Genomic DNA, 57,671 nt, shown 5'->3' with positions numbered 1-57,671 from the left:
GACCGTTTTTTGGGGTGGACATGTTCGATTCAAAGAGGTAGAGGTTCTTACTGGATCTAAGGTCTCTGTTAAGAGTGAGGAGGTCTTGTCTTATCATGTAGACGGTGAGTCTGGTTCATGCCAATCTTGTTACATTCAAAAAGCAAATATACCTAGACCCGTATTTAAAGGAAAGAAATAACGGAATAAGACTTGAATTCAATAGTTGAAATGCGTTAATCTATTGTTGTCGTGTCTTTAAAAACAACATGAAAATAGTACTATAATAGTTAGGCACGTTATGACTCTGTGCAATATTCATAACAATTATACATGCTTACGATTATAAAGAAAACAAACCTGAACAGATTTGAGGAATTGAAGGTGAATTGGTTGGAACAAATACTCGGTAATGATTGGACAATTACCCCAGCAGGCGGCTCCACAGGAGAAGCTTACTATGCACACCGTGAAGGAAAGCGCCTATTTCTTAAACGAAATTCCTCACCTTTTTTAGCTGTGTTGTCAGCAGAAGGGATCGTCCCTAAGCTTGTGTGGACGAAACGAATGGAAAATGGTGATGTTATTACCGCTCAACAGTGGTTAGAAGGAAGAGAGCTTAAGCCTGAAGAGATCAAGCATCCTCGAGTAGCCCAACTGTTAAGTAAAATTCATCATTCTTCCGAATTATTAGATCTGCTTATGCGATTAGGGAAACAACCTTTAGATCCTATCGATTATTTAAATGATTTAAGGAAACAAGAGCAGTGTTCAAGTTTCATAAATACTCAAATAGAAATTCATCAAGCATTGCGCTATCTTGATCAGCAGCTTCCGCATGTTCAAAATCAGAAAAAGGTGGTGTGTCATAGTGACATGAACCATAATAACTGGCTTTTAACAGATGCAGATCAACTGTTTTTAATTGATTGGGACAATGCAATGGTAGCTGATCCTGCTATGGATCTTGGAATGATTTTACATTGGTATATCCCTGAAGAGGAATGGGATGTTTGGCTAGACACTTACGGTATAGAGTTAGATAAACCCTTATTGGTTCGCATGCACTGGTACATTGTAGCCCAAACCGTTTCATTTATTCAGTGGCATAAAAGCAGGCATGAAGAATCAGAAGCCGCTCGTTGGCTTGAGGACCTTAAGCGGCTTATGGTGAAGCTCGGGATTATTAATATTTAACATTTCCAATGGACGTTACCCATTCTTCTAATTGAGACTGGTTCGATGTAATGTGGCTAGATAAGTCACTTGAATCTTCTCCGGCTTTCCCGTAATCATAAATGGCCGGTAAGGAACGTAGGACATTTTCGTCCTGCAATTCTTTTTTAGTAAGAATGGAACGGACTAACCTTTGAATTTGTTGACACTCAGATACGCTACCGCAGCACTCTTCTGAATGTTCACTGAGTAAATCATAAAGTACGTTTACTTGATCTTTTACTGTTAATGGCATATAGTCTATCCCCTTTCTAACCGTAGTTTTTACGGATTCAGAGGGAATATGTACACCATTATCAACATTTAAGAACTTTAGCGTCATCATATAGGGTAAAAAAAGAACTTTGGGGTATTCTATCCCAAAGTTCTTTTTTATTGGCTATATAATTTAATCCGCAGTAGTTACGCGTTCGGTGCATATTTCAGCTGATTGGCTTTTACTTCTCTATTTGTTTTCTCATGAAGCTTCTCAAATGGATAAACAAAAACAGCGTAACCTACAAAGGATATGCCTAGCATAAACAGAACAAACGCTTCTGTACATTTAGATAAGATCGTTAACATGTGATCACTCCGTTTCCCGTATTTGAACACTTTCTATATCATAAAATAGAAAGCGCTTCCAACCCAACAGCATTTTTACCTTTTTTGGAATGAAATTTCATCTTATTTGGGGATATATGATCTTAACACGGACCCAGAGTTAAAAAAGCATTCTTTTCCTCATGGAAATACGGTTTTGCTTCGTATCGACAAAAACTTTCACTTTTTATTTGTTCGTGATAAGGTATACATTGATTATCGTAAGGAGGAAGGCAAGATGCGACTTCGGAACAAACCGTGGGCCGATGACTTCATGCATGAGAATAACCATGTTGTTGTAGAAGAGCCCTTTTCAAAAAAAGAAAACTGGAATCATGAGTTTACAGAGGATCAGCCTCTTCATTTAGAAATTGGATCAGGTAAGGGTGCATTTATATCTGGAATGGGTAAGCAGCATCCTGAGATTAATTTTATAGGGATAGAGAGAGTTAAGAGTGTAATTGTAGGCGCACTTCGAAAAGTGTTGGATGCACAAGTTTCCAATGTCCGTCTCCTCAATGTAGACGCAAGTGATCTCAGAGATTTGTTTGGAGATAATGAAGTAGATCAACTTTATTTAAACTTCTCTGATCCATGGCCTAAATCACGTCATGAGAAGCGTCGCTTAACGTTCCATACCTTTTTGGAACAATACGAAGCAGTTTTGAAACCAAATGGTCAAATCGTTATGAAAACCGATAACCAACACCTTTTTGAATACTCACTTATGAGTTTTTCCCAATATGGTTGTAAAATTGAAGAGGTTAATCTGGACCTTCATACGTTAGAAGACCCCTATAATGTCATGACAGAATATGAAGAGAAGTTCTCGAATAAGGGACAACCTATCTATCGTTGTCGCGTACGTTTTCCGTCAAATCCAACTGATTGATAACGCTTACACCAAACTTTTCCTCTGTGTTAAACTATTGAAGTATGGAGGGATGTTATGGAAACGTTACGTGTTGGACGCGCAAAATTGACCTGGTTAAATGGTGGCGTAACACATTTAGATGGTGGAGCGATGTTTGGAGTTGTTCCAAAGCCCCTATGGAGCCGGAAATATCCACACAATGATAAAAATCAAATAGAACTTAGGACAGATCCCATTCTGTTAGAACTGGACGGTAAGAAGTACCTAATTGATGCTGGAATTGGGAAAGGTAAGATGACGGAAAAACAACTAAGAAATTTTGGTGTAGATGAAGAGTCTTCCGTTGAGGATTCCCTTAAAGAAATAGGCTATCGTACCAGTGATATAGATGGAATTTTGATGACCCATCTTCATTTTGACCATGCGTGTGGATTAACCAAATGGGAAGAAGGCCAGTGGGTTCCTGCTTTCGAGAATGCTTTCATTTATACTTCTTCTGTAGAATGGAATGAAATGAGATCTCCTAATATTCGTTCAAAGAATACATATTGGGAAGAGAACTGGAAACCAATTGAGTCACGAGTTCATCCATTTAATGAATCTTTAGAGATTGCAGAAGGGTTATACATGATCCATACTGGTGGACATAGTGCGGGTCATAGCATCATAAAGTTCGCAGATGAGGACGAACTTTTTATACATATGGCTGATATTATGCCCACACACGCTCATCAAAACGTACTATGGGTATTAGCATATGATGATTATCCTGTTACATCTGTTCATCAGAAGGAAGATTGGATGAAGTATGGATATGAGCGTCAGGCTTGGTATACGTTTTATCATGATGCATACTATAGAGCTTTACAGTTTAACTGTGATGGAGAGATAGTGGATAAATTAAAAAGGGATCGTTAAACATGAAAAAGGTATCTCCTGTTTACGGAGATACCTTTTGTGTACGATTTAGGCTACAACGCTAACGTCTAGAATAGTGCCCGTCACGGCATCCATATAGAATTCGTATTGCTTTGTTTGGCCATCAAGAGAGCGTGAGACTCCTCCTCGATAAACTGTATAAGGGAGATCGTCACTTGAGAATTCCTCAGTCTTCATGTGGATCCAAGAGCCGCTAATAGGACCCTGACGTTTGAAGGATTCCTTCGCAAGCTTAAGAGCCTTCTCAGGGGATAGTTGCTGTTTATCGCTTATCTGTTTCCAAGCAACAACACCGACTACTGTACCGATACCTAAAGCTAACAATGAACGTTTCAATTTCATTCCTAACACCTCTCTACTAAACGATTTATACTTAATAGTATAGACGAAAATGAGCAAAATAGAAAATAATAGGGTTAGATAGGTGGAAACAATTCAGAACATTCGTTAAAATGATGAAGAGATCAAGTGATAAAAAATTGGAGATGAATACATATGAATCAAGGAACGCTGGATTTATTCAAGACTTTAACGGAGCTGCAAGGAGCTCCAGGAAATGAACATGCTGTCCGTTCTTTTATGAGAGGAGAGCTTGAGAAATACTCAGACGAGATTATACAAGACCGCTTAGGTGGCGTTTTTGGAGTGAAGAATGGTGATGGACCTAAAGTTATGGTTGCAGGGCACATGGACGAGGTTGGCTTTATGGTGTCTCAGATCACTCCAAACGGAATGATTCGCTTTCAAACACTAGGCGGCTGGTGGAGCCAGGTACTATTAGCTCAACGAGTGCAAATTATGACAGACAACGGTCCTGTTACAGGGGTAATCGGTTCTATTCCACCACACAACCTTACTCCTGAACAACGCAAGAAACCTATGGAAATTAAGAATATGATGATTGACATCGGAGCAGACGATGCTGATGATGCTAAACAAATTGGCATTAAGCCAGGACAACAAATTGTGCCAATTTGCCCGTTTACTCCAATGGCGAACGAGAAGAAAATCTTAGCTAAAGCATGGGATAATCGATATGGTTGCGGCCTTGCTGTGGAGCTTATGAAGGAACTTCAAAATGAAAAGCTTCCGAATCAGTTGTACTCTGGCGCTACGGTGCAGGAAGAAGTAGGGTTGCGTGGTGCGCAAGTAGCTGCTAATATGATTCAACCAGATATTTTCTATGCACTTGATGCCTCTCCAGCAAATGATATGTCTGGAGATAAGAAAGAATTCGGTCAGCTAGGTAAAGGAGCATTGCTTCGTATATTTGATAGAACGATGGTGACGCATCGAGGCATCCGTGATTTCATTCTTGATACCGCTGAATCTAATGATATTCCATATCAATACTTTATTTCGCAGGGTGGCACAGATGCAGGTCGCGTTCATACTTCAAATGAAGGTGTTCCATCTGCTGTTGTTGGCATCTGTTCACGTTATATTCATACTTCCGCTTCCATGATTCACGTGGATGATTATGCTGCTGCCAAGGAACTGATTACGAAGCTAGTTCGAACAACTGATCAAAATACTCTTGAACAAATCAAACAAAACGGGTAACATGTTCAAAGGTTGTTCTCTTATAATAGATAGAACAACCTTTGATGCGTTAATATGTAGGTTTTTGATCCAAGAAAGGATGTAACGATGAAAATAATCGTTGGCTCTACCAACCCTGCAAAACTTGAAGCTGTGCAACAAATCTTTGATCATGATCAAGTGGACGGGATTGAAGTTTCCTCTAAGGTTTCCTCTCAGCCTTTTTGTGATGAAGAAACACTTGAAGGAGCGATTAATCGTGCTAGAGAATGCGCCAAGACAGAGAAAGGTGTTGTAGGAATCGGCCTTGAAGGTGGCGTTATGGAATTAGAGAATGATTTGTACCTATGTAACTGGGGAGCGTTAGTGGACTCTGAAGAGAACACGTTTGTCGCAGGTGGTGCAAGAATCCCTCTACCCGATTCAATTGCAAATGAGTTAAATAAAGGAAAAGAACTTGGCGAGGTAATTGATGATTATGCCAAGGGTGAGAATGTTCGTCACAATGAAGGGGCGATCGGTGTGTTCACGAACGAACTTGTGAATCGATCCGGTATGTTTGCTCACATTGTTCAACTATTAAAAGGTCAATACGAGTTTTATTATAGTAAAAAGGGCGATGAATAATCGCCCTTTTTTGTATGTTATGGAATATACGAAACTGAGATAATGTTTCCATTAGCGTTATTTAGAGTAAGGTGGTTCGGGAAATCACTCGCTTTCCGCGGCGAGCTGGGGAGCCTCCTCAATCGCTACGCGCTTTCCGGGGTCTCCCCTAGTTTAAAAGTGCAGGCGTGGTGCCTAGGACCGTACGGACAAGACAGCTTTTTGGAAAAGGCGTTTAGCCTTTGTAAAAAAGATGACTTGTCTCGCTAGGTCCTCCACGCCGTAACTAGATAGGCTCCTACTGCCGCAGGAGTCTCGCAATTTCCCGAACCACCTTTGCCATATATTGAGGGGACGTAAGCATGCTACATAAGGAGGGCGTATTGTTGATGCCTCGCCATGCTCGAGCTGAGGGGACGTTATACAACTTCTGATAAGGGGTGTCTGGGGAACGGGGAGACTCCTGCAGGAGAAAGAGGTCGACGAGACCCCGGAGGGCGGTTTCCCCGAGGAAGCTCTAAAAGGAAAGAGGAAGTTCGACTAAAACCGTCACGTCCTGTGACAACGTCGAACGACCCCACGTCGTGTGGGGCCGCCTGCGGAAAGCGAGTCGTTCCCCAGACACCCCAACCACTTAACAAACGTAACGGCCCCATACACACAAATGTCTCAGCTTCATGCCCTACTTGTAAAGGTTCGGATCTATTCGAAAATGTATTCTATTACTTCTAAGGCTTGGTCGATGGTTTCGACGGTTACGTTGGCTTTGTTTGATAATTCTTTAAGTGGATGGTGTAGGGATTCAGGGCGAATGAGTATAGTAGGGATATCCTGGTTGATTGCTGTAGCTGCATCCATTGCCGTATTCCACTGTTTATATTTTTCTCCAAAAAGTGCAATAACAAGATCGGATTTATTTAAGAGTACTTTGGTTCGTAAGTTGTTAACGCTTGAGGCAACGTCATCACGGTAAACGTTTCCTGGTTGTTCGCCTAGAATATCTTCTCCTATAGAATCCGAACGGTCATGGTTCGTTTGGGGACTTACAAATTGTACGGGTAAACCTTTTTCCTCAGATTTCTTTTCTATGTCCTTTCTCCAATCATCATGAATTTGACCTGCTAAATACACGGTTAGTTTCATCAAAATTTCCCCTCTCATTACTTTTGTATATCACTATAAAGTGTAGCACAAACGCTTTCATATGACAGTTTGCAAGTCTGAAATCTTTACTTGTCAAATTTGTATTCCATAGTATGATATGTATAGGAACAGTTGCTGAAGGAAGTAACGAGATTATTCAAGGAGAGAGTGTGTGTGAAAGCTTTCAACCCTAAATGGCTATTAATGTTCTTGATTGGAATAGCTGTTGTTATTCTGCTAGGTTTGTTTGTTGGAGGTTTCTTTAAATCAGAAGAAGCTGTCATTCAAGAAGCGAAACAAGCTGCTGAATCTTCATTAACTGTAGATGACTTGTCATTAAATACGGAGCTTGAGAACGTATCTATGTATTTACCAGAATCCATGGAGGTCATTTCTGATTCTCCTAACAACATCCTCTTAGAATCTGATGAGAGACAGTTTATTCTTTTTTACAATCCTTTTGAAAAGAAAACGAGTAAGACGTTCTATCAATCGGCAAAAGAAGACCAAAATATTCTTGTTGTCGAAGGATTTGAGAGTGATGACGTATTTGGTTACATGAAAGTTGCGTCCATTGATGAAGATACTTATGAATTACAAGTTGGAGCAGGCGGCGTTAAGATGACGACCGAAACTGATTTAAATGCAATGGAAGAGAACGCTGGAAAAATGATGAAGGTCGTTCACTCGATTGTTCTATCAACATCAAACTAACGAACGTTTAGGAAGGCTGGCCGAGCATGTTGGTCAGCTTTTTTTACGCGGTCTATATTAAACGGTCTATTCTGCTATTCAGTCCGGGCCATACGTTGTGCCCTTCCACTTTTGTTTTGAAGCTGAGAAAATGTTTCTGTTTGCTTTAATGGAGTGTAAGGCGGGCCTGGAAACCACTCGCTTTCCTGAGGAGGCTTCCCAGCTCCCCACAGGAAAGCGAGTTGTCCCCGAGCAAGCCCACGCACTCATAAACGTAACGGCCCATTCTAGCTAATGGGTAGAATCAACAATAAACATGAACAGAGCCTTGTTTTTAGTTGTTTTGGATTTGGTAATTCGGTAAGATGTAATCGATTGATACTAATGAGAGGCTGATGTGGAGTGGATAAACTCAAAGCATTTTTGCACAAGAAAGGGGTTAGTCTTTCTTGGAAAGAGTATGTAATTACCGCCCTTAGTTATATGGCACTTGGTTTGTTCTCCTCTTTAATTATTGGACTTATTATTAAAACAATTGGTGAACAAGTTGCGCTTCCGGGTTCTGCTATGCTTGTGGAAATGGGAACGTTTGCTATGGATACAAAAGTTTGGGGTGGAGCGATTGGCGTTGCGATTGCCTATGGACTTAAAGCACCTCCCCTTGTTATGTTCACGGCTCTCTTTAGCGGTGCTTTTGGGGCTAGCCTTGGTGGGCCAGCTGGAGCCTATGTGGCCACCCTTTTGTCTGTTGAAGCTGGAAAACTGATCAATAAAACAACGCGTTTAGATATCATATTAACCCCTCTTGTCACGATTTTCGTAGGGTATGGCGTTGCTTCTGTAATCGGACCTCCCGTAAATACCTTTATGGTTAGCTTTGGTGAGATCATTCAGTGGTCAACCGACCAACGTCCTTTTATTATGGGAATGATCGTCGCTGTATTAATGGGGTGGGCGTTGACAGCACCTATTTCAAGCCTTGCGATTGCTCTCATGTTAGACATTAGTGGAATTGCAGCAGGTGCTGCGACAGTTGGATGTGCTGCACAGATGATTGGCTTTGCCACGATGAGCTATAGAGAGAACGGAATGGGTGGTTGGCTAGCTCAAGGCATTGGAACGTCTATGCTTCAAGTTGGGAATGTTTTAAAGAAACCGATTCTTATCCTCCCTCCTACAATTGCGGGAGCCATTCTAGCACCTATTGCTACAGTGTGGTTACAATTAGAAAATAATGCTCCGGGAGCTGGTATGGGTACTAGTGGCTTCGTAGGACAAATTATGACTTTTCAAGTGTATGGATTTTCTTTTGATATATTGATTCAAATTTTGTTGTTGCATATTGTTGGTCCAGCCCTTATCACTTTGTTATTATCAGAGTGGTTTAGAAAAAAAGGTTGGATCCAATATGGTGATCTGACTATTGAGTACGAATAAGGAGTCGATCTAAATGAAGCAATTAGAGTCAATGGAACAATATAAAGAGATTATCCAAGGAGATCAACAAACAATTCTTCTGTTTTCTGCAACATGGTGCCCGGATTGTCGTGTTATTGAACCTTTTCTTCCGGAGTTAGAAGAAACATATACAAATGTTCAGTTCTATTATGTAGACCGGGATGAATTTATTGATCTATGTGCAGATCTTTCTGTTTTTGGTATTCCTAGCTTCGTCGCTTTCAAAAATGGAGAAGAAACAGGTAGATTCGTAAGTAAAGATCGCAAGACCCGTGAGGAAATCGAAACATTTATCCAAGAGTTATCTAAATAATGAGAGACAGGGCTGTTCTGGAAGACATTCAGGACAGCTCTTTCTTTCGAACAGAGCAGACTACCTGGGTAAGGATAGAAACTTTTTTCCCTATCGAATTCATGCTAAAATAACAAACGTATATGTTTCCTTCATCATATAAAGGAGGAAGAATAATGAAGATGACGAGTATTAAAATGAAGAAGTTGTTAGAGTCTAGATTACAGAATCCAGAATGGAAGACTCAATTCAACCGTGATAAAGATACATTCCGTGTCGAATGGGCAGATACGAAACAAGGAATAGAAATATCTTTACCAGGCATTATTTCTAAGTATGAGCAAAAGAAAGATCAAGCTCTTGATGAACTAGAAGAACACATTCATGAAGCGTTACGCATTATGAATGAGAAACAGCAGTTATCTGGTAAAGAAAAGAGTATTTACCCTGTTGTCCGAGCTGCTTCTTTCCCGACGGAATCCAATGAAGGAGAAAAGCTTGTTACGGATGAACATACAGCAGAGACGCGTATTTATTATGCTTTAGATCTAGGGAAGTCGTACCGTTTAATCGACCATGCTATGTTACAAGAAGAGGGATTAGATCAAGAAAGAATTAGAGAAATCGCGCGCTTTAACCTTCGTTCTCTTGAGACGGGAATGAAACAAGATGAAGTCGCAGGGAACACATTTTATTTCTTATCCTCTAATGATGGCTATGATGCATCACGCATCTTAAATGAATCTTTATTAGAGCAAATGAAAGCTCAAAGTGTGGGAGAACTAGCTGTGGCTGTTCCTCATGGTGATGTGTGTATTTTCGCAGATATTCAGAATGCTTCGGGTTATGACATCTTAGCCCAGATGAATATGAAGTTCTTTGCAGAAGGTCGTGTACCGATTACATCGTTACCATTCCTTTATGAAGATAAAAACCTTGAACCTATCTTCGTTTTAGCTCAAAACAAACCGAAATCAGATTAATGGAATAGAAAGGGAGTCAAGTGAATGCAAGTATTTTATAACCGAGATGGAATTGGTGATGTATTAATTATCCCAGTATCACAAGGAGATCGTAATGAGGTTAAGCAAGAACGCTTTGGCGATGTTGTGAAGATCTCTGATCAGTCAAATGGAAATGTATTAGGGTACAATATCTTTAACGCCTCTTCCTACGTAAATATCAACGAAAAAGGAGCCATCCAACTAACGGAAGAATGGCTTACAGCGATTCATGACATATTCCAAAAGAACGAACTGGCTGAAGAGTTAAAAGTAGACCTTTCACCGAAGTTCGTAGTTGGATATGTGAAAGAAAAAGAACAACATGAAAATGCTGATAAATTAAGCGTTTGCCAAGTAGACTTAGGGGATGAGACGGTTCAGATCGTGTGCGGAGCTCCAAACGTAGACGCTGGTCAAAAAGTTGTTGTAGCTAAAGTTGGGGCTGTGATGCCAGGTGGCATGGAAATTAAAGATGCTGAGCTTCGTGGTGTTCCATCAAGCGGTATGATTTGCTCTGCAAAAGAACTTGGCCTTCCGGATGCACCGAAAGAAAAAGGGATTCTTGTTCTTGAAGACACGTATGAAGTAGGACAACCTTTCGACTTATCGTGAGTGTTTCTGAAATGAATAGAAGACAAACAAAACGACCAGAGACGATCTCTGGTCGTTTTGTTCATCTGTAATACATGGTAAGTGAAAGTGCTTATGATCTTAGTCTGAAAAAAATGGTTCCATTTGAAAAGGCAGCCATCTCTCCCCCTTGAAAGAGGCTTAGGATACGAATAGTGTAGGGATTTGTGCGCCTAAAGTAAGATTTTTAGAATCAAGCATTATGGCGCACTCAAATAGACGAAAAACTGTTAAAATAGGATTAATTCTAAAATCGAAAGAAAGAGTGAGGTTTCATGTGGAATAGAATGAAAAATTGGTTGCATCAAATGCGACAAGAAGAGCAATCTCCAGAAGATCAACAGCCCCCATTTCCGCAAGAGGATGAAACGAAACATCAGAAGCAGCAAGGTCAACAAACTCAGCAGCAATTTCAAACGAAGATGGTGTATCAATATCCAAAACAAGGCAATTTTCGCTTTCCTATGATTCCTGATAGTCAACAGAAACGAGAACCGCGTCAACGTAATACGGATTCTAAAAATGAACAGTCCAATCGCACTCAAAGTCAACGATCGAATTATGATTCATATAAATATTCAAACGCTAAACAAAATAAAGAATGGGGCAAAAAGGATACATACCAACCATCCTCATTCGAACAAGGATCTCCATTTACACCAAGCAATGTTCCTTCGCCCATTTACGGGTATGGTAAAAGAGAAGGTCATTTCAGTGAGACCGTATTAGATGATCTGCCTTCTGTTATGAAGAAAGCAGACGAAGACGACCGACTCTATGAATCTACATTGGCGAAAGTGTTGCCAGAGACACATCCTTCTAAGTCTATGATCCCTCCTAAGCAAGAAGAAGAGGAAGAACGAGTATCTGTATCAGAAGAACAGGTAGATGAGGAAGTGGAAGAGCCAGAAGAGGATAACGTTATTGGCTTATTCAATCACGAGGACCCGATTGAGAGTTCGCATGAAGTAGAGTATTTTTCAGATCAAGAAGACGAGGAAGAAGATGATGAAGACGTACCACCGACTATTATCATGTATGGGTCGCGTGATACAGAACCAGACTCTCCAGATGAAGAGACCTTATCAAGTGAAAAAGTTGCGGACGATCCATCAGTAGAAAATGAAGAAGGGACCGTGAAAGATGAGACCGCAAGCAATTCAGAAAAAGGTTATCTTCCTCCCTCCATGTTAGAAATGGATGAATCCTATGAGGAAGAGGGAGTTTCTGTAGTGGATGAAGAGTTCTCTTACCAGGACGAGCATGCGACTGAGGAAGCGGTTAATGGTTTTGAAATGGGTAAGACAACTAGCAGCGCTGAGGAAAAAGATGAGAACGAAGGAAAACCCGATGGCGATGCTTATTCGGAAGAGCCTGAAACGACAGTGGAAGAGCAATTAGAAAATAGCTCAGATCTTAATGAGGTTTATACAGTCGATGAAACTTTTGATACGGATGAAGCTGAGGGTTCCTTAAATGAAACAGTTACGTTTAAGGACGAGTTCGAAGAGGATCCAGAAGATGTAGAAAACCTTGAACTTGAAACGAATGAGGTACATCCAGTTAATGGAACCTCTGATAGTGATGAATCAGAGAAGATGGTAGCTGACCAATCTCTTGAGGAAGAACCGTTACAACAAATACAAGAACTATCCTATGAAGGAAAAGGTACTGGCGAAACAAAAGAAGAAACTACGAATAGTGAGAATGAAAGTGGAGCTGAAGAACAGATTGCAGCCACACAGGTGAAAGACGAAGGAAACTTAGAAACCAAGCCAACAGAACCAGAACGCCCTAAACGTAGAAGTCGTCCATTCAATGTCATTATGACGCCACGAGATAAGAGGCATCGTGATCAACAAAAGGCGGTCACATCGACTCAACCTAAACAAGTAGAAAAACCTCCCAAGAAGGAAGAGGTAGTGGAAGAAAAGGAAGAGACAAAAGAGAAAGCTCCTACTCAGTCTACAATTCCTCCTTACCACTTATTGAATGATCCACCGAAGCGTATGGAAAGTGAGGATGAATGGATTGAAGAGCAAATGCAGTTGCTTGAAACAACGCTTCATAATTTCCATGTGAAGGCTAAAGTGGTTAATGCCATGAAGGGTCCTGCAGTGACGCGATTTGAAGTACAGCCCGAGCCCGGTGTGAAGGTGAGTAAGATAACAAACCTTTCTGATGACATTAAAATGAGCTTAGCTGCAAAGGATATAAGAATGGAAGCTCCGATCCCTGGGAAAAATGCGATTGGAATTGAAGTTCCGAACCAAAAATCAGAAGCAGTTGGGCTTCAAGAAATCCTTGAAAGTGATGCTTTTCAAGGGGAGTCCTCACCTCTTTCGGTAGGGTTAGGACTTGATATTGAGGGCTCCCCAATTGTGACAGACTTAAAGAAAATGCCTCATGGTTTAATAGCAGGAGCAACGGGTTCTGGTAAGAGTGTATGTATCAATACAATATTGCTCAGTCTGTTATATAAAGCAAGTCATGAAGATGTAAAGTTTCTGTTAATCGATCCAAAGATGGTAGAATTAGCTCCATATAATGAATTGCCACACTTAGTAGCACCTGTTATTACAGATGTGAAAGCAGCAACATCTGCCTTGAAATGGGCAGTAAAAGAGATGGAGCAGCGGTATGAGCGTTTTGTGGAGGAAGGGGTTCGCGATATCGATCGCTATAATGATAAGATAAAGGCCAAAGGTAGACTTAATGACAAAATGCCTTATCTTGTTATTGTGATTGATGAGCTTGCTGACTTAATGATGATGTCTCCACAAGACGTAGAAGATGCTATTTGCCGAATCGCACAAAAAGCAAGAGCTTGTGGAATTCATTTATTATTAGCAACCCAAAGACCATCAGTAGATGTCATTACAGGACTTATTAAAGCGAATATTCCAACCCGTGTTGCATTTAGTGTATCCTCTCAGGTCGACTCAAGAACAATAGTTGATTCAGCAGGTGCTGAAAAACTGTTAGGTCGTGGAGATATGCTATTCTTAGAAAATGGAGCAGGAAAAACAAAACGTATTCAAGGTGCCTTTGTATCTGACGAGGAAATTGAGCGGATCACCAATCATGTGAAGAAGATTGCCTCTCCGAACTATTTATTCGAGCAAGAAGAGCTGATGCAACAGCCTAATTTCGAAGAAACAGAAGATGATTTGTTTGAGGAAGCGGTTCAGTTTGTTATTGATCAAAATGGCGCAAGTGCTTCTCTCCTGCAAAGACGTTTCAAAGTAGGTTATAATCGTGCTGCACGTCTAATTGATACGATGGAGGAGAAAGGCATAATCTCTGAATCTAAAGGCAGTAAACCTCGTGACGTTTATATGGATCATGCTGGGTTTGAAGAGTTACGACGCGATCATGAATAAATTCCCAATCTCATATAAAACTTGTCGAAATCCAAGGAATTTTATACTATAAGAAGATGGATGCTTTACGAGGAGAATGACCATAAGAGGGGTTACAAAGTTATGAAAGAAATTGAAAAAAAGATGAACGGCGAAATCAAACGTCTTACGAATCAAACGTTTAAGTTTGACGAACGTATTCGAGAGGGTTGGTTCTCCGCTGTTTACTTTTTAAAAACACGCGATATTGTTGAAAGCACACTTCCAGACAACTATATTACTATGCAGTTTTTCCAGAAAGATGATGCAGTACTATGTGGTACCGATGAAGCCATCGCGCTGATTCATACATTTGCTGACCATCCTAAAGAGTTAGAGATTCATTCCTTGAGGGATGGCGACCGTGTGAAGCCGTTTGAAACAGTCTTAACCATTACAGGTCCATATCAGTATTTTGGGTACTTAGAGGGGATCATTGACGGAATTCTTTCTCGTCGCACGTCGGTGTCGACGAACGTATATAACGTTGTAAAAGCGGCGCGTGCTTCAGGAAAACAAAAGCCTGTTATCTTCATGGGGGATCGTGATGATCACTACACCCAACAGGCGGGAGATGGCTACGCTGCTTATATCGGAGGCTCAACTGCTCAGGCGACTCACGCGATGAATGAATGGTGGGGAAAAGAAGGTATGGGAACTATGCCTCACGCCTTAATTCAAATGTTCCAAGGTGACATCGTAGCAGCAGCTAAAGCGTATCATAAGCAATTCCCTAATGATGAGCTTACAGCACTCGTAGACTACAACAACGACGTCATTACAGACTCGCTTAAAGTCGCAAGGGAGTTCGGAGACGAACTAAAGGGTGTACGAGTAGATACATCTCGAGCTCTTGTCGATAAGTATTTCCTGAGAAATCAACACCTTATGGGTACATTTGACCCAAGAGGCGTGAATCCTGAGTTAATCTTTGCCCTTCGTAAGGCACTAGATGCAGAAGGATTCCAGCATGTGAAGATTGTAGTAAGCGGTGGTTTCACTGAAGAGCGCATTCGTGATTTTGAGAAGCTTAAAGTTCCTGTAGATATTTATGGAGTAGGTAGTAGCTTATTGAAAATGAATACATCCTTCACGGGTGATAATGTTATGATCAATGGCAAGCCTGAAGCGAAAGAAGGAAGACGTTACCGTCCGAACCCACGCTTAGAAAAAGTTGAATATTACAATCCTGAAGACTGACACTTTGTTGTCAGTCTTTTTCTTTGAATTTCTCTATTCCATATAAGCCTCCTCGTATAGAACACTTGAAGTTGAGGTATTTCAGCAGGAAGGGGGCCGCCTACGTTTATGAGTGCTTAGGCTTGCTCGCGGACAACTCGCTTTCCTGCGGGGAGCTGGGAAGTCTCCTCGTTCACTTTCGCTCTCTGCGGGGTCATTCCCTAATTAAATTGCAGGCTAGGTCCTCTGAGACGGAACTAGATAGGCTCCTATTCCCGCGGGGGTCTCGCAGTCCTCGAGCAAGCTCTGTCTTTAAAGAGGTGAACGGCCCCGCAGTTCTTCAGGAGATCTGATGTCACACTATATGGTATGTTTTCGTTCATCCTTATATGGCAAAGGTGGGCCTGGAAACTGCGAGACTCCCGTGGGCAGAAGAGCCTAGGTGAGACCCCGGAAGCCGGCGTGCCGGCTGAGGAGGCTCACCAGCTCCCCACAGGAAAGCGAGTGGTTTCCAGGCCCACCTTACACTCAATTTAAGTAAACGGAAACATTCTCTCAGCTTCGAGTCTTCAAGTTTATTTCTCAGTTTAGGTTTGTGAGGGCTTAAAGGTGGGAATATAAGAAAGCGGTTCATGTGTACTAAGAGAAAAACTTGGAAACGTTGTGGGGTTTACTAACGGTTTTTGTCGAATTGATTCACGTCTACACGCTGTTTTGTTATAATAGGTGAAGACGTAAAAGTTAAAGTAAATTAGGCGCAAGTTGAGCTTGAATACATATACTAAGAAACAGAAATGACTGTAAATTTGTGGAGGTTCTATCTATATGACAACTTACCATTTTGTTGGTATTAAAGGTACCGGGATGAGTGCACTAGCACAAATCCTTCATGATGCGGGTGAGAAAGTACAAGGCTCTGATATTGAGAAGCGTTTTTTCACACAAGAAGTGCTTGAAGCGAAGAACATTCCGATTCTGCCTTTTTCAAAAGAAAATATCAAAGACAACTTAACGGTCATTGCCGGAAATGCATTTGGAGATGATCATGAAGAAATCAAGGCAGCGGAAGAATTGGGTTTGCCTTTATTCCGTTATCATGAATTTCTTGGAGAATGGTTACAGAATTACACAAGTATTGCTGTAACAGGTGCGCATGGTAAGACCTCGACTACAGGTTTGCTTGCCCACGTATTAAGCAACATTAAGCCTACGTCGTTCTTAATCGGTGACGGAACAGGAGTAGGTCATGAAGATGGGGAGTACTTTGTATTTGAAGCTTGTGAATACCGCAGGCACTTCTTGGCTTACGAGCCGGATTATGCGATTATGACAAATATTGATTTTGATCATCCGGATTATTTTACAAGCCTTGAAGACGTCGTTGATGCCTTTCAGCAAATGGCTTACCAAGTGAAAAAGGGGATCATCGCATGTGGCGATGATGATCAGTTACAAGAAATCCAGGCTAAAGTACCTGTCGTGTACTATGGCTTAGGTGATAGTAATGACTTTCAGGCTTCTAATATTTCTGAAGATGAAAATGGTACAACATTTGACGTTTTTGTTCGTAACACGTATTACAACACGTACACGATCCCTGGATATGGGAATCATCACGTATTAAATGCGCTATCAGTTATTGCACTATGCCAATATGAAGGGATTCCTTCAGATGATATTAAGCATATTTCAAACTTTAAAGGTGTTAAGCGTCGCTTCACAGAGAAGAAGCACAATGATCAAGTAGTTATTGATGATTACGCTCACCATCCACGTGAGATCTTAGCAACGATTGAATCAGCGAAGAAAAAATATCCGAAAAAGGACGTTGTGGCGATCTTCCAACCTCACACGTTTACAAGAACACGCATGTTCCTGCAAGAGTTCGCAGATAGCTTAAAAGAAGCTGATTTCGTGTACCTTTGCGACATCTTTGGATCTGCTCGTGAAGAGTCGGGTAATTTATCGATTAACGACCTTCAGGAGAAGATTGAAGCTTCGCGTCTATTGGAATTAAATGAAACAGCTGTTTTAAAAGAGCATGGAGATAGCGTGCTGATCTTCATGGGCGCTGGGGATATTCAGAAGTTCCAAGAGGCATATGAGAAGGAATAATATAGAATACAATTTGCTCCCTTATTTAAGAGGGTGGGAAAAGAATAAATATTAGTAAAACGCGTAGGAGAGCCTCCTACGCGTTTTTATGGTGATCATAACAAATGCAGAGCTACTTCTCCGAATTCACGTAGTTTCGAATGAAAATCAAATAACTACGACTTCAAATTCTCAGGGTTTAAAGCCTCTAAATCAGAAACCACAAACCTTCCATCCTTACGAATCAGCACGTCATCAAAATAAATTTCTCCACCACCGTACTCAGCACGCTGAATCATAACCATATCCCAGTGAATGGCTGAGTCGTTACCATTTGGTGCTTCGTCGTAGCACTGACCTGGAGTGAAGTGGAAGCTGCCGTCTATTTTCTCATCAAAGAGGATGTCTTTCATTGGGTGAAGAATATAAGGGTTCACACCAATTGCAAACTCTCCAATATAGCGAGCGCCTTCGTCTGTATTGAAGATTTCATTGATTCGTTCCGTATCGTTTGCTGTTGCATCAACGATCTTTCCGTCTTTAAATGTAAGGAAGACATCTTCGAAGGTGAAACCATTGTACGGAGATGGCGTGTTATAGTGAAGGGTTCCGTTAACAGAGTCTTTCACTGGTGCTGTGTAGACTTCTCCATCTGGTAGATTTAAGTGACCGGCACATTTAACATTCGGAATGCCTTTAATAGAGAATTCCAAGTCTGTGTTTGGCCCTGTAATTCGAACGCGGTCTGTTTCTTCCATACGTTTTACTAATGAGTCCATAGCTTGGTCCATCTTTTTGTAATCAAGAGTACAGACATTAAAGTAAAAGTCTTCAAATTGCTCAGTGCTCATGTTTGCTAATTGAGCCATAGAAGCATTTGGGTAGCGAAGCACGCACCACTTCGTCTTTGGAACACGAATTTCTCTATGTACTTTCTGTCCGACGGTCTGGTTGTATAGTTTCATGTTCTCAGCAGGTACATCGGACAGCTCAGAGATGTTCTCGCCTGAGCGAATCGCTACATATGCATCCATTTGGCTCATGAAGGAAGCCTCTTGTTCCGCTTGTAAGTGGAGCTGTTCTTCAGATGCATTCTTTAATAGAGAACGCTGGACTTTTGGGTCTTTCACATTTACAAAGGGGTGACCTTCTGCTTTATATGCTTCTTCAATAAGAGCGGAAACCAGCTCTTGTTGAAGGCCTGTATTTTCTATAAGTACTTTTTCACCTTTTTGTAGATCGATAGAGTAATGAATAATTTGTTGTGCTAGCTGTTGCAGTCTTGGATCGCGCATAACAATTCCTCCTTTTCTATTCATATGATACAGAAATTTCTAGCTAAAAAAAAGAAATGAGTTGCAGGAGTTTCTGCAAAAAAAGAGAATACTATAAAATAATCCCAATCTGTAATTCGAGACGTTTATACGAACTAGTAAAAGGGAAGACGATTAACTATACTACATTTTAAAGGGGTGAATCAGGGGATTATGATCATCATACTATATATCGCAGCACTGATCTTCGCTATTGCATTTGCTGTTTTAGTTATTTACATATCCAAAACTTTAAAGTCAGCTCGTAAAACGCTAGAAAATGTTGCATCCACAATGGGCGGCTTAGAGAAGCAAATGGAAGGCATTACAACTGAAACAACATCATTATTACAGAAGACCAATCACCTAGCAGAGGATATTGGAGAAAAGACTCAAAAATTAAATACATTAGTAGACGGTGTTAAAGGGATTGGGGATTCGGTTCATGAGTTTAATCAATCACTACACACCATGTCGAACAATCTAAAGCATACAGCTGACCAGAATAAAGACAATGCTGCTCAGGCCATGAAGTGGGGTCAGGTCGGTATTGATCTCTATAAAAAGTGGAAAAAAGAAAAACCACAAGACGAAAAAGCAGTACAATAATTTTATTTTATTAGGAGGAATAGAGTATGGCACAAGATCAGAACCAGAACAAAAATCAAAACGAAAACATTAACAGTAAAGATTTCATGATAGGCACACTAATTGGTGGCATTGTGGGAGCTTCTGCAGCCCTTTTATTTGCTCCTAAGTCTGGAAGAGAAGTAAGAGATGATCTAAATCAAAAGTCAGGATACGTTCGTGAACGTGCCGGAGAATGGAAAGATGTCGCGTACCAAAAGGGAACAGAATGGAAAGACCGCGCTGTAGAAACATCTTCTCAGTGGTCTCAAAATGTTTCTGAGAAGTCTCAGGACCTTAGTTCTCGAGTGAAAACGAAAGTCGGCGAATTCCGTAATACAAATGACGAAGCTGAACAAGCTGCTGAGGAAGTAGCTGAAGCAATTGAAGAGGCCGCGGAAGAGCTTGAAAGACAACAAGAAACAACGACGACTACTACCACTTACTAAACGAGGTGGTTAAACGAATAATTTTGGGGGAAAGTTGCTAGTATGCTACATTGATACTAGCAACTTTTTTGTTGTCATAAAGACCCTTTTTGAGGTGGGTCTTAAATAGAGGAGGATGATTGACGTTGGCTGTAACACTTTTACAGAACTACAATGAGTTAAAAGAAAAATTAGCCCAACACGAACGAGTGATGTTGTTTAAGCATAGTTTGACTTGTCCTATTAGCTCGGGGGCTAAAGAAGCATACGAAAACTATTCTTCAGAAACGGAAACTCCTATGTTTATGCTAAATATACAAGAATCAAGAGAGTTCTCCAATAAAGTTGCAGAAGAATTTGGTGTGAAGCATGAGTCTCCACAAGTTTTGTTATTTAACGGAGACAAAGTAACGTGGAATACTTCTCATTGGCACATTAAAGAAGGGGCGTTGGCAAAAGCTGATCAATAAATGAAGAGACTGATTATATAAGTTCTCTTATCACGAACACAAGGATGAAACCATTATGGTTTCATCCTTGTTTTTTTCAATTCTTTACTTCCTTAAGCCACTGTAATTCGAGTCGATCACCAGAATGGATGGGTTCAAAGAAGGTGGCTTCTTGTTCATTTCGATATATTTTAAAGTTTCTTCCTTGTGTTAGATCGATATCCACATGGCGAAATACATCTTGAAAGATAAAGTTCAAGGAATTAGTTTCTTTTAACTCTAAGTTTTGCCCTGGATAGATAAGGTCACTAGTCTTAAGAGGCTCCTCGTTTTTTGTGAGTATGTTTATAGGCTTGTGAAGGGTCAGTTTTCTGTTGTTAAAGAACACTTCTATAGAATGGTTTGTTGGTGCGTTCAGGTGCTTTAGAAGGACTTGTGCTTCTATAGGATAATGTTTGCTCGTCGTCAGCTGGTCTCCGTCTTGTAGAGTAGATTCTGGGTGAACCTTTTTCTTGTTTTTTAACATCGTTATTCTATGAGAAGCAATTCTATGTTCTTTGGTGTTAACTGTGATATCAAATGGTTCTGTTTCTTCAAGAATCCATTCTTGGCTAATTGATTGAAGGAAAGACCTTACTGTATGATTCGTCTCTAATACTACCTGGTCACGATCTTGAACAATGTAGGTTAGCATCTGTTTCTTCCCGTTTACGTGAAGGGCAGGTTGGATTTGATGATTTTGCCCGTTCATGGTGATTGTAGAATGAGGGAGTTCTCCCAAGAGATCTTTTAATGTGACATCTGGAGAGGTGCCATCTTCGCCTTTAGTAACACTCAGTATATCCCCGTTTTGAATAGTGTCGCTTAGAGAACAAGGTTGTTGATTTTTCAATATAACCGGTGCTGTACCATGTTCTCCTTTTAAGGTAAGTTGATTTCCGTTTAAATAGATCAATTTGGCCATCCCCGGACGACCGTACAGTTTTTTGATCTCAATACCGGCGGCGAGAAGGCAATCCCCTATTGTTAACGTTTTTATATCAAAGAGACGGATCGTCCGATCGTTGACGGTGATACTAATGTATTGAACTGGGTTTTGATTGGATGCGATCGCTATACCGATTGGCGTAACATAAGCTGGTCCTGTCGGTAGATTATCCGTTTTCTTTAAGGACTGAATGGCATCAATTCCCCTAACCGCTACACGGTTTTCGGGAAGTTCTAGCATGCTCGCGAGCCTTTTTGATAATTCTGGCGTTAAGCTTCCCCCACCAACTAACATTATGGCTTTTGGAGCTTTATGATTTAAGAGAAGAATTTCATCCCGTATGGCTATACTTAGCTTTTCGATTGCAGGGTCAATGGCTTCTGCTAAATCGTTATAGGTAACAGTCGTTTCAAATCCAAGTATATCGGTAATCGTTGTTTCTTGCTGGGTGCTAATATCTTTTTTGGCTTTTTCAGCTAAAGGGAAGTCAAGTAAGTAATGGTCACTGATGGCTTCTGTAATTTCATCCCCCGCTACAGGGACCATCCCGTAGGCTGTAACGGTTCCAGAGTCAGTAATGGCAATATCACTCGTTCCGGCACCAATGTCCACAAGAGCCACGTTTAAACGTCTCATTGAAGGGGGGATGAGAACGTTAATAGCCGCGATTGGCTCTAGTGTGAGGGCTTTCATTTCCAAACCAGCTCTATGTAAAGCCGCAATTAATGATTCGACAACAACTTTAGGTAAAAATGTCGCAATAACTTCTACCGTTACTTGTTCACCTTGCTGATCAATTAGAGAACCCAATTCTTGTCCATCTAGATGATAGCGTAAGACGGAATACCCTACACAATAGTAATGAGTACTTTGCATTTCGGCTTCTTCTACCGCTAATTCATATTGGGCCTGTTGCACAGCACTTAATTCTAAATGAGTTACATCTTCATCATCGATAATGGGCTGTCCACTTACAGACTGGTATATACTTGTCCGTTTCGTTTTTAAAGCTCTGCCTGCTGCAGCTACACATACTTTATGTAAGGGGCCATGCTGTTCCTCTAAAATATGTTTAACGGATGCGATCGTTTCTGAGACGGATCGTACATCATGGATTTGACCATCAACCATTGTTCGTTCATCGTGTTCTTTTGAAACAAGATCAATCACTTCGTAAGCATTAGTTGTTTTTTCTAATAGTAATCCAACGACAGATCTTGTTCCAATATCAAGCGCGAAGATGCGTTCTTTCAATTTTCTCGACCCCTTTAATAAAATTCTTCACTAAAAATGTTGAAAATCCCCGTGACAATTAAAATAATATTAGCTATAATGATGTCTAATTATTATGAATTTATCATAATTTCATCTTTCTAAACAAATTGGAGGCGTATGAGTTGAGTAATGAAGAATTAGACCAGTTAAGACAAGAGTTAGACACATTAAATTTAGACATTCTAGATTTAATTAATAAAAGAGCTGAGATCGCGCATCAAATTGGACAGGTGAAGAAAAAGCAAGGAATGAATCGTTTTGATCCCGTGCGTGAACGCGCGATGTTAGATGCGATTACGGACCACAATGAAGGTCCTTTCGAACATTCCACAGTCGAGAAGTTGTTCAAAGAAATCTTTAAAGCAAGCCTTGAGCTTCAAGAAGATGATCACCGTAAAGCGCTTCTTGTTTCACGTAAGAAGAAACCGGAAGATACGGTTGTTACAGTTCGAGGTGAAGAAATTGGGATTGGTGATCCGTCCTTCATCACGGGGCCTTGTGCAGTTGAGAGCTACGAGCAAGTTGCTAAAGTAGCAGAAGCGGTTAAAGCACAAGGGTTGAAGCTACTTCGCGGGGGAGCTTTCAAACCTCGTTCATCACCGTATGATTTCCAAGGACTTGGGCTTGAAGGTTTGAAAATATTGAAACAAGTTGCCGATGAATATGACTTAGGTGTTGTAAGTGAAATTGTTAATCCGGCCGATATTGAAACGGCGGTTGAGTACATTGATGTCATTCAAATCGGAGCACGTAATATGCAGAACTTTGAACTGCTAAAAGCAGCAGGTTCCGTTGATAAGCCGGTACTACTAAAACGTGGCTTATCTGCAACGATCTCAGAGTTTGTGAATGCTGCTGAATACATCATATCACGAGGCAATGAAAACATCATTCTATGTGAACGTGGTATTCGTACGTACGAGAAAGCGACGCGTAACACGCTTGATATTTCTGCTGTACCGATCTTAAAGCAAGAGACACACTTGCCTGTAATGGTAGACGTAACGCACTCTACAGGCCGTCGTGATCTTCTTCTCCCTACAGCAAAAGCAGCGATTGCCGTTGGAGCAGATGGGATAATGGCAGAAGTTCACCCTGACCCGGCAGTAGCATTGTCTGATGCTGCGCAGCAAATGGATATTGAAACATTTAATCAATTTATGAAAGAATTGAAATAGATTCTTGCATAAATAGACAATTTAATCTATATTTTAAAGAGGAAAAGTACGCCAACAATTTGTTGGCGTATTCTTTTTCTGTAAGAAATTATGTTTAAAATGTCCACTATTTACTATAACTCTTCTGTACATATGAGTTGTTTCTAAATAAATGGTGAATACTGCATATAAAAGCATGAATATGGTCGATTTATTGCGCTCTCATTAGCAGTGTCGTATGATAATGAAGAGAGAGAATGAGGGAAATAAAGATAGAGGCGTAACTTTGAGGAGGTTATAAGAAATGAATGTAACAATATACGATGTGGCACGAGAAGCCAATGTATCCATGGCTACGGTTTCGCGTGTGGTCAATGGAAATCCAAATGTGAAACCTGCCACAAGGAAGAAAGTTTTAGATGCGATTGAGCGATTAGGGTATCGCCCGAATGCGGTGGCTCGAGGCTTAGCTAGTAAAAAGACAACTACAGTTGGTGTAATCATCCCAGATATTTCAAGCATTTTCTTTGCTGAATTAGCTAGAGGTATTGAGGATATTGCAACGATGTATAACTATAACATCATCTTAAGCAACTCAGATCAAAATAAAGAGAAAGAAATTCACCTCATTAACTCAATGTTAGGAAAGCAAGTAGACGGACTTGTGTTTATGGGTGGAAAAATCACAGAAGACCACGTAAGAGAGTTCCAAAATGCGTCAGTCCCAGTGGTGCTAGCAGCTACTGTAGATGAAACCCATTCTGTTCCTTCTGTTAATATTAATTATGAAGAAGCATCTTATGAAGCTACTAAAACGTTATTCGGTAAAGGTAATGAGCATGTAGCCTTCATCTCAGGTCCGCTCGAAACGAATATCAACGATCAGAAACTGTCAGGTTACTACCGCGCAATTGAAGAACAAGGTAAATCTTATGGAGATCGTTATGTCATTCGCGGCGATTACACGTACGATAGTGGTATTGAAGCTCTTGATCAACTGATTAACATGGAAGAGCGCCCAAGTGCCGTGTTCGTAGCATCTGATGAAATGGCGCTTGGTGTCATTCATGGTGCTCAAGATAAAGGACTTCGCGTGCCTGAGGATGTAGAAGTCTTTGGATTTGATAATACACGATTAGCAACAATGGTTCGTCCGACACTATCGACCGTAGTACAACCCATGTATGATATTGGGGCTGTGTCGATGCGTCTATTAACGAAATATATGAATAACGAAAAAGTCGAAGAACAAAATGTAATTCTTCCACACCGAAATATTGAAAGAAACTCAACAAAATCATAAATATGTCGATATAGAAAATAGATCATTAGGTTTTATATTAGGGAGAGAGACAATGAAACGAAATGATTTATTAACTCCAATTGGCATATTCATAGGAATTACAATGATCTTTGTAGGGATCTTTACCACTGGGGGAGTGGGGGACGTTGTGTCCTTTATTCAGATTTCCTCAATGATTATTGTGCTTGGTGGCCTTGCGGCTGCGCTCTTGATAAACTTTACGTTGGACGAGATTAAGCTGACAGGAAAGGTATTAAAAGAATCTTTCCAGACAAATGAGCAGAATTTGTCAGGGCTGATCGATTTGTTCGTACGTCTATCAGAAAGGGCGCGTCGTGAAGGCCTTTTGGCATTAGAATCAGAATTAGAAGAAGTTGAAGACCCGTTTATTAAAAAGGGTATCCTTCTTGCTGTAGATGGTATTGAACCAGAAGTTATAAACGATATTATGAATGCTGAAGTTTCAGCTATTGAAGAAAGGCACAGACGAGGCCGTGCAATTATCGAAAAGGCTGCAGAATATGCACCAGCTTGGGGAATGATCGGTACTTTAATTGGATTGGTTCTTATGCTTAAGAATCTAACAGACCCAACCACGCTTGGGCCAAATATGGCGATCGCCTTGTTAACAACGTTTTACGGATCAGTTCTTGCCAACCTTGTGTTCTCGCCTATGGCCGGGAAATTAGCAAACAAAACAGATCAAGAAATCTTTATAAAACAAGTTACCATAGAAGGTGTCATCGGAGTACAATCGGGGCAAAATCCAAAAATTCTAGAAGAAAAGTTAAGTGCTTTCCTTTCTGGAGATGAGCGTCAACGTCAGGAGGAAGAGCCGACTGAAGAAGACGTCATGGAGGGAGCACCGAATGAAGCTTAAACGAAAAGAGCGTGTACAAGAAAAAGGCGCTCCAAAGTGGATGGTCACATTCTCTGATTTAATGACATTGATTCTTGTTTTTTTCATCTTGCTTTTTTCCATGTCACAAATCGATAAAGAAAAATTTGAAGCTGTAGCAGAGTCGTTCAGAAGTCGAGCCATCTTTGATTTCAACCCATCCATTGTTGAGTCAGAGCACCCAGCTGATGAAAAGGATGATAACCAACAAGATATAAGTAAGTTTGAATCAGAGGAAAACGAAGATGTAAAAAAGGATAAGGAAACCGGCGCTGCAGATACGAAAGACTCGTTAAACAAGCTTGTAACAGAGGTGGAAACGTTTCTTGAAAACAATGATTTGACAGAAAAGATTACAGCAAATCGAACAGAGCGAGGTGTGGTTCTTACCTTGCAAGAGCAGGTATTATTTAATACGGCTGAAGCTGAGATCATTCCAACGGGGCAACCTTTTCTTAAAAAAGTTGGTCAGCTCTTAAATAATATTCCTAACTATGTAAAAGTGGAAGGTCATACGGATGATCGTCCTATATCTAACTATCGTTTTCCTTCGAATTGGGAGCTATCAGCAGCAAGGGCAAGTGGTGTTATTCGTTATTTAGCTCAGGAAACAGCAGTAGACTCAGCTCGTTTTACAGCAGTAGGTTACGGAGATACTCGTCCCCTTGTTCCAAATGATTCAGTAGAAAATTGGCAGAAAAACCGTCGTGTTGAAATCGTCATTCTAGACCCAAGTTACAAAGCGCAAGAAGGAGTTACATCTCCTTGATCATCTGTACATAAAGAAGAGTGTTACAATGGCCTAAGTGGCATTGAAACACTCTTCTTTTATTTTTGGTGTCAATTCATTTTTTCATGAAGTGAAGACCTATTTTACTTAGGGAGATTATGTTTTAGCTGGATGAACTGCATGGCTTTCTCCAAAACTTTTTCATTTTTCTCTGTAATCTCGGCTTTTCTAGGTATCTCTTTATACAAGCCTTGCTGGTCGCTCCATGAGCTAGGTAGCTCTACCGGTGCTTTAGGTTGCCATTTATCCAACCACTCCTTGGGTATGTCACCCTCAGCTGGGGTGTCGTGAGCCATTACATTCCAGATCTGTGCCCAAGCCCGGGGAACCACTCTCCAAATGTCATATCCTCCCCCTCCCAAAGCAATCCATTTTCCATTACAGTACTCGTGTGCTAGTTTATGAGCTAGCTTCGGTATAAACTCGTACAGCTTGGAGGTACAACAAAGGTGCGTTAATGGATCTAACACATGGGCATCTGCACCATTTTGCGTAATAATCACATCAGGCTGAAAATATTCCGTCACTTCTCTGAATGCGGTTTCATAAACGTGCATAAAAGAATCGTCTTCTGTAAAGGCATCTACGGGGATATTAAAACTGTACCCATAGCCTTCTTTAATGCCGCGCTCATTTACATTTCCTGTCCCAGGGAAGAGGTAACGACCCGTTTCATGTACGGACAATGTACATACATTTGGGTCATCGTAAAATGCCCACTGCACACCATCTCCGTGATGAGCATCTGTATCTATATACAAGACTTTAGCTTGGTAATGTTCTCGGATATACTGAATTGCCACTGCACCATCATTGTAAATGCAGAAACCAGATGCCTTGCGCTGGAACCCATGATGTAAGCCGCCGCCTAGGTTCAGGGCGTGTTCAACTTTATTCTGAAGCACCGCATCAACTGCTGATAATGTTCCGCCTACGAGTAGGGAAGACGCTTCGTGCATTCCATTAAACATTGGGGTATCCTCAGTACCTACTCCAAATTCATACCCTTCCTCTTCACTAAGCTTTCCTGTGCTCGCTTTTTTGATGGCATCAACATACGGCTTCTCATGCACCAGGAGAAGTTCTTCCTCTGTTGCCATCCTTGGGGATATAAGATCTTCGTCCGTGATGTTGCCAATGCTTTTAAGAAGTTCATAAGCTAGGGTGACTCTTAATTGGTTAAAAGGATGATCATCTCTAAAGCGGTAGGTCCTAAAATCTTCTGAATAGACAAAGGCTGCCTTGCACGTCATTGTTCCATCCCCGGCATGTTTGGCCATAATACGTCATACCCTGCTCGCTTTAAATCTTCAATAACAGGCATGGGATTCATTGTCTGAAGACGGAACACAAGAACTTTATAAGTTGAATCTGGCTGATAAGGATAGATGAGAACAGACGTTATATTTGTCTTGCGTTTGCCAAGTACAGCTGTTACCTCAGGTAAAATTCCTGGTTTATCAATCACCTTAATTTCAATTTGAGAGCTTTGAACGGTTACCCCTGTAAGTTGAATCATTGTATATAGCATGTCCTTCTCTGTGATAATTCCAACAAGTTTGTTTGCTTTTGTGACAGGAACACAAGCAATTTCATGCTCATAAAAGATACTCGCAATTTCTTCAACAAAGTCTAAAGGGTGAGCGGTTATGACTGGAGAACTCATAATAGATTCTAACTTATTCTGCAGAGCCTCCTTATCTTGCTCGACTTGAAAAACAGACGGACTAGCGTCCCGTACATCCCGATCAGACACTATTCCAATAACGTGGTTATGTTCATCCACAATAGGAATGTGGCGGATATGATGGTCATTCAATAGTTTTAAAGCGGTTTCAATTGTTTCATCAGCTTTTAGTGATATAACTTCTGTTTTCATAACCTCTTCTACTAGCATTTACAGACCTCCTCGATTCGCGCGATAACTTCGTCTCGTTAAGAACCTCAATTCCTCAAATTGATCGATTGAAGCTTGAGGTACTCGACTTCCAATGCGAGCCATTAAACAGTTGGCAGGATGTGAGACGATCTCTGGATCATCTGTGGGGTATGGGGTTAATCCGCCAGCTCCCATCATTCGTTCCATGACATTTCGATAATTCCAAATGTTCAACCCTGTTCCAGAAAGGTCCCAGTGCCAGTAATATTCTGTTGATATGACGATGAAGTCTTCCATTTCATCGTCCATCATAGACACCTTTAGTAGCCATGAGCCAATACCATATCCCCTGTAATCTTGAATGACTTCTATAGCGCCAAGTTCAAGGAGATCCTTCATCTCAAACTTCGACCATCTTTCTAATGGGTCAGGGTAGAGGTAGGTAACATAACCTACAATGGTATCTGAAGTTCTGGCAATGAGAATTCTGCCTTCTTCAAAATCGGCAATCTTCTTAACAGCTTCGAATTGTTTTGGGGCCGGCCTGAAGGCTTTAAGCCCTTCGTGAAAATGATAGTTTGCTAGTTCCTCTGAAGGGAGAGGCCCTTCAACTGTAATCGTTCCGGTTTTCGTTTCAATCTCTTGGGAATGATATTCTTTTGTATGTTTCATGCCTCCACCACCTAAAGTTACCTATATTTGTTATCTATTATACAGCAAATCTCACTGAAAAAAATCCCTGAGCGGTAATATGTTGAATCTAAGTATTCAAGGGGAGGACAGAAGATTTCCTTTTGCCATGATAGAACGAAAAGTAGTCCCCGAGAAAGCCTTGTCGCCTTTTACCATAATGGACCATTCCGCTTGTAAAGCAGGTTAGAATTTTCCGGATAAGGGCGCTAATATAAAAAAGACTATCCCTAAGAGCCTGAGTAGACTCTTGGGATAGCCTTTTAGAAATTATCCTTCTGAAGAAGATTCGTCATCGGTTGATGAGTCGCCACCAGAGTTATCTGTGTCTCCAGATCCTCCGGAACCGGAACCACCGGTTGAACCGGAGTTATCATCGCCTGATGAGCCCCCGTTTTCAGTTCCGCCGGATGAATTGTCATCGTTGTCATCGTTGTCTGAGTTGTTATCGTCTGAACCATTGTTGTTATCATTGTTATTGTTATCGTTATTGCCATCGTTATCATTATCATTGTTACCGTTATTGTTATTGCCATTGTTATTGCCATTGTTGTTGCCATTATTGTTATTGTTGTTGTTATTGTTATTGCCATTATTGTTGCCAGGGTCTTGACCTTGATCACTCGGTGGTGGGTCTGGGGTGAAATCTCCGTATTCATATGCTTGCGATGCTCCAGATTCCATTCCAAAGTAATCCACCGCTCTTACGACATAAACACCCTTACCAGATATGCCAAGGCTATTTGTTGCTGAATTCCCTATTAGTTGGAAGCCTGCTCCTGGTGCTGGGGCGCGATAGATGCGGTAGCCAACAACATCCCTGCTTCCAGAAGGTGACCAGTTTAAGACGCCTCCGCTAGCTGATACAGAACCTGGAGCAGCTGGAGCCTGTCCATCATTAGGAACCTTATCTGTAGATGGAACGCGGACGCTTGCCCACTGGCTATTGTTTGGTACGAGTTGATCTAAGCTTGATAATCGGTCATAGTTGTTACGTTCAATGTACTCTGGGTTAAAGAAGACGCCTTCGTTTGTAAATTCAGGTGGTGTTGAATCACCTGCTACATAGGCTTTATTTCCAATTTCAACATAACCAGTCGCGATTAAACTGTCGTCTCGTTTGGTTGGAGCGTATTTAGCATAATAAATGTCACTGCTGACAAGTCCCATTTCAGAACAAAGCTGAGATGGAAGCAATCCTGAAGCCGCGCAGTATGACTGTCTGACAATACCAGATGGTTGTTTGAAACTTTCTTTAGGAACCATTAAGTCTGGATTTAGATCTGAGGCTGCGTTTACAATATCCGTCCATAGTTTTACGTTACGGTTGCTGTATCCTAGGCTACAGTTGCCGCAGTTTCTTAATGTGCTAGGTGTGTCATAGCCCATCCACATCCCCATTGTTACATTTGGGTTTGTCGCGACAAACCAAGTGTCGTGTACATCTTGAGAAGTACCTGTTTTACCGGCCCAGTCTACACCTGGATACTTTAAGCGATCCCCTGCGTATTGGGCTGTACCGTAATCTAAAACATCTCTCATCATGTCAACGGTTAAATAAGATGCTTGTTCACTAAATACATCAACGGGTTCAGGTTTATGTTCATACAACACTTCTCCGTCTTTAGTTTCAATCTTATCAATCATGTAAGCATCTACAAACTTACCGTTATTGGCGAAAGTGGCGAAAGCATTCGTATTCTCTTCTACGGTTACACCCTCAAGAAGACTGCCGAGAGAAGTGGATAAGTTAGTTTTATCTTCTTCTAATAGTGTCGTAAAGCCCATCTTGTCTAAATAGGATGCTGGGTTTTGGTTTCTGATATCAGCATATGTTTTTACTGCTGGTACGTTATATGACATGGCTAATGCTCGTCTTATAGAAGTGAGGCCATGGAACCTGCCACCATAGTTACCAGGAGTATATCCTCCCGCAAAAACTGTTTCTATATCAGCTACTACAGAACCTGGGTTAGCTTGTCCTAGGTCTATAGCCGGAGCGTATACTAGCAATGGTTTCATTGTACTTCCGTTTGAACGTTTCGCATCGGTAGCATGATTGAGGTTTTCCAGGTCAAAATCACGTCCGCCGATAAAGCTGATGATTTTCCCGGTTTTATTTTCTATTAACATTCCACCGACTTGAACGGGCTCTTTAATCGTTTTCACTTTGCCTGTTTCCTTGTCTGTTACTTCCCAAGATCGCACAGGCCCGTAATGGTTATAATTCTTGTGTAGTTCTTGCATTTTGTCGTAAATCGGTTTATCAATAGTCGTATGAACTTTCAAGCCATTTTGCACTAATGTTCGATCTGCTAGTGTAGCATATTCTTGTTGCAGTGATTCACTGTTAGCCAGATCTTCTTTTGTATACCCATCTTGTTCAGCTAGGATACCTTGGAGAATATCAGTGGCTCTTTCTTCAACTTCAAATGCGATATAAGGATATGATTGCACTGGTGAAGGTTCTGGTTCTGTAAAGTTCGAAGCAATGTCGTAATTGATTGCTTTATCGTATTCAGCTTGTGTAATCATTTCGGCTTCTAACATACGTTGAAGAACCGTTCTCATTCGATCAATTCCTGGGGCGAGCCCTGCTTCAGATTTAACTTCCCCTGTATTTGTAAAAGGGGTATACATATAAGGACTTTGTGGCATACCTGCAATATAGGCTGCTTGAGGAAGGTTTAATTCTTTGGCGCTCACTCCAAATATACCTTGGGCAGCAGTTTCAATTCCTGCAACGTTTCTTCCTCCGGCGTTTCGACCGAATGGGACAACATTCAGATACGCTTCTAAGATTTCTTCTTTTTCGAAGAATCGTTCCAATCGTAATGCGAGTAGAATTTCTTTCGCTTTACGTTCGAATGAAACGGTGTCTGTTAAAATTTGATTTTTTATTAACTGTTGGGTGAGTGTACTACCACCTGTTTTAACGTTTGCGTTCGTTACTTCTTGGAAGATCGCACGGATTATAGCTTTAGGTACAACTCCATCATGTGTCTCGAAATTCGCGTCTTCAGTGGCGATGACAGCATTGACCACATGATCAGATACTTGGTCGAGCGGCACTTCTTCGCGATATAAATCAGACTGAATCTTTCCTAAGTATGTGTCTCCGGCAAAGTACAATTCTGACGTTTCTTCATAATTGTAAATGTCTTTTTGCATTTCGGCTTTAGCACGGATTGGTTCATCTTTGACGAGCGAGGCGAAATAACCGGCACCTAGCCCGGCAGCAAAGAACACGCCAATCACACCTACAATGAGGAAGAATAAAACGATGTTCCAGATTACATCATAAGAGATACGGAAATATTTTTGGATCTTTCCGTCTTCCCACCATTTGCGAAGCGGGGATCTATCTGGACCATTTGAATGGTTCTGGCTCATATAACGACCTCCTATTTCATACACGCAATATTATACCATATTGCACCATAAGGAGACATGGTTCAACATGAAATGTGTGTTGCTTTTTAAAAAAATATATGCTATAAATTATGACACAGTCACGTACGATAATGAATAGTAAACCGAGAAGGGTTGAAGTAGTAAGTTGTTCCCTGTTTCAGAAAGCTGACGGTCGCTGTGAGTCAGTACAGAGCAAATTACGAATTACGTCCTGGAGTTTTCTTCTGATGATTTCAGAAGACGGGTGAATCCGTTATAAATTCCTTGAGTGGTAATCAGTTTGTCTGGTTACAACAAGGGTGGTACCGCGAGCGAGCCTCGTCCCTTTTTTAGGGGCGGGGTTTTTTGTGTTCTTTAAATGTTCAACGTCGTTCGTAGTATAACCTGAAAAGGGCGCCTTCAGTACGTCATTACGTTTATGTCGTTACCTAATATGAGAAAAAGAGGAGTGTACGCAGTGGATATTTTACAAGACTTACAGGCAAGAGGATTAATTAATCAAATGACAGATGAAGAAGGCTTAAAGAAGCATTTAGCTTCAGAACAGGTTACCCTTTACTGTGGTTTCGACCCTACTGGGGATAGTCTTCATATAGGTCATTTGTTACCTGTTTTAATTCTTAAGAGATTTCAGCAAGCTGGACACCGTCCAATCGCTTTAGTTGGCGGAGGTACTGGTATGATTGGTGACCCAAGTGGTCGTTCTACAGAGCGCCAGCTTAACGATGAGAATACGGTTCGTCACTACAGTGAACAGCTAGCAGGTCAACTCGCTAAGATCTTAAACTTTGATGAAGGTGAAAATGCAGCTGTAGCCCGTAACAACTTAGACTGGCTGAACCAAATGACGATGATTGAATTCTTGCGAGATGTAGGGAAGCACTTTGGTATTAATTACATGTTGGCAAAGGATTCTGTTGAGTCCCGCATTGAAAATGGGATTTCGTTTACAGAATTTAGCTACATGATCTTGCAGTCTTATGACTTCTTAAACTTATTCCGTAAAGAGAACTGTACTCTACAAATTGGCGGAAGTGACCAATGGGGGAATATTACGGCTGGGCTTGAGCTTATTCGTAAGAACTCGACTGAAGGAGAAGAAGCCAAAGCATTCGGTCTAACGGTCCCATTAATTACGAAAGCCGATGGAAGTAAGTTTGGTAAAACAGCTGGTGGGGCGATTTGGTTAGACCCTGAAAAGACTACGCCATACGAATTCTACCAGTTCTGGATTAACACAGACGATCGGGATGTTGTGAATTTCCTTCATTACTTTACATTCTTAAGCTTAGACGAAATTGGTGAACTGGCTAAAGAAGTAGAAACACAGCCTGAGAAGCGTGTTGCTCAGCGCAGATTAGCAGAAGAAATGACGAAGATGGTTCATGACGAGAAAGCTTTGGAACAAGCTGAAAAGATATCAGAAGCGCTCTTTAGCGGAGATCTCAAACAGCTAACGGGTGATGAAATTGAACAAGGCTTTAAAGACGTTCCTACTTACAACTTAGAGGAAGAAGAAAAAGGTTTAATTGATCTTTTAGTTGAAGCTAAGATCTCTTCTTCAAAACGTCAAGCTCGTGAAGATATCCAGAACGGTGCGATTTACATTAATGGTGAACGTGAGCAAGATATGAAATACACAGTGGACGCTGAAGATCGCATCGATGGCAAGTTTACAATTATCCGTCGTGGTAAGAAGAAATACTTCTTGGTACGCTTTGAAGGATAATAAAATAGAAGAAATAAAAGGCCGCTTAGAGTTTGAATGACTCTAAGCGGTTTTTTATACATAAATTGAGCTATCCCCCCTCTGTTCATGGTTACATCAGTCTCTTTTAATACGAAAGTGCTGAAGTTGATAAGGAAGTAAGTTTTTATACCTTTGCTGAATAAATCGGTCGTCAATAAGTACAATCGTACCTGAATCAGTCTCTGTACGAACTAGTCTTCCTGCTGCCTGTAAAACTTTATTCATGCCAGGGTACATATAAGCATAGTCAAATCCATTCTTGCCTCGCTCATCGAAGTAACGCTTCATAATGTCTTGTTCATCATTTAATTTCGGTAATCCTACACTAACTACTAGAACCCCGTTTAAACGGTCTCCTCTTAAATCGACCCCTTCTGAGAAAATCCCTCCTAATACCGCGAACCCGATTAATGAATCTTCACGGTCTTCATGGAATTCAGCTAAATACTGTTCTCGGTCTTGTTCAGTCATTTGAGGCGTTTGGAGTAGCACGGAAGCTTTAAGATCTAGTTCTTGAATTCGTGCATATACCTGCTCCATATATACGTAAGAGGGGAAGAAGATCAGATAATTCCCTGGCTTCTCTTGTATTAACTCAATTAATGTACCAATAATTGAACCTACAGATTGATTTCGGTCATGGTAACGGGTGGATGTAGGTTGAATGTACATGTCAACATTTTGCCTATCAAATGGTGAAGGGATTGAAAAAGTGTAGTCTCCTTCTGTCCAACCAAGCATGTCTTTGTAGTAATCAAATGGAGCGAACGTCGCAGAGAAGAAGACCGTTGCACCATAGCCTTTTGTTGTTTTGTGTAGCAAAGAAGAGGGATCTACACAGAAGAGTTTAAGCTCTACTTCACTTTTATAACGTCTTATGTAGGTGACATAAGATGCATCATAGAGTTTTGATATCCGTACAAAACTTAAAGCCATAAAATACGTTTCAATTAAAAGAGATTCGGTATTCTCTACGTATGGGATCTCTAGTTCAGCTAGATTAATAAAGTGCTCGACACGCTCAACAATACCCTCAGGAATGTCTGACATCGTTGTTATGTATTGGTCGTCGCCCATTGATTTCTTTAGTGCTAACAAGGATTGATCGATAAGATGAGCAGCTTCGTATAAATGGGGATTCTTTGATTTGTACTCACGCTTAAGTTGCAAGAAAGGTGATTTCATTATTAGCGCTGAATACATAGATTGCGACCTGTCAACAAGGTTATGAGCTTCATCAACAAGCAGTGTTGTCTTCTTTTTTGTTTCATTCCATAAACGTTTGAAAGATACTCTGGGATCAAATACATAATTGTAATCACATATGATGGCATCAGCATGGTAAGCGGCATCTATTGAGAATTCAAAAGGACAGACTCGATGTTTTCGTGCATATTGTTCAATTACATCTCTTGTTATCAAGGTCTCATTTGACAATAAGTCTAACAGAGCGTCATTGATCCGGTCATAATATCCATCAGCAAATGGACAGTAATCCACCTGACATCCTTCATTTGTGAAACACATTTTGTCTTTAGCGGTTACCGTAACGGTATGGAAATGCAACCCTTTCTCTTCCATAAGTGAGAGCGCCTCTTCGGCAGCCTGTCTCGTAATCGTCTTGGCTGTTAAGTAGAGAAATTGTTCTGCCCTTCCTTCACCAATTGCTTTAATAGTAGGGAATAGAGTGGAGATGGTTTTTCCTGTTCCTGTTGGAGCGTGAGCGAACAGGGTTTTGTGATCTGTAATTGTCTTATATACAGCGCCGGCAAACTTTCGCTGGCCAGTTCGAAAAGCAGGGTAAGGGAAAGCGAGTTGTTGGATGCTTTGTTGTCGGCTTATTCTATGTTCAGTCATTAGTTTAGCGTAGGGAATATACTGATCAATCATAGCGTGAAACCACTTTGTTAATTCAGCTGAGCTAAACGATTTAATAAACTGTTTTCGTTCAGATGATGGCAAATGAACGTACGTAAGTTGAACATCAATTTCACCTAGTTCTTGTTGAGTAACGTAAATATATGCATAGCATTTCGCTTGGGCCCAGTGAACGGGATACGAGTCTTTCTCAATATCAAAGATAGACGAAGAAGTAGATTTAATTTCGTCAATTGTGATTTTATTCTCTTTGTGGAGTAATCCATCACAGCGTCCTTCTATGTGGATCTGTACAGATTCAGTCATATGAGTGTAGGCCAGGTGCACTTCTTTTTGATCGTGCTCACTGTAATCATTTTGCACCATTTGATGTGCTTTTGTTCCTTCGGTAAGGGCCGTTGTTGTTTTAAAACGTCGATCCAGACTTCCGGAGCGATAGACATATTCTACTAAACCTCTTATAGATGTTCTTAACTCTGTCATGTTATCACCAGATTCTTTTCATTTTTATCATATCTATACCTTCCGTTTTAGAAGAGAATAGTAGGTATTTTTTTGATACGAGATCTTATAAGGTATTGAGTATTTTAACATTGAATATTCGAGGGATATAGACTAAGGGGTAGACTAAAAAAGATGACTCTAACGAGGCATCTTTTAGAAGATAAAGATCGCTGAAACAATCGCGGTCAGAATAAAGGTGATCAAATAAATAATAGTTAGAATTCTGATGCTAGAATTCTTTTCATATTTATGGGATCGCTGAAGCTCTGCTGCTGGAGATTCGCCCTCCACTTCTCGTTGTTCAATAGAATTGTTTACATTTTTACCCACTAAGAGCGTTCCAATAAAGGCCAGGACGCAAATCCCAATGACGATAGCGATATATAAGGTATACACGTGATCCCCTCCTTTATGCTTCTATTCTTAGTGTATCAGGAATTGGAAATAGATGATAACAAAATCACAAAAAAACACCCATCCAGAAAGGATGGGTGTTTCGAGGAAGCTATTAACGAGAGTAGAACTCAACGATAAGCGCTTCGTTAATTTCAGAAGGCATTTCAGAACGCTCAGGGAAGCGAACATAAGAACCTTCAAGCTTTTCTGTATCGAATGATACATACTCAGGTACGAAGTTGTTTGCTTCGATTGCATCCTTGATTACGTCAAGGTTAGCAGATTTTTCGCGAACTGCGATTGTTTGACCAGGCTTCACACGGTAAGATGGGATGTTTACGCGTCCACCATCTACAAGAATGTGACCATGGTTAACTAGTTGGCGAGCTTGCGCGCGAGTGCGTGCAAGACCTAAGCGGTAAACGATGTTGTCCAGGCGAGACTCTAGAAGTGTTAAGAAGTTTTCACCGTGGATACCTTTCATGTTACCTGCTTCTTCGAATAAACGACGGAATTGACGTTCGTTAACTCCGAACATGAAACGAAGTTTTTGCTTCTCTTGAAGCTGTGTACCATATTCTGAAAGCTTTTTACGCTGGTTAGGACCGTGTTGGCCAGGAGCGTAAGGGCGTTTTTCTAACTCTTTACCAGTACCGGATAAAGAAATACCTAAACGACGAGATTTTTTCCAAGTGGAATCTGTGTAACGTGCCATTGGATGATCTCTCCTTTTCTATTTTTATTTTGTATAAAATAAAAACAGGAGTGCCCCGTTCTCGAAGCTCATTTTGTTTTCATGCACCATCGCTCCAGCAGCCGAGAGTTACGCGATACACCTCTTAATGAAAGAGGAACAAAATGATAACAACAGTGGTTCACCTAAGCTGCCTTTTATTTTACACAAACGCTATTATAGAATTTATCCTGTCATAAGTCAAGCACGTTCAATTAAGAAGTTTAGAAGTAAATAAGGTATTCACGAATAAGGTTATGATATAATGAGGCAAAATTTTTTTGTGAGGTTTATATTGAATGAAGTCTAAAGAAGATGATAAAGCAGAAACGAAGCACTCTCAATATCTTCGCTATGTAATTATTTGCATATTGATCGTGGCTGTGGGGCTTGCTTTAATGGTACAAAATAATTGGATGGAACAAATCAATCAACCATTAGCAACTCAGTCTCCGCTTCTTGCTTCCCGACAAGTGGGAGATGGGGTGGAAGTTACCTTGACAACGTTGAAAGAAGAGCAACCCTACTTAGTGGTCTATAGCGTAAACCGTCAAACATATTCATTTACTGCTAATGCCTATATGAAACTTGATGAACCGATTCAAGAGATTAGGTATTCAAAAGGCGGGGAACTTTGGATAAGGCGGGAAAGAGAATGGATTCTTTTGAGTGGAGATCTGAAGCCAATAAGTTCTTCAACAACCGGTCCGTCAAAATACAAAGAAAGTCCTCCTTCTATTAAAGAGGTCACTCAAGTCGGGGATACATTCCAAGCAACAGTTGAATATGATCATGGCAGCGAATGGTCAAGTACTTTTACTAAACGTCCGCTTGAAGTGGAGAGGTTACCTCAGGAAAACGTCTGGGTAGTTCTTTTAGAGGACTTTGTGGTTAAAATTGTTAAAAATTGAAAAAGTTCCGAAAAGTAATAGGAAAAAAAGACTATAAGAAGTATAATGATAGAAAGAATCTTATTATAGAGAACTCCACTGAAATAAGGTGATGTATAGATGATTTCTAATAAAGCAAACAGTCAATTTCGCAGTCAGTTAAAAGCACATTTCTTTGACTTGATGACAAAGGATGAACAAGGCGGTTGGTCACAATTCGTGGAAGATTTGGAGGCTATAATCACGGATTCAATTAAAGCCCAAAAGGCCTGCATATACATATACAACAAAGCTGAAGATGCATTTGTGTTGATTTCTTCCACATGGAACAATAATCATCCAGCAAAAGAAGAACTTACTTCCCAAGATTGGTTGGGGCTATGCGAAAACCAAACGATCATGGGAACTTCTATCATCGCGAGAGAGCATCTGGATCAAGGCTATCGTTACTTCATGCCGTTGGTTAATCATGAGGAAGCTTATGGGTATATAAGCGTTTCCTATAACTTAGAAGAAAATGTGGTGCTTCGTGATTTAGAAATCGTAGGAGAAGAAGTCTCTAACGTTTATTTAAAAATGAGGTCCTATTACCAATCATTAGATGAAGAGAAACGGCATGAACGTTTATTCAGGGTTACCGCAAAGTTTCATTCATCTATGAATATGGACGATGTCCTTGCTGAAATCATTGATACTTTACGTCAGTTATATCCCGTGTTTGATTATTATCTGTTACTGTCCCATGATTATTCAAGTGCTCACAATCTCCCGATTAGGGAGCTTGTGTATGATAGTGATGGTTCTAACAATCCTAGTGCTCAAGCTTATTTAACAGGAGAATTTCAGTTTGAAGAATCGTGGAATGAGCGACAGTCATGCTTTTATGCTCCACTTAAAGGGAAGCAAGGTGTCTACGGAGTATTACAAGTTGTGGCTCCAAAAACCGTTCAGTTTGTTAACGAGGATATTAACTTCATAACGCTACTGGCAAATACTGCGGGGAATGCACTTGAGAATGCGCGATTATATCAACAATCTAAACGATTAATTTCAGACTTGCAGTTAATTAATGAAACAACCCATAAGTTAAATTCTAATTTGAGATTATCAGATACCATCTCGTTTCTGTCTAATCAAATTCTTCACTCTTTTCATGCCGAAGAAGTAGGTGTACTTCTGTTTCAAGGCGGAAATGTTGAAGATTATCAGGTTCTGCAAGAGAGCTCATCCTTCTTCTCTCAAGATGGAGCAGAGAGGTTGCTTCAATACATCACGTCTTCAATCGGTGAACAAAGGGATGCGTTATTTATAGGAGACTTCTCAGTAAAGAACCCTTCTTTCTACAGTCCTTACCAATCGATTATGGCCATCCCTATGATTCAAACAGAATCGTTAAAAGGGGTAGTCATTGTAATGCATACATTGCCATATTACTTCTCATTTGAAACGTTTAAGCTTTTGCAATCGCTTGTACACCATTCCACACTTGCCTTAGCAAACTCCATGCTTCGAGAGGAATTAGAGAGATTGGTCAGTACAGATTATCTAACAAAGCTTTACTCTAGGAAGCATTTAGATGAAACTGTTCATAAACATGTTGGCCAAGACCATAATGGGTCATTTATCATTGTCGATATTGATAACTTCAAACAAGTAAATGATACATATGGTCATCAAGAAGGAGATCGGATTATTGTTGAAGTGTCAAACTTATTGAGGCGAGAAATAGGGGATAAAGGAATTACCGCTCGGTGGGGCGGGGAAGAGTTAGCGATCTATCTTCCTGAAGTCGATATAAATGAAGCCTATACGATTGGTGAGGAGTTAGTCAGGAAAGTGAGAGACTACACTAAACCTCGCGTTACGATTTCGTGTGGAGTATCTTATTGGGATGCTTCAAGCGAAGGGGAGGTCGTTGATTTATTCAGGCGTGCAGATAGAGCTTTATATGAAGCTAAAGAATCGGGGAAAAATTGTATAAAGCGTGAACAAACGATGGGGATAGAGTAAACTAGGTTAAACAGTGGACATATGAAAACGCAGAGATGAAAAATCTCTGCGTTTTTCTACTTACATTTAGGACACAGCGTTAAATGTATTGCTCGACAATTTTAGCGAATTGCTCGATATACTTCTCATCGATTTCATCAAAGCGTTCTTTAACAGGACTATCAATGTCTAAAACGCCAAATATATTTCCGCCTTTATACATTGGAACTACAATTTCGGACTGACTAGCAGCATCACAAGCAATGTGTCCTGGGAATTCATGGACATCAGCTATGCGTTGAGTTTTACCTTCAGCCACTGCAGTTCCGCATACACCTTTGCCATTTGGGATTCTAACGCAAGCTGGAAGCCCTTGGAAAGGACCTAATACAAGTTCATCTTGTTTCCAGATGTAAAAGCCAACCCAGTTAACAGTGTCGAGAAACTGGTTTAAAAGAGATGAAGCATTGGCAAGATTGGCTACCTGATCAGGTTCATCTTCAATTAGAGCTTTTAGTTGCTTTAACAATAAGTCGTAATTTTGTTCTTTTGTTCCGTTGTAATGTTCGACATTAAACATCAAATATTCCTCCTAATTTGGCAAAAATCCTAATAGTGCGGGGCGAAAGTTGACGAGCGATTCATGCAGGATTCTTACCTTATTCAGCGAATCTTTTCGAATAAGGAGGTCATGCGCTATGACAAAATCGTCAACAAGACAAAAAGTGATGGATGCAGCGTGTTTGTTGTTTTATACGAAAGGCTACACTGGAACCTCTGTTCGTGATATCGCCGCAAAAGCCAAAGTTAATGTTTCGCTTATTAGTTACCATTTTACAAATAAACAGGGCTTACTTGAACACCTTATGGTCCAATATTTTGAGCCTTATATAGAGTTATTAGAGCAACAACGAGATAGTAATCAACGATTATCTTCGCAAGAAAGACTCCGTAAAATGATAGAAGTAATTATACAGTATAAGAAAGAGCATCATCAATTTACATGCTTCATCCACAGAGAATTAACGCTTGATAACGTACTTGTGCGCGAGATGATGGTCACCTACTTGGCGAAAGAAAAGTATATCTTATTCAAACTTTTCAAAGACTCCTTGAAACATACCCGCGTAAAGCAAATGCAAATTAAACATTTGTTTCTTCAGTTTAAAGGGATGTTGATGATGCCATTTTTAATGCCTTATGAGATGAGAGAACATGTGTTGTGGGATCAATCACCGGAATTTTTCGTTAAACAATATACAGAAACGATTATGCATTGGCTTGAACATGTGTACCATTCAGGTGGACTTCCCCCGAAAAGAGAAAGCATTATGTAGTACTTGTACTTTTGGAAAAACCTGAACAAGTGACTCGAAATAGATCGGCGAAAGAAATGCGCTAAGAGCTTAGTAAGCTCTTAGCGCATTTTAATAGACGTTCGACACGTATTGCTTTAGTTGAGAATAACCAGCTCCGAGATCTTCAGATTTGTGAGCATCTGAACCATAAACGAGCGGGATCCCTTGGCGGAATGCTTTCTCTAAAATGGATGGGGGAGGGTAAGTGGATTGACAATAAGGTTTCCTTAAACCAGCGCTATTCATATCTAGTGAATAGTTTCTTTTTTTAATGCTTTCTAATATAGCATCTGTCTCTTCTGTAAATGATTCTTCTGTTGGAAATAGGTTTTGGAACTTGTGCGAGAGGCTCATATGACCAATTCTTGTCGGTTTATAACGACCTAAATCCGCTTCGATGGAGCGAAGGAGTGTTTGGTAATATAGTCTGTGTACTGCATCAACTCCTCCGTGAGCATCAATAAGCTTTCTGAAAGAATCAGGACTGAAATCCAAGCACACAAAATCAGACGGCGTAGGAAGAAAATGGACAGATAAAATGCTATCTGTTAAAGAAGCTCCATATGCATTGAGAAATTTTTTAATTTCTTCATCATACCCCTCAATGTAGTCTACTTCTAAACCGATATGAATTGTGATGTCTTTCTCGTAGTTTTTTTTCAATTGTTGTAACGTGGAAATATAATCATCCATCATTTGTAATTTCATACCGCTATCCTTGGTAGGTACAGGATCTGTGAAGGATGGGGGTAATGGTGCATGTTCAGTAAAACTAATAGATGAATAAGTTTGTAAAATGGCGTTTTCAATGTATTGTTTTAGGGTATCCCTTGTTCCATGGGGGCAGAATGGGGTGTGTACATGCCCGTCAATAATCATAAGAGGACCTCCTTTAAAAAGATTGTAGAAAAAAATGTAAAAAGGTTAATAAATTTGAAAAAATTTAGCCAAAATGACCGTTTACATGGTATCATAAAAACATTACTATATACATATTTTTACCTGGTATGACATAGATGAACTATTGACAGTTAGGAGGCTTTATATGGCGTATGGCATCGGTGCGATACTAGCAGTGATCGTTGTAGTTATTGTGGGGTTGATTTTTAGGAAACAGGTTTATGATGAAGTCGACCGGCTTGAAGGTTGGAAGATGGATATCATGAACCGTGAAGTAACAGAAGAGCTTTCTAAGGTGAAATCGTTAAATTTGTCTGGTGAGACGCAAGAAAGGTTTGAGTCCTGGCGCTCTGAATGGGACGACATATTATCCAAGCAACTTCCTAACCTTGAAGAGCAACTTTTTGAGGCGGAGGATTATGCTGATAAATATCGCTTCGGTTCTGCAAAAAAAGTCATAAAAACGATTGAAGACCATTTAAAAACGATTGAATCTTCAATTGATAAGATGTTTGAAGAATTAGAAACGTTGCTTCATTCTGAAGAAAACAGTCGTAAAGATATAGAAACACTCCATCCACAAACAAAACAACTTCGCAAAAAATTATTGCAACAACGCCATCGATATGGGAGTGCTGAGGTTCGTTTTGAAGCCCTAATCGACGCTGCTGAAGAAAAATTGCAGAGTTATTATCAGCTTGTCGAACAAGGTAACTATTTTGAAGCGAATGAACTTGTTCAAACCATGAAAGACGAGATTGATCAACTAACTGTCCAAATTGAAGAGTTTCCTTCACTTTATAAGATGTGTAAACAAGAACTCCCTTCACAAATTGAGGACTTGGTAAACGGGTTGAAGCAAATGAGTGATGATGGGTATCGAGTTGAAGCGTATAACTTTGAGGAAGAACTTGCAGGCTTTCAGGAGCATCTTAATCGATACTCAGAACAATTGGATCAGGCAGACATGGAAGAAGCACGTTCTGGAGCGGTTGAGATTGAAGAACGTGTGAATGAAATGTTCGCCCAATTAGAAAATGAAGCTATTGCAAGGAGTTATGTAGAGAAACATCAACCAAACTTATTATCTCAACTTCAATCTATTCGTGAAGATATCCGGATAAGTAAAGAAGAAATAGAAGTATTGCAGCATACATACCAATTTGAGGATAAAGATTTGGAAATTCATACAAGTCTTGAGAAATGGGTTAATCTGCTATTAAAGCAATATAACGACATTATGGATGAACTTCAGGAGGGCCTGCCTCATTCTTCTATAAGAGAGGAATTAGAGCGGTGGGAGGTTCAACTTCAAGAGCTTATCGAACAGCACCAACAGTTTAAGGAACGTTTACATGAAGTTCGTGCTGGGGAACGGGAAGCGAAAGAACAGATAACAGTGATGAAGCAGAAGCTAATTGCCGTAAACCGCAAGTTGCAAAAGAGCAACATCCCAGGGGTGCCTTTGTATTTACAAAATGCGATTGAAGCAGCGGCCCATTCCCTATACCGTGTGCACGACTTGTTAGATGAACAACCACTTGACATGATCAAGGTTAGAGAATCACTCGACAGTGCAACAAAAGAAACGGAGAGTGCTGCTGAGCAAACAGAGCTTCTCCTAGATCAAGCAACTTTAGTTGAGACAATGATTCAATATGGGAATCGTTATCGCAGTCAGTACCCATTTACAGCAGCAAAGCTATCTGAAGCGGAGCGCTCGTTTAGAAACTATGAGTACGATCAAGCATTAGAGTTAGCAACGGACGCACTAGAGGAAGTTGAACCTGGGGCGCGTGATCGTTTAGGTGAATATATCGGAGTAAGTACGACGGTAGGATAGGAGGTAAGCATGAAGAATCGCTTAGTTATGAGTCTTTCCTTTTTATCAATCGGGATTTGGATTGTCGTAATCTTACTCCTAATGTTTCCTTCAGAAGAAAGCGCAATAGGACAGCACAGCGAACGAGTCTCACCTACTCTCCAGATGAAGTCATCTGATAAGTTACCTAGATTGGCCTCTGATTATGAAGCTTTCAACATGAAAGAAGTGAATGAAAAGTATGAAAGAACATGGGAAGAGAAAGGTTTAACCCGTTCTTGGGCTAATGAGTGGAGTGAAGATGGCACGTTTTCGATTGATGACCTTTTAACAAAACTAGAGATTCAGTAAAGCTCTTTCCTGTTTGGAAAGGGCTTTTTTTAGGTTTTGTTCCTGTTTATTGTGGTTTTAAGTCTTTCATAAGCCGCCTTATATGTAAGACTTGAAGTTGAGACATTTTAGTATGGAAAGGGCCGTTACGATTATGAGTGCTTGGGCTTGCTCGGGGACAACTCGCTTTCCTGCGGGGAGCTGGGAAGCCTCCTCGTTCGCTTTCGCTCTCTGTGGGGTCTTCCCTAGACTCCTTTTCCCGCGGGAGTCTCGCAGTCCCCGAGCAAGCCCTGTCTTTAAAGAGGTAAACGGCCCCGCAGTTAACAGAAGGTGGTCTGATTCACCCTACATGGCATGTTTTCGTTCATCCTTATATGGCAAAGGTGGGCCTGGAAACTGCGAGACTCCCGTGGGCAGAAGAGCCTAGGTGAGACCCCGGAAGCCGGCGTGCCGGATGAGGAGGCTCACCAGCTCCCCACAGGAAAGCGAGTGGTTTCCAGGCCCACCTTATGCTTAATTGAAGTTAACGAAAACATTCTCTCAGTATCGAGTCTTCAACAATCATGCCATAATCTTGACCGACCTAGCCTTTTTACAAGGGAAGGGTCTGAAACTTCTTCCTAATCATGTTATAGTAATGTTGACATATAAGAGCGATTGACAGATCAGTCAGAAGAAACGTATGATAATAGAATTGATTGCAATAAGAGAAAAAAGGGGATCGGTGCCATGATTTACTTTGACAATAGTGCCACGACAAAACCATATCCCGAAGTGCTAAAAAGCTTTCAGCAAGTATCAGAGCGATATTATGGGAATCCTTCATCTATACACGCTTTTGGAAGTGAAGCAGAAAGACTACTTCAACAGTCGAAAAAGCAAGCTTCTCAATTACTGGGTGTTCAATCAGATGAAATTGTCTTTACCTCTGGAGGAACTGAAGGGAACAATTTAGCTGTAAAAGGGATTGCTTTACAACACCAAAATCGAGGGAAGCATATTATTACTACTTCCGTAGAGCACCCTTCCGTGTTGGAGGCTTGTCGTTCATTAGAGTCGCTTGGGTTCGAGGTTACCTATCTCTCTGTTAACGAGCACGGGCGTGTTAGTGTGGAAGATGTACAAAAGGCAATTCGAGAAAACACTATTTTAATTAGTGTTATGCACGTCAACAATGAATTGGGAACCATTCAGCCAATTGAAGAGATTGCTATGGTTGCTCGTCAGTATCCTAAACTTTATTTCCATGTCGACCACGTGCAAGGCTTAGGGAAGACGGGCCTGGATCTTTCCCTTATTGATTTATGTACGATGTCAAGCCATAAAATACATGGTTTGAAGGGAACTGGTATCCTTTATGTGAAGCGGAATACGTCGTTATTTCCATTGCTTCATGGAGGGAGTCAAGAGGCTTCTTACCGGGCAGGAACCGAAAACCTCCCTGGTATCGTTGCAATGGTTAAAGCCATTCGCATGACAAAGGAAAACCAAAAAAACAACATGCAACACTTAAAGGAATTGCATCACTATTTACGTGAAAAGATTTCTGAAATAGATGAAGTTGTCATGAACACACCTTCTGAGAGTGCACCACACATCGTGAACTTTTCAGTGCCTGGATACAAGCCAGAAGTGGTTATTCATGCTCTTGGTGAAGAAGGGATCTTTATTTCTACAAAGTCAGCATGTTCTTCTAAACATGCTGATGAGAGTGCTGTCCTTACTGCTTGTGGCCATTCACATGAACGTTCTTCTGCAGGACTTCGTGTTAGTATCACATATGATAATACGAAGGAAGAAGGGGCGCGATTTATTCACGTGCTTCGAAACGTATTAACCGAATTAAAAGAAGTAATGGGGTAGATAACATGCATTATGATCATATATTAATCCGCTACGGAGAAATGTCGTTAAAGGGTAAAAACTTAAAACACTTTGTAGCTAAGTTGTATGAAAATGTAAGAGCGAAATTGCACGATTACGAAAATATTAAAATTAAGCGAAACAGAAATCGTATGTATATCTTACTGAATGGCGAGGAACCACAACCCATTCTCGAAAGATGTAAAGATGTCTTTGGGATACAGTCATTTAGCTTAGCGATTAAAGTGGAGAATGAAGAAGAACAAATGAAGAAAGCGGTTCAGTATGCATTAACGCACGCTAAGAACACGAAGACGTTCAAAATTTCTACTCGTCGTGTCGATAAAGACTTCCCTATTGATTCACAAGCTATGAACCGAGTTCTTGGTGGACATGTTCTTTCAAATACAGAAGGATATAAAGTTGATGTACACGATCCTGATGTAGAAATTAATGTAGAAATTCGAAAAGATGGGACATATATCACTTCAGAGAAAATTCTTGGTGCTGGAGGACTTCCTGTAGGTACAACAGGTAAAAGTCTCCTTCTTCTCTCTGGAGGGATTGATAGTCCTGTAGCTGGTTATTTATCGATGAAGCGCGGAGTAGAAATCGAAGCGATTCACTTCCATTCACCTCCTTATACGAGCGAGCGCGCAAAGCAGAAAGTGCTTGATTTAGCAAAGCAATTAACTCGGTATGGGCATAAGATTAAAGTTCATATTGTACCGTTTACGAAGTTGCAACAGACCATTCATCGTGAGATCCCTGAAGGTTACGGCATGACTGTAATGCGCCGTGTTATGCTTCAAGTTAGTGAGCGAGTGGCTGAAGAAAGAGGTATTCTTTCCTTTACAACCGGAGAAAGCCTTGGGCAGGTCGCAAGCCAAACAATGGAAAGCATGAATACGATTAACGAAGTGACGAATTATCCAATTATTCGTCCTCTAGTATCTATGGATAAATTAGAAATAATTGATATTTCTAAGCGGATTGATATGTACGACATTTCAATTCGTCCTTTTGAGGATTGCTGTACGGTATTCGTGCCAAGTGCCCCGAAGACAAGACCTACTCGTGAAAAGGTTCTTCAATACGAAGAGCGAGTTGACTTCACTGATGAAATTGCAGAAACTGTGGCAGGAATTGAAACGGTCGAATTTGAAGAGAAGCACACGCAAGAAGAAGACGAATTTTCTGATTTGCTCTAATAGATAAACTTAGTTGAACTGCCAAAAACTGTTCAGGATGAGATCCTCCTTGTGACGCATGCTAGTAGTAACAAGGAGGTGAGACACACATGGCATATAACAACTCAAACGAACTTGTAGTACCTGGCGTACAACAAGCTCTAGACCAAATGAAATATGAAATCGCTCAAGAATTTGGCGTACAACTTGGTCCTGACTCTACATCCCGTCAAAACGGTTCTGTAGGTGGGGAGATCACTAAGCGTCTAGTTCAAATGGCTGAACAGCAGTACAGCGGTGGGCAACAACAATAATTAAATAAAATGGTATCAAAGGGCAGTGGCGACACTGTCCTTTTCCTATGGGGTGAAAAGGAGACCGTTATATTTGATGAGTGCTAGGGCTTGCTCGGGGACAACTCGCTTTCCTGCGGGGAGCTGGGAAGCCTCCTCGTTCGCTGACGCTCTCTGTGGGGTCTCCCTAAGGCTCCTTTTCCCGCGGGAGTCTCGCAGTCCCCGAGCAAGCCCTGGCTTTAGAGAGGTGAACGGCCTCGCAGTTTTTCAGGAGATCTGATTTCAACCTATAAGGCATGTTTTCGTTCACCCTTATATGCCAAAGGTGGGCTTGGAAACTGCGAGACTCCCGTGGGCAGAAGAGCCAGTCTAGCTCCAGCGTGGAGGACCTAGCGTGATAAGTCATCTTTTTTCCAAAGGCTAAACGCCTTTTCCGAAAAGCTGTCTTATCCGGTCCCACACGATGTGGGGTCGTTCGATGTTGTCACAGGATGTGAAGATCCTAGTCGAACTTCCTTTTATCCCTAGGCACCACGCCTCCGCTTTCTAATCTAGGTGAGACCCCGGAAGCCGGTGTGCCGGCTGAGGAGGTTCACCAGCTACCCACAGGAAAGCGAGTGGTTTCCAGGCCCACCTTACACTCAATAAAAGTAAACGGAAATATTCTCGCAGCTTCGACTATTCACAATCCTGCCCAATGGACAATAGAGAAGGTCAGGAAGTTGTGACTCAATCCGGAAATATGATATGTTACTTAAAAACAAGGGAGTAGGTACATATGGCAGAGTTATGGTATGGTGGAACGATTTATACGATGAGCCAAGAGGGAGAGCAGGTAGAGGCTGTGGTTACGAAGAATGGCCGTATTGAGATGGCAGGTGCTCTTGAAGATGTAATGAAGAAGTGGGAAGGTTCTATTGATGTGGAACATCACCTTCAAGGACAAGTCATGTATCCAGGTTTTGTAGATAGTCACTTGCACATCATTGGTCACGGCGAGAGGTTACTGCGTTTAGATTTATCGTTCATGAAGTCTCCTGAAGAGGTGAAGGAAGCGGTATCTTCCCATGCCTCGCAACTTCCACCAGGAGAATGGCTTATTGGTGAAGGCTGGAATGAGAATCAATGGTCAAACCCCCGTATTATACATAAATCAGAGTTAGATGAGATTTCAACCGATCATCCGATCATGCTAACTCGAGTGTGTCGACATGCACTTTTAGCGAACTCGAAGGCAATGGAACTTGCTGGAGTTACTGAAGACAGCGTTGACCCTCAAGGTGGGAAGATTGTAAGGGATCATCGTGGTGCAACGACTGGATATTTTTTAGATGCAGCTCAAGATCCCATTAAGGCTGCTATGCCAGATTATAGTCAATCTTATCTTGAGAAAGCTGTATCTGTAGCTGTAGAGGACCTGACAAGGAATGGCATCGTTGGTGGTCATAGTGAAGACCTTAATTACTACGGTGGTTTTAGAAAGACATATAGTGCGTTTCAAAATAGTATAGGAGATCATCAATCAAAATTCAGAGCTCATCTTCTTGTTCATCATGAAGTATTAGACGACATGTTAACAGAAGGTTTGACTTACAAGAGTGGATCAGATTTCGTTGAGCTTGGTGCGATAAAGATTTTTTCTGATGGGGCTATTGGTGGCCGTACTGCTCTTCTATCTGAGAGCTATGAAGATGACAAAGGGAATAGAGGAATGGCTATTCACCAAGAAGAGCATTTAGCACAGCTTGTTAAAAAAGCACGAAAGCACAATCTACCTGTAGCCGTTCATGCGATTGGGGATGAAGCTGTTGCGATGATTACACGCATATTAAATGGGGTGCCTGATGCTCCTCATCGTGACCGTATAATTCATGCACAATTTATGCGAGATGAACTTTATGACCAAGTGAAGACGACGAACTCCATTGTGGATATTCAGCCTACATTTGTTTCATCTGATTTCCCATGGGTTTTAGAAAGAATTGGTGAACATCGTTTGAAGAATGCTTATCCTTGGAAGAGTCTGTTGCAAAGCGGCATACCATGTGCTGGTGGTTCAGATGCGCCGATCGAGGAGATTAATCCACTTCTAGCCATCCAAGCAGCGGTTACACGCAAATCTGTTCACGATCAAAAGGTGTACGGTAGAGAACAGTGTCTGACTATGTACGAGGCTATTTCTCTTTATACAAGGGGGAGTGCCTATGCCATTCATGAAGAGAGCAGAAGAGGACAGATTCTTGAAGGGTACGACGCGGATTTTACTATTTTTGATCGCGATCTCTTTGCTCTGCATCCCGATCGTCTGTTAGAAGCAAATGTAACAAGAACCGTTGTTGATGGTACAGTCGTTTATCAACGTTAGCCTAAATAAGAGAACATTTAAAAAACCGTCTAGAGTCGTCCTCTAGACGGTTTTTGATTATAAAAACGTCCTCTTAACACGTTCCCAATAAGAGTTATCTTTTAATTTAATCGTTTTAATTACCTTGTCGCTTAAGTTAATTTTTACACTTCGAATATTGCGTATAGGAAGGGCTTCATTATCAATTCCTAAGATTGGATAGTCGTTTCCATCTTGTACTAATTGTAAATTCAGTGTGCGCTCACCACTTAGGATAAAAGAAGAGCCAAGTGTTCGGTAACGGTTACTATTTATGGATGCAAGTTCAGAAACTTGGAAGCATGGAAGTTTAGGGTCCACAACGGCTCCTTTTGTGGATTTATTATACCCTGTGCTACCTGTAGGGGTGGCGACGATCAAACCGTCTCCTCGAAACGATTCAAATTGAATGTCATCGATAAATACATCAATCTCAATCGTTTTAATAAGAGTCGAACGCATGCTTAGTTCATTTAAGCAATAGAATGAAGATTCATTATTAATATTCGCCTCAATTACAGGGAAACGTCTGACCTCTAAAGCTTCATGCATCATAGAATGAACCATTTCATCAAAATGGTCTAAGTTAAAATCACAGTAAAGGCCTGATTCATTCTCTGAAGTTGTAACTCCTGTGTACAAGCAATCTTCACGGAAACCTGTTTTTCTTACAGATTGAAGAAACATTCCGTCCCCGCCAACGCTAATAATAATATTGGCGTCCTTATGATCTTGAACAATCTCAAATCCATTCTGCTTAGCTAAATCAAATAAGGGATTGAGCTTTTCAATGAGCTCGTCCTTATGTTGGTAGTAAAAGAATAATTTATTACGATTCATCATCATCTTTAACACTCCTCTTCGAATGGCGATATCATCTTTGTTGTATTTATCTCTATGTTCACATCATATCAAAAACGAAAGCGTTTTCTAAACAAATTAATGTCAGATTGTTTAAATTTTATGAAAGGGGATGAAACTAGATAAAAAAGGAGGGATGAAAGAATGGTCTGGGTGTTGGCAATTGTTATCTTCTTTGTTGTTAATATTATTATCGTTTGGTTCTCAAGACTCTACATCACACTGACCTATCTGCACTCTTCTGATCGGGATTTTTTAAAAGTGGAATTACGCTTGTGGAAATGGATCAGAATCAAAAAGGAAGTCCCTATGATGGCTCTGGATAAGGAAGATCTTTCTCTAAAGACAAAAGAGAAAACAGAGGTTGGAAATAAGAATAAAGGAGAGCAAGAAAAATCTTATACCCCTGAAGAAGTGTTCAATCGTATTCAAAGTATTCAAGATCTTATTACAAGAGTTGTTGGGCTACATAAAATTATAAGACGTTTTTTGAGGAAAGTTCATGTCCATACATTACTTTGGGATACTCAAGTTGGCACTTCAAATGCTAGCATAACTGGATTGGTGTGTGGAGGGATTTGGTCTTTAAAAGGGACATTGGTTGGTGTGATCTCCAATTATATGAAACTACAAGCTACACCTGAGATATATGTAACTCCCTATTTCCAACAAAAGCATTCTCAAACTCGTTTGGAGTGTATGATTTCCTTTCGTTTCGGGCAAGCTATATACGCAGTATTACAAGTCGTTCGGTACTCTCGTGGAAATATACCGAAGTGGCGGAAGAAACCCGCGTAATTCATATGAGGAGGTACAATCATGTCAGAACATCCGATTCAAGGTCTGATGACCACTGCTATGGAAAGCTTGAAAGATATGATTGATGTAAACACAATCATTGGTGATCCTGTTGAAACGCCAGATGGCAGCACATTAATCTTAACGGTATCAAAAGTAGGATTTGGCTTTGCCGCAGGAGGAAGTCAGTTCAAGCAAGATGGTGGTAATAATAAGAACGGGCAACAACAAGGGAATGGTTCTAACCCTGGATCTAATGGTGAAGAACTTCCTTTTGGTGGAGGAAGCGGTGGAGGAGTCTCTATCACACCGATTGCTTTTTTGATCGTAAACAAAACATCAGGAGTGAAAATGATTCACTTAGATGAAAGCACTCATTTATATGAGCGTATGATTGATTTAGCACCACAAGCCGTACAAAAAATACAAGACATACTTAGTAAAAACGGAGATAAACAAAATGGACAATCTTCTGGTAACAGAGGGCAGAGCCAGGGGCAAAATGGCGGTCAGAATCAGGGGCAAAGTCCAGGACAAAACCAAGGTGGGTCAGATGGACAGAACTATTCCTGGTAGGAAATGATTAGACAAGGAAAGAAACTGCCCTCATAATAGTATGGGTCAGGCTCTTTCCTTATTTCATACATAAAAAGGATTTTGAAGAGCTTTCATACAGATCATTAGAGGAGGAATGCATCATGGCATCTATTACATTTAAAAATAATCCTGTTACACTAGTTGGTGACGAGGTTAAAGTAGGAGACAAAGCTCCTAACTTTACAGTGCTAGCTAATGACCTATCAGAAGTTTCTCTAGAGCAATATGATGGGATTAAATTAATTAGTGTCATTCCATCAATTGACACGGGAGTGTGTGACGCTCAGACTCGTCGTTTCAATGAAGAAGCTGCTCAGTTAGACAATGTTAATGTTCTAACGATTAGCATGGACTTACCCTTTGCGCAGCGTCGCTGGTGTGGTTCAAACGGTATTGAAAACGTAGACACACTTTCTGACCATCGTGATGCTTACTTTGGGGAAGCATTTGGCGTTCTAATTAAAGAAATGCGCCTTCTTGCACGTGCTGTATTTGTAGTGAACAGCCAAAATGAAGTTGTGCATGCTGAATATGTATCAGAAGCAACGAATCATCCTGATTACGAAGCAGCAATCTCTGCAGCAAAAGACGCTCAATAGAATCTAGACGTGCTAAAAAGGGCTAGGCATCTTGGTTTCTTCTTTCTTTGTATACAAATCTGTATGCAACTTAGAGGTAGCAAGAAGCCTAGCCTTTTTGTTAACAGAAAGGCTATGGAATAAGCTTGTCTCTTTACATAGCCTTAAATAAGATGTAGCCTCTAATTTGGTATTCTTACGATGCATTTGCTAAACTAGTAAAGTTGAACGTGATGATAGGAGGAATAAACATGGATCAGTCTCATGTTGAATTATTATATACATGGCTCGATGAAACGGCCGAATTAATCGGTCAGGAAATCGACCTTTCATATTTAGAATTGCTCCCCTTAGCGGGAGAAGTACTTCTTGAAGGGTCACCGTCTACGGATTATAGTGAAAGCCTTCAAGGCCAACTATCAGAAAAGATTAAAGCCATCCAAATTGAAAATTTCAAAAAAGAAGAAATCCGTAAAGGCTTGCAGCTTGCCATCTTAAAAGGGATGAAAGGATCAACTCAACAACAGCATTTGATCACCCCTGATTCTGTTGCTATCTTTATGGGCTATTTAATTCAGAAAGTGCTCGGGGAACAAGAAACAGTTCGATTGTTTGATCCTGCAACAGGCACGGCTAACCTTCTTACTGCAATCATAAATCAAATGGAACAATCGGTAGAAGCTTACGGAAGTGAAGTCGACCCAACTTTAATTCAATTAGGGCTATTGAACGCTAATTTACAAAAAGCAGAAGTGGAGTTTTTCCACCAGGACAGCCTGCGCCCGTTATTACTCGAACCAGTGGATATTGCGGTGGCAGACCTTCCAGTAGGGTATTACCCGGATGATCTGCAAGCAGCTAATTATAAATTAAAGGCAGAAGAAGGCCATTCGTATGCTCACCACTTGTTTATTGAACAAACGTTACACTATGTTAAAGAAGGCGGCTACTCTTTATTCTTAATTCCGAACTTCTTATTTGATAGTGACCAATCAGAGCAACTGCACGCATTCTTACAAGAGAATGTTCATATTGTCGGTGTGCTACAACTGCCAGAATCCATGTTCAAGAATGAGAAATTTGGTAAGAGTATCTTCATCGTGCAGAAGAAAGGACAAGACACCAAAGCGCCTAAGCAGGCACTTATGGCTAAGCTTCCTTCTTTCCAAAATGCTAAGGCAATGAATGATATGGTTAACCAAATTAATGATTGGTTCAAGTCGGAAAGAACGTCGTAATTTTTAGAAAATAAAGATTTCAACCAGAAACCGTTTCCAATTCCTGAATTGTCTTGAAAAGCTTGATGGCGGGTGGTTAAATGGGAAATGGTAATCATGAACCTAGAGTATTAAGGGGATGAAATAAATGTCAAAAATCTTATCAATTAATGCGGGTAGTTCTTCTCTAAAGTTTCAATTAATCGAGATGCCTGCTGAAGAAGTAGTTACAAAAGGTCTTGTTGAACGTATTGGTTTAGATGAAGCTGTATTTATGATTGAAGTGAACGGTGAGAAAGAAAAAACCGTTACAGATATTCCGAATCACGAAGTAGCTGTTAAGTTACTAGTAGACAAGCTTACATCAACAGGTGTTATTGCATCTCTTGATGAAATTGACGGTATTGGTCACCGCGTTGTACATGGTGGAGAACGCTTTGCTGATTCTGCTGTCGTTACGGAAGAAGTCATTCAAGAAATTGAAACGGTTTCTGAATTAGCTCCTCTTCATAACCCAGCGAACCTTACAGGAATCCGTGCATTCCAAGAAGTGCTTCCAAATGTACCTGCGGTTGTCGTATTTGATACTGCATTCCACCAGTCCATGCCGGAGCAGTCTTATCTTTATAGCCTGCCTTACGAGTACTATGAAGAGTATGGCATTCGTAAGTATGGTTTCCACGGTACATCTCACAAGTTCGTTTCAGAACGTGCTGCTGAAATGTTAAACCGTCCAATTGAACAGCTACGCATCCTTTCTTGCCATATTGGTAACGGTGCATCGATCGCTGCAATTGAAGGTGGCAAATCTGTAGATACATCCATGGGCTTCACACCACTTGCTGGTGTTACTATGGGAACTCGTTCAGGTAACATTGACCCTGCACTCATCCCATACATCATGGACAAAACAGGTAAAACAGCAGAAGAAGTAATCCGCGTTCTTAACAAAGAAAGTGGAATGCTTGCTCTTTCTGGTTCATCTAGTGATATCCGCGATATCATTGAGAAAGCAGACCAAGGGGACGAGCGTGCAGAATTAGCTCTTGAAGTATTCGCAGCGCGTATTCACAAATACATCGGTTCTTACGCTGCTCGTATGCACGGCGTAGATGCGATTGTATTTACCGCTGGTGTCGGAGAAAACTCTTCCCCTGTTCGTGAACGTGTCCTTCAAGGATTAGAGTTTATGGGCGTATACTGGGACCCAACACTAAACAAAGGAATTCAAGGTGACGAAGCGTTTATTAGCTACCCTCACTCTCCTGTCAAAGTAATGGTCATCCCTACGAACGAAGAAGTTGTCATCGCACGTGACACGGTTCGTTTAACTCAATAAAAGACCGCTTGATAATAATCCTTCCTATTTGGTTTCCAGATAGGGAGGTTATTTTTTTATCTGAGGGAGGGAACTGCTGGAGCCACGACCTTCAAACTAGAAAATAGCTTTTATAGCTCTTAAATCTGAATACGTTAGTTGTATAAGGATAGGTCTTTAGTTCCCTGCTTTTTGTAAACGCTCGCATTTTTTAGTAAATAAAGCTAAAATAAGGATGAAGCAACGCTACGGATAAGGGGTGGGGTAATGAGTAATGAGCGTGTTATGAGTGATATTCAGGCTTGGGAGAAACAATGGGAAGATTATCAGTCGACTGATTTCACTGTACTTTACGATCAATGGATGAAGCGTTCGTTTCGCAATGTAAATCCTAAAGCGAAACAGACTTTTTTTAATCAGTTTGATCAATGGTTGTTTCACACGCATGCCTATATCCAAGGATCTGCTTTTCAAACGGAGGCCAGGCAACGTATTTTAACGAGCGGACGGATTTTTAGGTCGGACATTGAGTATTTAGAAGATATGCGTGAACTTCCAATTGATCAGCTCACCTATTTAGCTCATCAACAAATCGCAAAAGGAAAGTTATATTCTTTTGCACAAGGAGGCCTTACAGGTACAGGTGGCTGGTTGCTATTAGGAATGGATTTCCCTCTTATGATGATTATGAATGTAAGAGCTGTCCAATTAATTGGACTTACATTCGGATATGAAATTAACCATCCGTATGAAATGATGTTATCTTTAAAGGTATTTCACGCAGCCACACTCCCGAAGCGATTACAGAAAGAAGCGTGGGAGGAATTGAAAGTTGAACTCTCCAATCATACATCTCCATTTATATATGAAGGGGATGAGAAGCTGACTGATGAAACGTGGTTAGAACAGCCAATGAAACAAGGAATGAAATCTTTATTTATCCTCATGTTTCGAAAGAAGATCATACAGGGTCTTCCGCTTGTAAGTATGGTCATAGGAGCGAATGCCAACTACCAACTAACGAAGCAGGTCACTTCTTTTGCTCTTCGTTTTTACCAATATCGCCATATTACAGAATCCCAGGGTTCTTCAACGTAAAAGCTCAGACATCATGAAGTGCCCCCTGTCAAGTAGACAGTGGAAATAATATAAAGACTTAA

At 40.7% G+C, this 57,671-nt stretch carries 53 protein-coding genes and 1 other annotated feature (1 of these 54 running past the window's edge); of the genes, 37 read left to right on the top strand and 16 right to left on the bottom strand.

The window, feature by feature from the left end; genetic code table 11:
- Positions 1-181, top strand: the end of a protein-coding gene (locus N780_RS16215) for a diacylglycerol/lipid kinase family protein (protein ID WP_036786543.1). 758 nt of this gene lie to the left of the window's left edge; 181 of the gene's 939 nt are visible here — the last part of the coding sequence; its start codon lies off the left edge, out of view; the stop codon is at positions 179-181.
- Positions 182-372: 191 nt separating this feature from the next.
- On the top strand, positions 373-1,176 hold the full coding sequence (locus tag N780_RS16210) for a phosphotransferase family protein (protein WP_036786541.1): 804 nt from the start codon (positions 373-375) through the stop codon (positions 1,174-1,176).
- Here N780_RS16210 and N780_RS16205 read toward each other — a convergent pair.
- Both N780_RS16205 and N780_RS19970 read right to left on the bottom strand, forming a co-directional pair.
- Positions 1,166-1,450 carry a YtzH-like family protein gene (locus N780_RS16205; RefSeq protein WP_036786539.1) on the bottom strand — a complete coding sequence of 95 codons (285 nt, stop codon included), beginning with the start codon at positions 1,448-1,450 and terminating at the stop codon, positions 1,166-1,168. The two genes, N780_RS16210 and N780_RS16205, sit on opposite strands and share 11 nt — an antisense overlap.
- 167 nt (positions 1,451-1,617) lie before the next feature.
- Positions 1,618-1,779, bottom strand: coding sequence for a hypothetical protein (locus N780_RS19970; protein ID WP_156969212.1), 162 nt, complete (start codon positions 1,777-1,779; stop codon positions 1,618-1,620).
- Between the two features lie 256 nt (positions 1,780-2,035).
- Between N780_RS19970 and trmB the strand changes: the two genes are divergently transcribed.
- Both trmB and N780_RS16195 read left to right on the top strand, forming a co-directional pair.
- Complete coding sequence (trmB, locus tag N780_RS16200) at positions 2,036-2,689, top strand: tRNA (guanosine(46)-N7)-methyltransferase TrmB (RefSeq protein ID WP_036786537.1); 654 nt, start codon at positions 2,036-2,038, stop codon at positions 2,687-2,689.
- A gap of 57 nt (positions 2,690-2,746) precedes the next feature.
- The gene (locus tag N780_RS16195) at positions 2,747-3,589 is read left to right on the top strand and encodes a YtnP family quorum-quenching lactonase (RefSeq protein ID WP_036786535.1); all 843 of its coding nucleotides are present in this window, start codon (positions 2,747-2,749) and stop codon (positions 3,587-3,589) included.
- Positions 3,590-3,637: 48 nt separating this feature from the next.
- Here N780_RS16195 and N780_RS16190 read toward each other — a convergent pair whose 3' ends face one another.
- Positions 3,638-3,952 (bottom strand): PepSY domain-containing protein, encoded by a 315-nt coding sequence (locus tag N780_RS16190; RefSeq protein ID WP_036786534.1) that lies wholly within the window; start codon positions 3,950-3,952, stop codon positions 3,638-3,640.
- Between the two features lie 153 nt (positions 3,953-4,105).
- Between N780_RS16190 and N780_RS16185 the strand changes: the two genes are divergently transcribed.
- Both N780_RS16185 and N780_RS16180 read left to right on the top strand, forming a co-directional pair.
- Positions 4,106-5,173: a M42 family metallopeptidase gene (locus tag N780_RS16185; protein ID WP_036786532.1), complete on the top strand. Its 1,068-nt coding sequence runs from the start codon at positions 4,106-4,108 to the stop codon at positions 5,171-5,173.
- Positions 5,174-5,260: 87 nt separating this feature from the next.
- Positions 5,261-5,779, top strand: a complete 519-nt coding sequence (locus tag N780_RS16180) for a DUF84 family protein (RefSeq protein WP_036786530.1) — start codon at positions 5,261-5,263, stop codon at positions 5,777-5,779.
- A 681-nt stretch (positions 5,780-6,460) separates the two neighbouring features.
- Here N780_RS16180 and N780_RS16175 read toward each other — a convergent pair.
- Positions 6,461-6,901: a YtoQ family protein gene (locus N780_RS16175; RefSeq protein ID WP_036786528.1), complete on the bottom strand. Its 441-nt coding sequence runs from the start codon at positions 6,899-6,901 to the stop codon at positions 6,461-6,463.
- A gap of 174 nt (positions 6,902-7,075) precedes the next feature.
- Here N780_RS16175 and N780_RS16170 point away from each other — a divergent pair, with 174 nt between their 5' ends.
- The 8 genes from N780_RS16170 to murC all read left to right on the top strand — a co-directional run bounded on the left by N780_RS16170 (position 7,076) and on the right by murC (position 17,673).
- Positions 7,076-7,615 (top strand): hypothetical protein, encoded by a 540-nt coding sequence (locus N780_RS16170; RefSeq protein WP_052115127.1) that lies wholly within the window; start codon positions 7,076-7,078, stop codon positions 7,613-7,615.
- Positions 7,616-7,996: 381 nt separating this feature from the next.
- Entirely contained in the window at positions 7,997-9,031 is a 1,035-nt protein-coding gene (locus N780_RS16165; protein ID WP_036786526.1) for a PTS sugar transporter subunit IIC, read from the top strand.
- 13 nt (positions 9,032-9,044) lie between these two features.
- A complete protein-coding gene (locus tag N780_RS16160; RefSeq protein WP_036786524.1) occupies positions 9,045-9,365 on the top strand; it encodes a thioredoxin family protein in 321 nt (106 codons plus the stop codon).
- Between the two features lie 155 nt (positions 9,366-9,520).
- Complete coding sequence (locus N780_RS16155; protein WP_036786521.1) at positions 9,521-10,327, top strand: DUF1444 domain-containing protein; 807 nt, start codon at positions 9,521-9,523, stop codon at positions 10,325-10,327.
- A 24-nt stretch (positions 10,328-10,351) separates the two neighbouring features.
- Positions 10,352-10,960, top strand: a complete 609-nt coding sequence (gene ytpR, locus N780_RS16150; RefSeq protein ID WP_036786519.1) for a YtpR family tRNA-binding protein — start codon at positions 10,352-10,354, stop codon at positions 10,958-10,960.
- Between the two features lie 305 nt (positions 10,961-11,265).
- Positions 11,266-14,361, top strand: a complete 3,096-nt coding sequence (locus N780_RS16145) for a DNA translocase FtsK (RefSeq protein WP_232299556.1) — start codon at positions 11,266-11,268, stop codon at positions 14,359-14,361.
- A 102-nt stretch (positions 14,362-14,463) separates the two neighbouring features.
- On the top strand, positions 14,464-15,579 hold the full coding sequence (locus N780_RS16140) for a nicotinate phosphoribosyltransferase (protein ID WP_036786517.1): 1,116 nt from the start codon (positions 14,464-14,466) through the stop codon (positions 15,577-15,579).
- Between the two features lie 804 nt (positions 15,580-16,383).
- Positions 16,384-17,673, top strand: a complete 1,290-nt coding sequence (gene murC / locus N780_RS16135) for a UDP-N-acetylmuramate--L-alanine ligase (protein ID WP_036786515.1) — start codon at positions 16,384-16,386, stop codon at positions 17,671-17,673.
- A 155-nt stretch (positions 17,674-17,828) separates the two neighbouring features.
- Here murC and N780_RS16130 read toward each other — a convergent pair whose 3' ends face one another.
- The gene (locus tag N780_RS16130; RefSeq protein ID WP_036786513.1) at positions 17,829-18,947 is read right to left on the bottom strand and encodes an aminopeptidase; all 1,119 of its coding nucleotides are present in this window, start codon (positions 18,945-18,947) and stop codon (positions 17,829-17,831) included.
- 192 nt (positions 18,948-19,139) lie between these two features.
- Between N780_RS16130 and N780_RS16125 the strand changes: the two genes are divergently transcribed.
- From N780_RS16125 to ytxJ, 3 genes are all read left to right on the top strand, one after another.
- On the top strand, positions 19,140-19,574 hold the full coding sequence (locus tag N780_RS16125; RefSeq protein ID WP_036786511.1) for a DUF948 domain-containing protein: 435 nt from the start codon (positions 19,140-19,142) through the stop codon (positions 19,572-19,574).
- A gap of 26 nt (positions 19,575-19,600) precedes the next feature.
- Positions 19,601-20,041, top strand: a complete 441-nt coding sequence (locus N780_RS16120; protein ID WP_036786509.1) for a YtxH domain-containing protein — start codon at positions 19,601-19,603, stop codon at positions 20,039-20,041.
- A 125-nt stretch (positions 20,042-20,166) separates the two neighbouring features.
- Positions 20,167-20,490, top strand: coding sequence for a bacillithiol system redox-active protein YtxJ (gene ytxJ / locus N780_RS16115; protein ID WP_036786507.1), 324 nt, complete (start codon positions 20,167-20,169; stop codon positions 20,488-20,490).
- 76 nt (positions 20,491-20,566) lie between these two features.
- Here ytxJ and N780_RS16110 read toward each other — a convergent pair whose 3' ends face one another.
- Complete coding sequence (locus N780_RS16110) at positions 20,567-22,711, bottom strand: cell division protein FtsA (protein WP_036786504.1); 2,145 nt, start codon at positions 22,709-22,711, stop codon at positions 20,567-20,569.
- Between the two features lie 143 nt (positions 22,712-22,854).
- Between N780_RS16110 and N780_RS16105 the strand changes: the two genes are divergently transcribed.
- The 4 genes from N780_RS16105 (at position 22,855) to motS (ending at position 26,859) form a co-directional block, all read left to right on the top strand.
- Positions 22,855-23,910 (top strand): bifunctional 3-deoxy-7-phosphoheptulonate synthase/chorismate mutase, encoded by a 1,056-nt coding sequence (locus tag N780_RS16105; protein ID WP_036786502.1) that lies wholly within the window; start codon positions 22,855-22,857, stop codon positions 23,908-23,910.
- Positions 23,911-24,193: 283 nt separating this feature from the next.
- Complete coding sequence (gene ccpA / locus N780_RS16100) at positions 24,194-25,192, top strand: catabolite control protein A (RefSeq protein WP_036786500.1); 999 nt, start codon at positions 24,194-24,196, stop codon at positions 25,190-25,192.
- A 52-nt stretch (positions 25,193-25,244) separates the two neighbouring features.
- Entirely contained in the window at positions 25,245-26,072 is an 828-nt protein-coding gene (gene motP / locus N780_RS16095; protein WP_036786499.1) for a flagellar motor protein MotP, read from the top strand.
- Positions 26,062-26,859, top strand: coding sequence for a flagellar motor protein MotS (gene motS / locus N780_RS16090; RefSeq protein ID WP_036786496.1), 798 nt, complete (start codon positions 26,062-26,064; stop codon positions 26,857-26,859). Before motP ends, motS begins: the two co-directional genes overlap by 11 nt.
- Before the next feature lie 104 nt (positions 26,860-26,963).
- On the opposite strand, the gene N780_RS16085 is transcribed toward motS, so the two are convergent.
- The 4 genes from N780_RS16085 to N780_RS16070 all read right to left on the bottom strand — a co-directional run bounded on the left by N780_RS16085 (position 26,964) and on the right by N780_RS16070 (position 32,842).
- Entirely contained in the window at positions 26,964-28,160 is a 1,197-nt protein-coding gene (locus N780_RS16085) for an acetoin utilization protein AcuC (RefSeq protein WP_269746721.1), read from the bottom strand.
- A complete protein-coding gene (locus N780_RS16080) occupies positions 28,130-28,777 on the bottom strand; it encodes an acetoin utilization AcuB family protein (protein WP_036786492.1) in 648 nt (215 codons plus the stop codon). The genes N780_RS16085 and N780_RS16080 overlap by 31 nt, the downstream gene beginning before the upstream one ends.
- On the bottom strand, positions 28,778-29,431 hold the full coding sequence (locus N780_RS16075; protein WP_036786490.1) for a GNAT family N-acetyltransferase: 654 nt from the start codon (positions 29,429-29,431) through the stop codon (positions 28,778-28,780). It lies immediately after the preceding gene.
- A 288-nt stretch (positions 29,432-29,719) separates the two neighbouring features.
- Entirely contained in the window at positions 29,720-32,842 is a 3,123-nt protein-coding gene (locus N780_RS16070) for a transglycosylase domain-containing protein (RefSeq protein WP_084599678.1), read from the bottom strand.
- Between the two features lie 136 nt (positions 32,843-32,978).
- Positions 32,979-33,192, top strand: a binding site (T-box leader).
- A gap of 128 nt (positions 33,193-33,320) precedes the next feature.
- Between N780_RS16070 and tyrS the strand changes: the two genes are divergently transcribed.
- Positions 33,321-34,592: a tyrosine--tRNA ligase gene (gene tyrS, locus N780_RS16065; protein ID WP_036786488.1), complete on the top strand. Its 1,272-nt coding sequence runs from the start codon at positions 33,321-33,323 to the stop codon at positions 34,590-34,592.
- Positions 34,593-34,688: 96 nt separating this feature from the next.
- Here tyrS and N780_RS16060 read toward each other — a convergent pair whose 3' ends face one another.
- The 3 genes from N780_RS16060 to rpsD form a co-directional block, all read right to left on the bottom strand.
- Complete coding sequence (locus N780_RS16060; RefSeq protein ID WP_036786485.1) at positions 34,689-36,974, bottom strand: ATP-dependent DNA helicase; 2,286 nt, start codon at positions 36,972-36,974, stop codon at positions 34,689-34,691.
- A 174-nt stretch (positions 36,975-37,148) separates the two neighbouring features.
- The gene (locus N780_RS16055; protein ID WP_036786483.1) at positions 37,149-37,391 is read right to left on the bottom strand and encodes a hypothetical protein; all 243 of its coding nucleotides are present in this window, start codon (positions 37,389-37,391) and stop codon (positions 37,149-37,151) included.
- A 112-nt stretch (positions 37,392-37,503) separates the two neighbouring features.
- Entirely contained in the window at positions 37,504-38,106 is a 603-nt protein-coding gene (gene rpsD, locus N780_RS16050) for a 30S ribosomal protein S4 (RefSeq protein ID WP_036786480.1), read from the bottom strand.
- Positions 38,107-38,423: 317 nt separating this feature from the next.
- On the opposite strand from rpsD, the gene N780_RS16045 reads away from it, so the two are divergent.
- Together N780_RS16045 and N780_RS16040 are read left to right on the top strand one after the other, a co-directional pair.
- The gene (locus tag N780_RS16045) at positions 38,424-39,035 is read left to right on the top strand and encodes a hypothetical protein (protein WP_036786478.1); all 612 of its coding nucleotides are present in this window, start codon (positions 38,424-38,426) and stop codon (positions 39,033-39,035) included.
- Positions 39,036-39,134: 99 nt separating this feature from the next.
- Positions 39,135-41,024, top strand: a complete 1,890-nt coding sequence (locus N780_RS16040) for a sensor domain-containing diguanylate cyclase (RefSeq protein WP_036786476.1) — start codon at positions 39,135-39,137, stop codon at positions 41,022-41,024.
- 79 nt (positions 41,025-41,103) lie between these two features.
- Here the strand turns inward: N780_RS16040 and N780_RS16035 are convergent, their stop codons facing one another.
- Positions 41,104-41,583, bottom strand: coding sequence for a free L-methionine (R)-S-oxide reductase MsrC (locus N780_RS16035; RefSeq protein ID WP_036786474.1), 480 nt, complete (start codon positions 41,581-41,583; stop codon positions 41,104-41,106).
- Between the two features lie 118 nt (positions 41,584-41,701).
- On the opposite strand from N780_RS16035, the gene refZ reads away from it, so the two are divergent.
- On the top strand, positions 41,702-42,340 hold the full coding sequence (gene refZ / locus N780_RS16030) for a forespore capture DNA-binding protein RefZ (protein ID WP_036786472.1): 639 nt from the start codon (positions 41,702-41,704) through the stop codon (positions 42,338-42,340).
- A 90-nt stretch (positions 42,341-42,430) separates the two neighbouring features.
- Here the strand turns inward: refZ and hisJ are convergent, their stop codons facing one another.
- On the bottom strand, positions 42,431-43,240 hold the full coding sequence (hisJ, locus tag N780_RS16025) for a histidinol-phosphatase HisJ (RefSeq protein WP_036786470.1): 810 nt from the start codon (positions 43,238-43,240) through the stop codon (positions 42,431-42,433).
- Between the two features lie 166 nt (positions 43,241-43,406).
- On the opposite strand from hisJ, the gene ezrA reads away from it, so the two are divergent.
- The 6 genes from ezrA (at position 43,407) to N780_RS15995 (ending at position 51,124) form a co-directional block, all read left to right on the top strand.
- On the top strand, positions 43,407-45,104 hold the full coding sequence (gene ezrA, locus N780_RS16020) for a septation ring formation regulator EzrA (protein ID WP_036786468.1): 1,698 nt from the start codon (positions 43,407-43,409) through the stop codon (positions 45,102-45,104).
- Positions 45,105-45,113: 9 nt separating this feature from the next.
- The gene (locus tag N780_RS16015; protein ID WP_036786466.1) at positions 45,114-45,434 is read left to right on the top strand and encodes a hypothetical protein; all 321 of its coding nucleotides are present in this window, start codon (positions 45,114-45,116) and stop codon (positions 45,432-45,434) included.
- Between the two features lie 708 nt (positions 45,435-46,142).
- The gene (locus N780_RS16010; RefSeq protein ID WP_036786464.1) at positions 46,143-47,276 is read left to right on the top strand and encodes a cysteine desulfurase family protein; all 1,134 of its coding nucleotides are present in this window, start codon (positions 46,143-46,145) and stop codon (positions 47,274-47,276) included.
- Positions 47,277-47,281: 5 nt separating this feature from the next.
- A complete protein-coding gene (gene thiI / locus N780_RS16005; RefSeq protein WP_036786462.1) occupies positions 47,282-48,487 on the top strand; it encodes a tRNA uracil 4-sulfurtransferase ThiI in 1,206 nt (401 codons plus the stop codon).
- 89 nt (positions 48,488-48,576) lie between these two features.
- Positions 48,577-48,780: an alpha/beta-type small acid-soluble spore protein gene (locus N780_RS16000; RefSeq protein ID WP_036786461.1), complete on the top strand. Its 204-nt coding sequence runs from the start codon at positions 48,577-48,579 to the stop codon at positions 48,778-48,780.
- A 757-nt stretch (positions 48,781-49,537) separates the two neighbouring features.
- A complete protein-coding gene (locus N780_RS15995) occupies positions 49,538-51,124 on the top strand; it encodes an amidohydrolase (RefSeq protein WP_036786459.1) in 1,587 nt (528 codons plus the stop codon).
- A 57-nt stretch (positions 51,125-51,181) separates the two neighbouring features.
- Here N780_RS15995 and N780_RS15990 read toward each other — a convergent pair whose 3' ends face one another.
- Positions 51,182-51,985: an NAD kinase gene (locus tag N780_RS15990; protein WP_036786579.1), complete on the bottom strand. Its 804-nt coding sequence runs from the start codon at positions 51,983-51,985 to the stop codon at positions 51,182-51,184.
- A 162-nt stretch (positions 51,986-52,147) separates the two neighbouring features.
- Between N780_RS15990 and N780_RS15985 the strand changes: the two genes are divergently transcribed.
- The 6 genes from N780_RS15985 to N780_RS15960 all read left to right on the top strand — a co-directional run bounded on the left by N780_RS15985 (position 52,148) and on the right by N780_RS15960 (position 57,609).
- On the top strand, positions 52,148-52,801 hold the full coding sequence (locus N780_RS15985; protein ID WP_036786457.1) for a DUF2953 domain-containing protein: 654 nt from the start codon (positions 52,148-52,150) through the stop codon (positions 52,799-52,801).
- Between the two features lie 21 nt (positions 52,802-52,822).
- Complete coding sequence (ytfJ, locus tag N780_RS15980; RefSeq protein WP_084599674.1) at positions 52,823-53,377, top strand: GerW family sporulation protein; 555 nt, start codon at positions 52,823-52,825, stop codon at positions 53,375-53,377.
- Positions 53,378-53,499: 122 nt separating this feature from the next.
- A complete protein-coding gene (gene tpx / locus N780_RS15975; RefSeq protein ID WP_036786455.1) occupies positions 53,500-53,997 on the top strand; it encodes a thiol peroxidase in 498 nt (165 codons plus the stop codon).
- 230 nt (positions 53,998-54,227) lie between these two features.
- The gene (locus N780_RS15970; protein ID WP_036786453.1) at positions 54,228-55,214 is read left to right on the top strand and encodes a class I SAM-dependent methyltransferase; all 987 of its coding nucleotides are present in this window, start codon (positions 54,228-54,230) and stop codon (positions 55,212-55,214) included.
- Between the two features lie 127 nt (positions 55,215-55,341).
- The gene (locus N780_RS15965) at positions 55,342-56,532 is read left to right on the top strand and encodes an acetate kinase (protein ID WP_036786452.1); all 1,191 of its coding nucleotides are present in this window, start codon (positions 55,342-55,344) and stop codon (positions 56,530-56,532) included.
- Between the two features lie 246 nt (positions 56,533-56,778).
- Positions 56,779-57,609: an EcsC family protein gene (locus N780_RS15960; protein WP_036786450.1), complete on the top strand. Its 831-nt coding sequence runs from the start codon at positions 56,779-56,781 to the stop codon at positions 57,607-57,609.
- Positions 57,610-57,671 lie beyond the last annotated feature (62 nt).

The organism is Pontibacillus chungwhensis BH030062 (assembly GCF_000770675.1).
GTDB classification, from domain to species: Bacteria; Bacillota; Bacilli; order Bacillales; family BH030062; genus Pontibacillus; species Pontibacillus chungwhensis.
The sequence above is the reverse complement of the archived record's forward strand: the minus strand, read 5'-3'. Positions and strand labels throughout refer to the sequence as shown.

Coding starts and splice junctions, on each gene's coding strand:
- N780_RS16010 (WP_036786464.1), top strand. CDS start 46,143: ATGATTTACTTTGACAATAGTGCCACGACAAAACCATATCCCGAAGTG.
- N780_RS16070 (WP_084599678.1), bottom strand. CDS start 32,842: ATGAGCCAGAACCATTCAAATGGTCCAGATAGATCCCCGCTTCGCAAA.
- N780_RS15965 (WP_036786452.1), top strand. CDS start 55,342: ATGTCAAAAATCTTATCAATTAATGCGGGTAGTTCTTCTCTAAAGTTT.
- thiI (WP_036786462.1), top strand. CDS start 47,282: ATGCATTATGATCATATATTAATCCGCTACGGAGAAATGTCGTTAAAG.
- N780_RS19970 (WP_156969212.1), bottom strand. CDS start 1,779: ATGTTAACGATCTTATCTAAATGTACAGAAGCGTTTGTTCTGTTTATG.
- N780_RS15990 (WP_036786579.1), bottom strand. CDS start 51,985: ATGATGAATCGTAATAAATTATTCTTTTACTACCAACATAAGGACGAG.
- N780_RS16185 (WP_036786532.1), top strand. CDS start 4,106: ATGAATCAAGGAACGCTGGATTTATTCAAGACTTTAACGGAGCTGCAA.
- N780_RS16130 (WP_036786513.1), bottom strand. CDS start 18,947: ATGCGCGATCCAAGACTGCAACAGCTAGCACAACAAATTATTCATTAC.
- N780_RS16205 (WP_036786539.1), bottom strand. CDS start 1,450: ATGCCATTAACAGTAAAAGATCAAGTAAACGTACTTTATGATTTACTC.
- motS (WP_036786496.1), top strand. CDS start 26,062: ATGAAGCTTAAACGAAAAGAGCGTGTACAAGAAAAAGGCGCTCCAAAG.
- N780_RS16045 (WP_036786478.1), top strand. CDS start 38,424: ATGAAGTCTAAAGAAGATGATAAAGCAGAAACGAAGCACTCTCAATAT.
- refZ (WP_036786472.1), top strand. CDS start 41,702: ATGACAAAATCGTCAACAAGACAAAAAGTGATGGATGCAGCGTGTTTG.
- N780_RS16035 (WP_036786474.1), bottom strand. CDS start 41,583: ATGTTTAATGTCGAACATTACAACGGAACAAAAGAACAAAATTACGAC.
- N780_RS16000 (WP_036786461.1), top strand. CDS start 48,577: ATGGCATATAACAACTCAAACGAACTTGTAGTACCTGGCGTACAACAA.
- N780_RS16085 (WP_269746721.1), bottom strand. CDS start 28,160: ATGGCCAAACATGCCGGGGATGGAACAATGACGTGCAAGGCAGCCTTT.
- ezrA (WP_036786468.1), top strand. CDS start 43,407: ATGGCGTATGGCATCGGTGCGATACTAGCAGTGATCGTTGTAGTTATT.
- hisJ (WP_036786470.1), bottom strand. CDS start 43,240: ATGATTATTGACGGGCATGTACACACCCCATTCTGCCCCCATGGAACA.
- N780_RS16155 (WP_036786521.1), top strand. CDS start 9,521: ATGAAGATGACGAGTATTAAAATGAAGAAGTTGTTAGAGTCTAGATTA.
- N780_RS16080 (WP_036786492.1), bottom strand. CDS start 28,777: ATGCTAGTAGAAGAGGTTATGAAAACAGAAGTTATATCACTAAAAGCT.
- N780_RS16040 (WP_036786476.1), top strand. CDS start 39,135: ATGATTTCTAATAAAGCAAACAGTCAATTTCGCAGTCAGTTAAAAGCA.
- N780_RS16015 (WP_036786466.1), top strand. CDS start 45,114: ATGAAGAATCGCTTAGTTATGAGTCTTTCCTTTTTATCAATCGGGATT.
- N780_RS15985 (WP_036786457.1), top strand. CDS start 52,148: ATGGTCTGGGTGTTGGCAATTGTTATCTTCTTTGTTGTTAATATTATT.
- ccpA (WP_036786500.1), top strand. CDS start 24,194: ATGAATGTAACAATATACGATGTGGCACGAGAAGCCAATGTATCCATG.
- ytpR (WP_036786519.1), top strand. CDS start 10,352: ATGCAAGTATTTTATAACCGAGATGGAATTGGTGATGTATTAATTATC.
- murC (WP_036786515.1), top strand. CDS start 16,384: ATGACAACTTACCATTTTGTTGGTATTAAAGGTACCGGGATGAGTGCA.
- N780_RS16160 (WP_036786524.1), top strand. CDS start 9,045: ATGAAGCAATTAGAGTCAATGGAACAATATAAAGAGATTATCCAAGGA.
- N780_RS16180 (WP_036786530.1), top strand. CDS start 5,261: ATGAAAATAATCGTTGGCTCTACCAACCCTGCAAAACTTGAAGCTGTG.
- N780_RS16140 (WP_036786517.1), top strand. CDS start 14,464: ATGAAAGAAATTGAAAAAAAGATGAACGGCGAAATCAAACGTCTTACG.
- N780_RS15960 (WP_036786450.1), top strand. CDS start 56,779: ATGAGTAATGAGCGTGTTATGAGTGATATTCAGGCTTGGGAGAAACAA.
- N780_RS16075 (WP_036786490.1), bottom strand. CDS start 29,431: ATGAAACATACAAAAGAATATCATTCCCAAGAGATTGAAACGAAAACC.
- N780_RS16190 (WP_036786534.1), bottom strand. CDS start 3,952: ATGAAATTGAAACGTTCATTGTTAGCTTTAGGTATCGGTACAGTAGTC.
- ytfJ (WP_084599674.1), top strand. CDS start 52,823: ATGTCAGAACATCCGATTCAAGGTCTGATGACCACTGCTATGGAAAGC.
- N780_RS16060 (WP_036786485.1), bottom strand. CDS start 36,974: ATGACAGAGTTAAGAACATCTATAAGAGGTTTAGTAGAATATGTCTAT.
- N780_RS16195 (WP_036786535.1), top strand. CDS start 2,747: ATGGAAACGTTACGTGTTGGACGCGCAAAATTGACCTGGTTAAATGGT.
- N780_RS15995 (WP_036786459.1), top strand. CDS start 49,538: ATGGCAGAGTTATGGTATGGTGGAACGATTTATACGATGAGCCAAGAG.
- N780_RS16125 (WP_036786511.1), top strand. CDS start 19,140: ATGATCATCATACTATATATCGCAGCACTGATCTTCGCTATTGCATTT.
- tpx (WP_036786455.1), top strand. CDS start 53,500: ATGGCATCTATTACATTTAAAAATAATCCTGTTACACTAGTTGGTGAC.
- N780_RS15970 (WP_036786453.1), top strand. CDS start 54,228: ATGGATCAGTCTCATGTTGAATTATTATATACATGGCTCGATGAAACG.
- rpsD (WP_036786480.1), bottom strand. CDS start 38,106: ATGGCACGTTACACAGATTCCACTTGGAAAAAATCTCGTCGTTTAGGT.
- motP (WP_036786499.1), top strand. CDS start 25,245: ATGAAACGAAATGATTTATTAACTCCAATTGGCATATTCATAGGAATT.
- N780_RS16120 (WP_036786509.1), top strand. CDS start 19,601: ATGGCACAAGATCAGAACCAGAACAAAAATCAAAACGAAAACATTAAC.
- N780_RS16145 (WP_232299556.1), top strand. CDS start 11,266: ATGAAAAATTGGTTGCATCAAATGCGACAAGAAGAGCAATCTCCAGAA.
- trmB (WP_036786537.1), top strand. CDS start 2,036: ATGCGACTTCGGAACAAACCGTGGGCCGATGACTTCATGCATGAGAAT.
- N780_RS16175 (WP_036786528.1), bottom strand. CDS start 6,901: ATGAAACTAACCGTGTATTTAGCAGGTCAAATTCATGATGATTGGAGA.